Genomic DNA, 56783 nt, shown 5'->3' on the forward strand with positions numbered 1-56783 from the left:
GGTCGGCGAAGGCGCAGGCAACGCGCTTGGCAACCGGGCCAAGCAGTTCGCCACCGACTACGCCACCGAAGTCGCCTCCGATATCGGCTCCCAGGCCGCGATGGCCGCGATCACCGGCGAAGAATTCGAACTCTCGGCCGACACGTTCACCAGCGCCGCCGCCGGCGCCGCGCAGAACCAATTCGACCGCGGCGGCAACGACAACGGCGGGGCGAGAACGGGCCTGCGGGCGGCTCCGAAAACGACGGCGGGCCCAATGGTTCCGGCAATGACAGCGGAAACAACAGCGACGAGGGCGGAAACCAGAGCACCGGCAACGACGGTGACCGCGGCGGAGACAACCCCAGCGGCAACAATGATCGCGGCGGGGAGAATTCACCGAACAACACCGGAAACCAGCCCGGCCAAACCACCCCCGCCAACGCCAACAGCAACGCCAACGACTCCGGCAACGGCAACAGCAACAGCAACAGCAACGGCAACGAGCCTCCCGCCCGCACCCAACCCGCCTCCAGCGGCGCCCCCGATAACAACACGGGCCCCACTAACAGCGAGAACCCCAACTCCGGCGCGAACAACCCGGACGGCTCCAACCAGCCTCCGAATCAGCAGCCGACGCAAACCGCCCCTGCCGGAACCGAAACCGGCACCCAGCACGACGGCAACCAGTCCGGCAACACCCCGCCCGCCGAACAACCGCAGCCCAACAGCCCCGGCAACAACCCGAGCGACGGCGCCAACCCTCCCGATAACACCAACAGCCCAGGCGGCAACACCCCGTCGAACGACCCGGCGACCCAACCCTCCTCCACCCAGGCCGAAGGCGACGATCGCGGCGGAAACGAGCGCCCGAACCACTCCGGCAACGAAGGCCCCTCGGGCAACAACGCCCCCACCAACCAGAACCCGACACCGAGCTCCCTGGACCTGCCGGCTCAGGACGACCCCTCGACTCAGCCGACCCAGACCCCGAGCTCCCTCGACCTCCCGCCTCAGGACAACTCCGGCACCGGAACCCAGCCGCCGAACTCACCGAACACCCCGCAGGACAACTCCGGCACGGGCACACAGCCTTCGAACTCACCGAACAGCCCACAGGACGACTCGGGCACCGGCGCGCAGTCGCCGAATTCGCCGAACCTACCGCCGGATAACTCCGCCAACCCCAATGGCACCCAGTCCCAGGGCAACTCAGGCAACCCCACCCAACCGCCGAGTTCCCTGGACCTCCCGAACCAGCCCACCTCGTCCACCCCCGGCACGACTCCACTCGACCTCCCGGACCAGGGCAACCAGAACACGCCGTCACCCAACCAGGACCCCGGCCTCGACCTACCTCCCCAAACGGACGCCCCGACCAACGCACCCACGCGCCCTCTCGACCTTCCCGCCCAGGACCCGAACACCGGCACCGAGAACACCAACTCCCCGACCCAGGGCGCCACAACCACCGGCCAGCCCTCCACCGGCATGCCGTCCGCGGGCCAGCCGGCCATGGGCAACCCGTCCACCAGCCAGTCCAGCACCGGCATGCCTTCCTCCGGCGTCCCGTCCTCGCCGAGCCCGTCGGGCACACCATCCACACCGACGTCTCCGCCCACGTCGAACTCACCGGACACCAACTCGCCCAGTCCCACTCCGCAGCGCGGCAACACCACCGACAACCCGACGTCGACAACCGACACCTCGACCACGGCAGCGTCCTCCGCTACGGCCACCGCCCCGCCACCCACCACCTTCACGCCTCCGGCCCAACCCTCCGACTCCCCGCGCTCCACCCACTCCGCAGACCCCGCAGCCGCGCCGGCGCAAGCAGCCCAGCCGACCTCGCAGCCCCGAACGCAGCGTCCGACAACGCAACCCGGCCCGTCATCGACCCCTCCGAACAACTCGCCTGCCGACCGCCCCGGCCCCGCCAATACTTCGCCGTCGCCCGGCCCCGCCCGATCTAACACACCAGCCGGAAGCCCCACCAACGGCCCCAGCGCGCCCAACAACCCGTCAGCCCGCCCGGCCCGACAGAACACTCCGGCGGACACCACCGATGGTCCCACCCCGGCCAATGCTCACCCGAATCCGTCATCCGGCCCTGCCCGACCCGACACCATACCCCCGGGCAGCGCCACCAACCCCAGCGCGGCCGACGCAAACACCGATCCGGCATCGAGCCCCACCCGCCCGAACGGCTCGAATCAGTCCGGCCGTCCCGGCCCAGCCGATGGCTTCCGCGACTCGAATCCCAACGGCTCCACGGACCCCAGTCGGCTCGGCCCGAATCCGACGACCCAGCCCACCGGCCCCCACGCGACGAATCCCCCGGCGCGCACCCCGGATTCACCGCAACCCCACCGTCCCGGCCACAATCCGGCCATCCACAAGTACGTGGCCCACTTCAACGACGGCCGCCCGATCCCCCGCGACCCCTTCTACGCGGGCCAGTACAACCCGCACATCGGCCGCTACCAGCCGACCGAAGCCGAATTCCAAGCCGAACGCGCCCAACTCGCGAACTCCGCACCCAGCCGCCCGACCGCGCCCGGCCAACCGAACACCACCCCGCAGGCTCACCCAGGCACCCCGCACTACCCCAATCAGCCGAACCCGAATACCGCACCGAACCCGTACAACCAGACGCCGACCAACTACAACCCCGGCAACCCCGCCAACTTCCCCGACTCCCGCGCCCCCATGTCGGAACCCCCGACAACCCCCAACCGCGGCACCCCCACCCAGCACCCCGGGTACGCCAACTACCCCAGCCCACAGGGCAACCCGACCCATCACACCCCGAACAACTCACCCCACTCCGGCCAGCGCCCACCAGCCCAGCAACCGCCCCGCCCGACCCCGGGCAACCCCACCCGCCCGAACACCCCCAACCAGCACGGCGGCCCCAACCACACCCCGCCCTCCAACTACACCCCTGCCTTCGAAACCCAGAAACGCAGCGCCCAAGAATGGCTCGACCGCCTCAACCGCATGGGCGGCACCCACCCCAACTCCTCCCCCTGGGCCTCCCCGAACCACTCCACACCCCCGGCCGACTCCACCTCACCGCGATCACCGGATCCATCCACAACACGCCCGACCGACCCGATCCCGAACCGCCCGACCAACACTCCGGCCAACCCCACGCCATCCCGGACGGCCGACCCAAGCTTCCCCACTCCGAACCGTCCGTCCGACCCCGCACGCACCGACTCCGCTCCGAACCGGCCGACGGATGCCGCACCGACCTCGACTCCACACCGGCCGGCCGACTCGAACCCACCCCGCCCAGCCGAGCCCACCCAAACCCGGCCGGCCGACTCCACCGCGCCCAACGGCAATCAGCCCACCAACCAGGGCCCCATCCCCGCCGACACCCGCACCCCGAAGCCCGACGCCCCGTCGTCCCCCGACAAATCCGATGTCACACCGCCCACCAAGCCGGACACCACCCGCGACACCGGTCTCCCCGACAACGTCAACCACACCCCCCACAGCACCAGCATCGGCGACGACCCCACCACGCATCGCGTCCGCGAAAACCTCCGCAACGAGGGCCATTTCGACCTCATCATGCACGCCGACCGCAACGGCGACCCCGGCCTCACCGCCGACCAAATGGTCCGAGCCATCCAAGACAACCCCAACTACACCCCCGGCACCCCCGTCCGAATCGCCGGCTGCCACCTGGCCAACAACCCCACCCTCGCCCAAGACATAGCCAACCGCCTCAACGCCCCCGTCACCGTAGCCACCGACGCAGTAGGCGTCCCCAACAAACCCGATTCCCCCGCCCACATCCGCAACGGCGGCCAATGGGTAACCCACCACCCCGCCTCCCCCACCGGCGAAACCCCCACCCCCACCCGCCACGAACCGTCCACGCCATCCCCCTCCGATCCGAGCGAGCCTGTGGATTACATGGCCACAGAGAACGACGGCGACGGTGGCGCTCCCCCGGGAGTCCGCTTGCCAGACGGGACATTCCTTCCCGATGGCGAGTACCAACGTGTTGTCAAGGGAGCCGTGACCTACTACCTCGACTCCGAGGGACGACCGCTCGCTGCTGTCGCCGAACTCAACCCTCCCGCCAGGTATAAAAAGCGTGGTGTAGGCCACCTCGATCACACTGAGGGGTGGATCGACGGTCTGGATAACCGAGGGCATATGGTCCCCGAAGCTGGCGTTGAGAACCATAAGGACGTGAATGTGAGAGAGAACATTTTCTCTCAGCAAGGAAACGCGAACACTTCGGCAAAGAAGAAATGGGAGAACGCGGCAATCAAGTATGCGAAATCCCATCCGGGAACAACCATGGTTGCTACAATTAATGGTCGAGTCGATACAGGACGACCAGTAAGTTCAACTTATTCGCTCTACGATAGCGACGGCAATGAAATACCCGGTTTTCGCGTTACAATCGACAACCCGAACACCACGCAGCGAGCAAACACAGCACCACCGAATCCAACCTATCCAAGCCCTTGAGTCGCCCGACACACTCAACAAGAATTGAGGTTCGGAATGCCACGCGTTCCACTGGATGAGCAACACGCACTCGACGGAACGATTTCTACACTTGTACTCGAGGAGATGTACGAAGAAGATACTTCTGCTCAATTGGTTATCGAGTTGACCAACGAGGGAATCCAAGTGAGGCTCGAGGCAAGTACTCAATCCATGATAGTCCCATCCGATGACCTGTACCAGACAGTGGGTCAACTCGTAAATCTCCACGAACGCTCAGGTTCCGGGCTCGCGCGGGCGGTATACCGATACACCAAAGAGCCGAGCGGTAGTTGGCGGATGTCGGCAGATTTCTCATACCGAGAAGCGTGAGGAACCTATCGATCCAATCTGATAGGTTTCTTCCTCATGACTGCAATGGAAACATTTGAAGCCTACACTTCCTGGCTCCGCGACAATGTGCCGTTGGCATATGAGAACCTCGCTCCCCCCGCGACTCCGGCTCAGCTGGACGAGTTGGAAGCACTGATCGGAAAAGAACTCCCAGCCGATGTCAGGGGTGTGCTCTCGATCCACAATGGCCAACGGAAGACGATGACTGCGTCGCGCTCCGCGTATGCGAATCCGTGCCTTCCTACATTGTCGTTTCTCTCGACGGAATCGATCGCCGAATGCTGGCAGGAATGGGCGGAGGTTCGCAGCGCTTCGGATATCGAAGATCTACAGGAAATGGGCGGTGTGCTGCCCGGCGCCGAAGGTCGGGTCAAGCCGCTCTACACTTCTCCGGGCTGGATTCCGCTGTGGTCCGACCCACGAGAACCGGACTATATCGGCCTCGACCTCGACCCTGACGAGTACGGGATCGCCGGTCAAATAATCAATTTCGGCAGGAACGAGGATCAACATTTCCTGGCCGCGTCGAGTTTCGGCGAGTTGCTGTTGATCCTGCACGATGAGGTTCGAACCGGAGCCTGGCGAGCTACACAAATCAGCGATGGTGCGCAGATGCTGCCATGGTTCGGGGATCCCGAAGAGCACTTCTTCAATGCACTCTACGAACGATTCGAGCAGCGGTCGATTACAGACTAGAACGCAATTCCGGGCGCATCGGGCTACCCGGTCGGATGCACGCGGCGGGTGACGGACTCCGGCTGCTGGGCGTGAGCAAGCGGGACCGGAGGGGCCGGGCCATGATTCCGAAGGGTTTTTTATCCAGAAAGATTGAGGAAAGAGTTGACAGAGATCGAACGCCACTACTCGCCCGGAACAGACCCCGTCGAGTACGCGAGATTTTTTGACAAGCCCTGACCGAGGATATCGAAAAACTCGTCACCAAGCCGGCTCCTTCGCACGATTTGACATTGTCGACCGCGAAGACCTGTCTATACGCCAGGCTGCAGATCGACCCCCGCGCCGCGAAGATCGAAACGTGGGAAACCGTAGTGAACACCATGCAGATCGCATTCGCATTGATGCAGGCCGCGAACACCCCGAAGGGCCACACCTTCCAGTGGGTCAGGGAACGGTAGGCGACTTGTCGCCTCTACCGAGAAAAGCGCCCTCGCGGCCTCTCACCTTTGATGCAACGAGGGCACGTCCCGAGAGATCGACCTTTACCGGAGCTTCCATTCGGTGACGAGCAGGTCTATGAGCGCTTGATGCCGCGCCTCGACCAGGTCAGGAGTCCATTCTCGGTAGCCGAATGCCTGCGTCGTCAAGGCGAAACCGGCGCCTGCAGTGGCATACTCGGATTTCATCCCAGCGAAGTCGACTCTGTCGACTCCGTGGCGTGGCCGGCGGTCGAGCAGGAGCAGGTTTCCCAACCGGTACACCCAGGAGTGCCGCTGCTCCGGGGTGAAATCGCGAACCCAGCCGTTGTCAGGCAGAGGATTCGGGGGCAGCACAAACTCGATGCTGATGGCGTCTGGACGGCGCGGTTCTGGGTCCCCGCCAAGGAGTTCCTCGAGCCGCAACAGGACGTAGCGGGCTATGTCTGGCATTCGGTACAGCTCACCGTCCAGCCGTCCGCGCCCGAGCCGCTTCTCCTCGTCATTGAGCCCGAATGAAGGCGCGTCGAGTCCTGCGCCTTCGCGCAGTTCCTTGCGGAGTCGGCCGAAGCGGGTTGCACGCAATCCAGGATTATTGCCGAGGAGCAGCAGCCACGCGCACAGTCGCTCGAGTCTCCGGAAGAGCTCATCGATGAACACCGGAGCGTCGCTATGGTTTTCGATGGCCCACACCGCCACCGAGCGCCAGTCCCGGTAAGGCAGCCTGGCAAGCCGCTGCAACCACTTTCTGATCGGCTGCCAATCTGCGCTGAAGCTGACCGCGGGTGCGAACTCCAACCCGCGCACATCCATGGCAGCGAAGATCCGGTATGCACTGACGCGATCGGCGGCAACCCGCACCGCCAGATAGGCCGGTTGGTTCAGGAGGGTAAAGAGCTCTTTGCGCCGAGCGCAGCTCCAATCCTCGATCTGGTCGTACAGCACCGCCGCGTTGTCGCGGATGGCTCGCTGCGATTCGGTCTCGACTGCGTGATCCGGCAGCGTGATCAGGTCGAGAATGTTGCCCGGTTCCTGCACATACTCGGCGAAGAATTGGCGATTAGGCCGATGTATCGCGATCCTCGGCCAGGACTCGTGTCCGGAGAGTTCGTGGCGCGATCTGACGATCAGATCATTCCAGTCGTCGGCCTCTTTGCCCGAGGACAGGTCTCTGAGCACCGCCCATAGGATGGTCAACGTGGTCAACCGCTGCTGACCGTCCATAATTTCTAATTCACTCGACGACTTTTGCACCAGCATCATCCAGCCGAGAAAACACAAATCCTCTGCGGCGATGGCGTATTCCAGCGAATCGATCAGATGTAGCGACTGATCCGTGCTCCACAGGTATGGGCGTTGATAATCCGGGATGATCAGTTGGTGGTCGCCCGAGAAGACTCGCCCCAGCGGGAGGCTGTGGATAGTCAAGGTTTTCGAGGTCGCACGTCGGTGGCCGCGTCGAGACGCTGCGGCGAACGGCGAAACTGCCACCGTTACTCCCTACCCATAGCGTGGGTTGTGCCCCCGCACGGCCAGACCAACACACGACAGACGCGCGGTGGAAATCGATGTCCCTCCGACCCGAGCAATGCGGTCAGGTCAGGTTGTAGCGGGCGCGGACGCGTGTCCACGGGCCTACGAACCGCCATCGGATCCCCTCCTACCTGGACCATTCTATCGACCACGATTGTCGGCACCGAGCCGCGTTACGCGTCTGGACTGATACTGGCCAACTACTCTGAACACTGTGACCCCGATGGCCAGGGAGTTTTCCGCGTACGGCCTCTCGCACCTGGTCGTGCTCGCGGTGTTCGTCGTGGGGGCGGTCGCGGTGGTGGCGATCGGGCGGCGGGAACGGGGGGAAGCCGGTCCGAGTGGGTTCGGTCGGGGGTTCGGGGTGGTGACGCTGGGGATTTACGCGGTGGTCCTGGGGGCGACGATGTTTCCGCCGACGGTGGGGCAGTCGGTGCCGTTGCGGTTGACGGATTTGGCGACGGTGGTGGCGGGGGTTGCGTTGGTGACGGGGTGGGGGTGGGCTTATGCGTTGACCTACTACTGGTGCCTGACGTTGAGTACGCAGGCGTTGGTGTCGCCGGCGTTGGAGAGCGAGGACTTTCCGCACTATGAGTTCTTGGGGTTCTGGGCAATTCACCTGCTGGTGGTGTGGGCGGCGATCTACCTGACGTGGGGTGTGGGGATGCGCCCGGATTGGGGTAGTTATCGGATCGCGGTGGGGGCGACGGTGGCGTGGGTCGGGGTGACGTTCGTGTTCAATTCGCTGGCCGGCACGAATTATGGGTTCGTGAACCGGAAGCCGTCGACGCCTTCACTGCTCGATGTGCTCGGCCCGTGGCCGTGGTACCTGGGCACCGTCGCGATCATCTTGCTTGTCGTGTGGGCGTTGATGACCTGGCCGTGGGTGCGGAACCGGGACGGTCAGAAGTAGCTCATCATCGCCGCGTCGAACTCGTCGGAGTCGGGGACGGCGGCGGGTGGGCGGTAGTCGAGTCCGCGGACGTGGGTGAGGAATTCGTCGGGGATGTCGATGGCGTAGCGGCTCAGGTAGTGGATGGAGTCGACCCGCCAGATCCAGGTGCCGTCGGAGATCAGGGATGCGGCGCTGGTGATCTGCTGGGTGTTGTCGATGAGGTCGCGTTCCACGTCGAGCACGTCGAGGACGGGTGGGGCGGCGCGCAGGTAATCGACGATCCGGGCGCGGTCGTCGATGGGGCGCTGGGTGAACGAGCCGAACAGCGACGGCAGATCGTCGTGGCCCCCGCTGTACATCTCCCGGAATATGCCGACCGGCCGCAGCACCGTCATGAAAACTCCCTCCTCCGTGCTGCGGTTCATGCTAGTCGGCCACGGGCAGGGCTGCGTCATCCTGACTGCGGCCGGATACGCCGCAGCCGCCTCGATTTCCTTCGATCCGCATGCGATCCGGCGGGCCCTCGCACACCGCGACGACGCTCGGCGGCGGTCACCATGCGGGGCACCGCCGCCGAGCCCGCACGGCAGCTCAGCTGAAGGACTCGGGACCGAAGCGGCCCCACGCCACGAAGGCGGCGAGGGCGAGGTAGACGAAGGTCAGCGCCACGAATTTGTACTGCTGGTAGCGGGCGTGGGTGAGCATCGCGCCGATCATCAGCAGAATCCAGCAGACCGCCGTCACCGCAACCATGACGGGCGCGATGTCGAGGACGGCGGGCAGAATCAGGCCGGCCGCGGCCAGGATTTCGACCACACCGAGGGTTTTGACGAAGCCGGCACTCGCGTGCTCGGTCCATCCACCGCCGGACTTCGCGCCCAGTTCGTCGAGTTTGTCCTTGGGCATGAACGCTTTGGAGGCGCCACCGAACAGGGCGATGGCGGCCAGCAGTCCGGCGGAGATCCAGAGGGCGAGGTTCATGAGCTTTCTCCTGACATGCGCGTGACCGGGCAGGGCCGGTCGTCGACGGAAGTTCCCGTCGGTGGAACCGATCGCGCATTAGATGACGCGCACCTGGAGGTTGTGACAGCTCCCTGACGTGATCTGGGTCATGCTTTCGCCGTGACGGCAGCTATGCGTATACGTATACTGCAAAGGTGTTGGATCCCTTGAGCCTCGCTGTCGGCGGTGGCCTGGTACTCGTCGGCTGGGCTGTCGGTCGCTTCGCGCAGCGCCGGCCTCGACAGGCGAAGCAGATCAGCCCGCGCTGCGGTTGCGGGCACGACCTGGCATTGCACGATCGGTCCACCGGTAAATGCCACGCCGAGATCTCGCGTCGGGGCATGCACGGCATGCGGGAATGGGTGAGCTGCAACTGTCAGCGCTACACCGGACCCACCCCGCTCGAGGACGTTTTCGCGCCGCCGATTCTTCCGCCGGAATCCTGACCGGACGCAGGTCCCGGGCGCGCACCCGGCTGTGCGAGGATGGAGTTACGTGACGGGAAGGATCCAGCCGTGACTATGGGCATGGTGTTAGGCGACCACGCTGCCGCGCTTCGAGCGGGACAGCGACCGTCAGTGCCCTCCTGGTGACACCCAGATAGCCTCGTCGCACTCCGGCTCGAAGCGTTGCTGAGCAAGCACCTTCGAACAGTTCTGGAGTACCTCATGGCAATGGTCCAGTGGATCGAGGACGGCAGCGCCCGGTCCGCGCGCTGGCATTCGGAAAGCGATGCGCCCGCACCGGCTCGCGTTGTCGTCGTCGATGATCGCACCACCGCGAAGTCGGCGTACCGCATGGCGCGCAATGGCATGGGGCTGTTGTGGCGCGGCGACTTTCACAACGCTCGCCAACTGTTGCGCGCGGTGGATCGACTACAGAGCTCGCGTTCCGGGCCTATCGGCGACGGTGCGGCGGAGCTGTTTCATCGTCATCGCGCCAAGCGCACTGAACGGGCACGGGTGCTGGGCCGCCTGATGGTGCTGCTCGAGCCCGACCATTCACTGCTGCTGCGCCGGGCCCCCGATGTACGGGCGGCCTGCGATCACGCCTACGGCGCCGCCGATGAGAGCACGTGTGTGTCGTTGACCGAACTGCTCGGGGTGATCGGTGCCTACCAGTGGCATCAGCGGGGCGTCGAGATCGAGGCACTGGGTGCGCGTATTCATCCTGCGTACGGCGTGTTCTCACCGGTGCGCGGTGAGTACATCGACCTCGTCGCCGAGATGCCGTTCAGCCCGGGTGGCACACCCGCGAAGGTATTCGATCTCGGTACCGGGACCGGGGTGCTCGCCGCCGTCCTCGCACGTCGCGGGGCACGACACGTGGTGGGCACCGATATCAATCCGCGCGCGGTGGACTGCGCCTCGGCGAATATGCGGCGACTCGGGTTCGCCGACCGGGTACACATCATCGAGGCCGACCTGTGGCCGAGTGGACGCGCCGACCTGGTGGTGTGCAACCCGCCCTGGCTGCCCGCGCAGCCGAGCTCGGATCTGGAGCTCGGCATCTACGACCCGGATTCCGATGTGCTGCACCGTTTCCTGGACGGTCTCGCCGCACATCTCACCCCTGCCGGTGAGGGCTGGCTGGTGCTGTCCGATCTCGCCGAACACCTCGGACTGCGCACCCGCGACGCATTGCCCGCCCGGATCGCAGCGGCCGGACTGCGCGTCGTGAGCAGGCACGACACGCAGCCACGGCATGCTCGCGCGACCGATGCCGCCGACCCGCTGCACGAGGCGCGCAGGCGTGAAGTCACCTCGCTGTGGAGGTTGGTGCGCGACGAGGCGGCATCCGCGGCACGCGGGTGGCGGTGAACTCAGCCGCAGTGCTCTGGCGTGTTGTTCCCCCAGGCGGCGGTGAAGCCGTTGTGCTGCGCGTCACCGCCCCACCTGATGCACTTGCCGGCGGCATCGACCTTGACCGGACCGGCGTAGTACGCGTACTGGCCGAAATCGACCACCGGGTTCCCACCCCACAGTCCCACGTCGGCCCCTGTCCAGGTCTTCTTGCCGATGTCGATCCGCTTCCAGGTGACGACGCAGTTCGTCCGGCCGTTGTAGAGCAGGTAGACCGTGGCGAAATTCTTCAGGTCATGGGTGTCGATCACGTGGTAGCTGCCACCACCGCACGCGGCGACCGGGGACGATGCCGCATTGGCCGGGGCGGCCGCGGTCAGCGATCCCGCGAGAATCGCTGCCAGAGCGAGGCCGAGCCGGGCCCCATAGTTGATCACGCGCATCGTTCGAACTTCCCTTCACACGAACCGATTCACCGCGGCGACCCGACGTGGGCGGCCGGTTACCGTATGGCAATCGGTGAACAAGGCACATCCTGCCCCGGGTCGACGGAATGAAGTTCCCAGCGGTGGATGGTGGTCGGCGGGTACGTCGCCTCATCCAGCCGCGCGCGAATCCGGTTGTACCGACGTGTAGGTGTCGATCGTTCGCCGTCCGTGCCGGCCGGGGCTCAGTGGTAGAAGCACACCAGGTCGCTGCCGCCTTCGACGCAGGTGTTGGCCCATGCGCGTAGTTCGGTGATGGAATCGACCAGGTACGTCTCCTCGATGGTGGACAGGTCGGCGGCATTCAGGGATTCGGCCAGGGGTTTCAGTTCGGCCAGAGTGAGGTGGCCGATGCAGGGGAAGTCGTCGATCGGGGGAAGATCGACCGGGGAGCCGGAGTAGATGAGGTCGGTGGGGTCGAAGGCGACATCGACGGAACGCAGCGCCGCGCCAACGGCATCGAACCCGGACGTGCGGATCGGGTACCAGTGACCATTGGGTAGCCAGCCGCCGAATCGCTCGCACAGCACCTTCAGTGCGTAACCGTAAGCCCAGCCTTCGGAACCGGTGGGCTCCTGGGCGAAGAACAGCTCGCGTAGGGCCGTGCGGACTGCCGGCTCGTCGAGGGAATGCGCGTGTACCTGCGTCATCCAGTCGAAGAACTCCTCCGGCTCGGAGGTGAATGTGGACGGTGCGAGGAGATGCTTCACCTCGACCGAATACGCCATGATCCCGTATCCCACCCCATGACTCCCGTCTTATCGATCAACGATGCGGCGCGGTAGTGCGCCGTTCGTGATGCCGACTCTATCGGGTGGGTCCGACAAGTTGTGGCTGCTCGGCCGTCACCCGAATAGTTTTTTGTGACAACCAGTTACAGCGAAGGCGACGGAATATTCAACGGTTGAATATTTCATCCTTGAACTCCAATCCTTTTGCGTAAGAGCGGGTTTCGACTGATGCCAGGGTGCTATAGTGGGTTCGGGGTTGTTGGGGCGGTATCTGGTGTTGATCAGCGAACCATCTGCGGTGGGTGTGTTGTGCCGGGCGGAGGACCGTAGGGTCCGGGTCGTGTAAACGCCCAGCATGGCTTCCACCGCAGTGTCATTGCTCTACCCGTTTGCGGGTCGAATGGCCCGCCCTCGATGGGGAGGATCCATGCAGGACACCACTTTGCCGCGCCGCCGACTCGGCAGCTACCTGATGGACTGGCGCAGCCGCGCCGGGCTCAGCCAGCCGCAGGCAGCAGCGCTACTCGGTATCGGCTCCACCACGTTGTGGCGGCTGGAACACGGACACAACGACAGAGTCAACATCGGCCACATCGAAGCGGCCTGCGAGCTGTACGGGGTGCCCGAACACCTCGTCGCCGCCTACGTCGGCCTGGCGCGGCAGGCGAGCGAGAAGAGCTGGTGGCATGAGTTCGGGGATCTGATTCCCGAGACGTTCGACGTGTATATGGGGATGGAAGGGGCGGCGCAGAAGTTCATCTCGCATCACGTGGAGTTGGTGCCGGGGATTGTGCAGACGGCGGACTACACGCGGGCGTTGGTTCGGGAGGCGCTGCCCGACGAGACTCCCGCCGAACACGAACGGCGGGTGCAGATGCGTCAGTACCGACAGATGATTGTCACCCGGAAGCGGCACCCGGTGGAAGTCCAAGTCGTGCTGCACGAATCGGTCCTGCGCCGCACGATCGGCGACGGGAAGACCATGGCGGTCCAGCTCAAGCGACTCGCAGACCTGAGCACGCGGCCGAACGTCAGCATCCGAATCATGCCCATCGGAGCCGGAATACCCGGGGGCCGGGCAGTCGGACAGTTCACGATCCTCGAGTTCGGCGCCAATCGTGCCGGAGTTCCGGCGGAGCCGCCGGTGGTCTACGTGCCCGGGCTGGTCGGTGACATGTATTTCGAGAAGCCCAAGGATGTGCACCGGTACCATCAGGTGTACAAGGCATTCGAGGATTCCGCTTTGGATGCCGTGGACAGCAGGGGCCTGCTCCGCCAGGTAGCAAAGGAGTTTCTACAGTGAACAAAGACCTATCTGACGCCCGTTGGTTCAAGAGCAGCCGCAGCGACGCCGTCAAGGACTGCGTGGAGGTCGCGTTCCTCGATTCCGGGTTGGTCGGTGTGCGCGACTCCAAGAACCCGAGTGGCGGGGCACTCGTCTTCGGGCCGGGTGAGTGGGAAGCCTTCACCGCTGGAGTGGCGGGCGGCAAGTTCAGCCGTCGGTAGCACTCGGAAAGGTCTCGACCGTGAACAAAGACCTATCCGGCGCCCGCTGGTTCAAGAGCAAGCACAGCGACGCGTCAACCGAGTGCGTAGAAGTCGCCTTCGCCGACGGAGGCCTGGTGGGTGTCCGCGACTCCAAGAACCCGAGTGGAGGAGCGCTCGTCTTCGGGCCCGGTGAGTGGGAAGCCTTTACCGCCGGAGTGGCGGGCGGCAAGTTCAGCCACCGGTAGTCGGCGGCGAGTTCGATTCTCACTGATACGCGTCGAGTCCTGAGCAGCAGACTGCCCAGGACTCGACGCTCCACTCCACTCCCGTCACCCAAACAACCCAGCGCCTCTCTCGGCGCTCATACTTCGCACACCTTGTGGTCACTCAGCGGGGACCGGAACGTGTGCGAAGTCGCCACAACCTATGCGATGGGTGGGGCGGCTGGGCGTGCGGCAAGCGTTTGGCCGCTGGGGTGCCGAACGGCTGACGCGGGACGAATTCCTGCCGTCCGGCCAGCGAGGCTCAACGCGGTCTAGCCCTGCGGAATATCCTGTCCGGCCTGCGTAACCCGCTGCCCTGTGCCCTGGTCGGTCTCGGTCAGGTTCGCAATCGACTTCGCGACGACCTGCTGTATCAGCTTGACGGTCTCGATGTGCTCCAGGATGACCGATCTGATCGACTGGTTCGGTCCGCTGCCCTTCTCAGTGAACTTGTCCCGAAGAGCTTCTCCTGAAGGGAATGACCCGAACCCATCGACGCGCTCAATGCTGTTGGTCGCGATGAAGATGTCATCGAGCTTCGCCAGATAATCCAGGCAGACCTTGTCAAGCCCGGCTCCCACGTCAGGGTCTAGGGTCAGCTCACCCGCGTTTGCTTGATCGAGGAGTTGACGCCATTGTTGGGGGTCTGCGCCGCCCAGGTCGAGAATGCTCACGCCGGTCTCACTTCTCAGGGAGCGACGAAGCCAACTCGGATGTGTGGCGTTTGACTACCCCGCAGGGGTCTTCCTTGGCGCCGATAGACGGTCTGGCCACGACACTGAACATCACCACCCCCTGCTCGAGTCCGACCGCAATATCGCATGACAGTTCGCTTCCCGCGCCGGTCGTCCGATACTGGACCGCCTGATGGGATCCCACGGTGGTCGATGTGAAGTCAGTGAAGTCATCACGGGCCTTGACCTCGTCCAAGGTCGGCTCCCCAGAGAAGATTGTCAACGAGTACCAGCCGGCAGATGCCTTCCATGAGCAGACCTCCCAGCCCGCATCGCCGAAATCCACCTTCGCGATGCCGGGCTCCTTGGACGCGGGGTCCAGCCCGGTCCCGCTGACGGCCGATTCCGGCAGCGCACACGGATCCCACAGCGCCCCCTCGTCCGGCTTCGCGCTCGTGCTGACCGCGGCACTCCCGGTCTCCGAGGTCTGCCCGCTGTCCGGGCTAGTCGCCGTGCTCTCCACCGCCGTCGGCGACCCCTCGGTCGACCCCGAGCACCCGGCAACCCCCAGCACCACTGCCGCGAGCAGCACGGCCCCGCGTACACGCCCGGCGCGACGGAACCCTCTGTTATCCACGGACACGCAGCCCCCTTCTGTACCCACACGGACCGCCGGACCGCCCACCGGCCGACCCGAGCGCCACACTCCCCCGCACGCTACCGCCCACCCCGACCCCCAACAACCCCGCCCGCCACCCGCGGTCGTACTTCGCACACCTTCTGGCGTTTTTGGCGGGTCAGAAGGTATGCGAACTCGCCACAACCTATGCGACCGGACGGTGCGGGGGTGCGGGGGCGGATGGTGGGCTGGGGTTTCGGGTGAATGGACGTTGGTTTCGTCCTGTCGCGGTTGGTAGCGTGTATCGAACGGCGCACGAGCAGGGCGGGGTGGGATGAGCGACGACTACGAGGAGTACCGGCGCAAGGTCATCGATGCGCAGCGGCAATGGAATTACGACCGGTCGGCGATCTACCTCGGGACGGCGATCGTTGCCTCCAACTTCGACGGTGACTTCGAAGATCCGCGGATTCAGGGGCCGGATGACTACGATTCGATGACCCTCGCCCAGATGGTGCAGAAGGTCAACGATATGAAGCCAGACATCGTTGATGCCGCGGGGGAGGTCTGGTGGCAGATCAGCAATGACATCGAAGCCGCTGCCACAGCGTTCAATACCGAGTTCGAGAAGACTGTCACCGCCGGTGCGAATGGGAAGACCGCCTGGTCCGGCGCTTCCGGCGCCGCAGCCGTGAAGGCCGTGAATGACTACACGACGCGCACGGAATCGCTGCACATTGCCGCGCACCTGGTCGGTAACAAGCTGAAAGAAATGGTGACCGGCCTGCATCAGACGAAAGCGCTGATGCCGACCGCCGAACCGCCGAAAGACCTGGACGGCAAGGTGCTTCCGCCCGACGGGATCATGAAGGAAGGCGACTACACCACCGAAGAAGCCGAGGACGAGGGGCGGCGGATTCTGCGCACCGTCTACGGGCAGGTCGCGCATCAGACCGACCACGGTGTTCCGGTGCTGCCCGCCGCGCCGAAGGTCGTCGACGACGGGCCGAACCAGCCCTACGTTCCGCCCGGCGAAGGCGGGGGCGACAACGGCGGCGGTGGTGGCGAAAACGGCGGCGGCGCGGGTGAAACCGGTGGCGGCACCGGCGAAACCGGCGGCGGCGAGGAGACCGGCGGCGGGACGAGCACCGAGCCGGAGGACACCGGCACCACCGCGGCGAGCACCGAAACCCAGAGCACGCCACAAACAACCACCAGCACGCCGACCGATACCTCGCGAGCGGCCACGACCGGAACCACCGGCACGCCCACCGGCACCGGGTACGTACCCGGCGGATCGGGACGTTCGGGTTCGGGTGCCGGATTCCCCGGGCGCGGCGGCGGATCGGGTGGCGGCGGATCGGCCGGCGGAAGCGGCCAACCGGGAGCCGGGCGCAGCTTGCCCGGCGGTGGGCAGCCTCAGTCGGGGGCCGCGCCCGCGGCGGCCGCGGCTGGACGTGGTGGAGCCGCCGGAGCCGGGCGCGCCGGTATGGGCGGCATGCCGATGGGCGGTATGGGTGGGGCCGGGCGCGGTGGCGGTCAGGACGAGGAGAAGTCGGGGCAGTCGGGGATCAAGGAATACCTGGTCACCCAGGAACACGGTGAGGAACTCACCGGGCTGGGGTCGATGCCCAAAACCGTTCCACCGGTGATCGGCGGGGAATGAACCGGATGAGCGAGCGAACCATCGACGTACCTGTGCCCCTTTCCAACGCCGAGTCGGCCCATCGGGGCTGTCATGAGTGAATGGCGTTTCACGGGCCTGCAATTCCAGATCCTCTGGTCTGCTTACGGTTCCGACCGGCTGCCCTACCCGCTGCGGTATCGGCCGGTCGCGGACAGCTTCGAGGATCTGCGGATGCAGCGCGAGGCGGCGGTGGCGCAACTGCTCGACGGGTTCTACTCGATCGATTTGATGCGGGTGCTCGAGGTGTTGCGCGAACCCGAGGCCCGGGTGGAGGTCAAGGGGTTCGGGGAGAAGGGGTCGGGCACGACCTACCGGTTCCACGGTGCGGTGAACGCTTATGCGGGAGCGGCGCTGGTGCAGTTGGCGGGCACGGCCGAGGACATCGGCGGCGACGTGATCGTCACCGGTTGCGCGGCCGATCAGGTTCCCGCACAAGCCCTCGCCGCCCTGCCGCAGGCGCAGGCGGGCACCGCGGCGCCGCTCGAGGTGCGGCGCGAAGAACTCGCCGCCGACCGCTCCCGCTACGTGCGCGGCCACGGCGAATCCAGCCTCACCCAGCAGCTGGACCGGGTCTTCAAACGCCCCCGGCGCTCCTTCGGCGAGATCATGGTCTTCCCCGGCCCCGCCGTCGACGCCCGCCCCTCCTTCGGCCGCAGCTTCTGGTGGATGGACTACGACGACGGGCGCTACTACGTCAAGACCGGCGACCCGATCATCGCGAAACCGGCGAGCCCAGCGGCGCTGAGCAAGGAGATCGGGCGGCTCATCTCGATCACCCAGCGCTTCTATCGGGAAGACCGCGACCACGACGAATACCTGCGCTCACGCAGGTAGACCCCCCTCAGATCTCGAGCCTCGCATAGGTTCTGACCACTTCGCACAAGCTATAGGGGCCGAATTTCGCCACAACCTATGCGAAGCTCGTCCCGGTTGAGGCGAACGCCGCAACGGCCATCTTGCTACCGTGATCGGGCAGGAGTTGATCACGAGGGAAGTACACGATGGCGCTGGTCGAGGCGGGCCGGGGTGGGCTCGATGAGGTGCTTGCCGGATTGCAGTGGCGGTTCGTGCGCCGCGATGTGTTCGAGCGGGCGGCCGGTGAGTGGGAGTTCCTGTCCGGTCGACCGAACGCGATCCTGGTGATCGACGGACTGATCCGGATCGAGGGGCTCGGCGAGTCCGAGGACCTGACACCCGGCGACTTCCTGTTCGTGCCGCATGAGGATCGCTTCGCGCTGCACGCGCTCTCCGAAACGACCGTGCTGCGTCTCCAGCTCGCCCCCGCGCGGAGCAGCGCCGCCATGTCCGCGCTGCCGCAGCGGGTGCTGCTCACCGAGTTCGCGCGGCACACGCCGCTGGCGGCGACGATGATGCGGCACTTGATCGAGGACTGCCCGGATCCGGAAGGGGTGCAGGGAGATCGGGTGGCCACGCTGATCGCTTCGATGGCGATCGAGTCCTGGCACAAGCGCGGGTGCGCGCCGAAACGGTGGCTGTTGCGGGTGAACGAGCCGGGTGTGGCGCGGGCGGTGGCCGCCATGCACGCCGACCCGGGCAAAGAGTGGACGGTCGAAGCGCTGGCGCGGGTGGCGCTGGCCTCGCGGTCGGGGTTCGCCGCGCGGTTCCAGGCGGCGACCGGGCTCACGCCGGGACGTTATCTGACCCAGCTGCGGGTCGAACGGGCCCAACGGTTCCTGGCCGAACAGGACGCCTCGGTGGGCGCGGTGGCCCGGCGTCTCGGGTATCGGTCCGAGACCGCGTTCGGGCGGGCGTTCCGCAGGCACACCGGCCGCACGCCGTCGGAATGGCGGCGTGCGGCCCGCACCTCGACGTAGCGGTCAGGCGGCGGCGCGGCTCAGCGACAGCCGCAGCGTGATCGCACCGAGCACGGCAGCGGCGGCGGCCACGCCGTAGGTCGCGGCCAGGCCGATGCCGTCCACACCGCGTCCACCGACCGCCGAACCGAGAATGATCGCGAGCTGGAAACCGCCCACCAGCAGCCCACTTCCGGCCTCCACCCGATCCGGCAGCACCCGCGAGACCCACACCTGCACGACATTGAGGATGCCGCCGAACGCACCGCCCCAGATCACCACCGCGACGTAGGCCAGCGGCGCGAGGGCCGCGGAGCCGATGATCGCGAGCAGCGAGAGTCCGATGGCCACCGGCACCGCCACCAGCAGCACGCTCAGCCTGCGGTCGGCGAGTGAACCCAGTACGAAGTTGCCGATCAGGCCGCCGATGCCGAACAGCGCCAGCAACACCGGGATCGCCGTCGGCCCCGCGCCGAGCAGCTCGTCCAGCGCCGGGCGGATGTAGGTGTAGCCGGCGAAATGCCCGCCGATGACGGCGACGACGCTGATCAGGCCGAGCGCCGCACCCGGTGCGCGCAAGGCCCCGCCCATGGCCGGCCAGCCGACCCCCTGCGTCGGCGCGATCGGCGGCAAGACGAGCTGAACCGCGATCGCCGCCACCAGCGTCAGCACCGCCGTGACCACGAAAACAACCCGCCATCCGGCGAACGTGCTCAACAGCACCCCGAGCGGAACACCGGCGACCGTGGCCACCGTGGTGCCCGCGTTCACGATCATCATCGCCTTGCCGAGCCGATCGGCCGGCACCAGTTGGGTGGCGATCACCAGCGCCATCGACCAGTAGCCGCCCACGGCCACACCGAGCAGCAGCCGCGCGATCAACAGCAGGGCGATATTCGGGGCAAGGGCCACAACCAGATTCGATACCGCGGCGCCGACGGTGAGCACCATGAGCAGCGTGCGGCGATCGGCGCGCGAGAACAGCGAACTCAGCCCGAGCGCCGCCAGCAGCGCCGTCAGCGCGGTCGCGCTCACCGACAGCCCGACCACGCCTTCCTTGACGTGCAGATCCTCCGCCAGCGCGGTCAACACACCCGGCGGCAGGAACTCCGAGGTCACCAGGGTGAAGCTGCCGAGAAACATGGTGAACAGAGCCGGCCACGCTCGCCGCGCCGAAGCCGGCGCCGAGAGTGCCGCGGTAAGTGTCGATGTCATGCCAGAAGCAACACCCGGCGCGCTCCACCCACGCGACCGAAACGCCACGCCGACCGACTCAAACGCCAAGCGTCCCCATCCACGCGCCTCGCGCCTCGCGCCTCGGCGAGGGGGACATGAGACTGGCGACACGCCGAGTTCGCCGGTCTCATGTCCCCCTCGTCGAGCGTGCGTCGGTAGTGGGTGAGGCGCGCCCGATATCGCGCGATCCGCCCGAGTCGCGCGCCTGGTGCAACACTGCTCAACGCAGCGAGCCCGGACCCCACCGGGTCCGGGCTCGCCGATTGCGTCGGTCAGCGGGCGTTGGCGGTGCAGACGACCTCGACAACCTTGGCGCCACTCGGGTCGGCCGAGCCGACGTTGGCCAGCAGCGCGGTCGGGTGGTGCTCGGCGAGCTTGCGGAACGCCGCGCGCTCGGCCTCGTCCCGGTTCGCGCCGGACGCCGCGGCCACACCTTCGTTGTTCTCCACCAGCGCACCGCAGCCGTTGGCCCAGGAGATCAACACCTGGCAGTCGTCCTGGCCACAGTTGGCCAGCGCCGCGTTTTGCGCCGCCTCATCGCTCGGCTCATCGACGCTCACGCCGTAGAGCACGGTCTGGCCGCTGAACGCGATCGCCGCGAACTGCCCCGCCGCACTCGCCGAACCCGCCCCGAACACAGACCCGACCGCCAGGCCGGACGCCACCAAAGCAAAGCCGACCTTGTTCATCACACTCATCGAAAGATCTTTCCGCTGGAGAAAACTCCGGAAATGGAGTCGCCGTATCTTTACAGGCTGCCCAAGACTGGGCAATTTCCGCCCAATTCGCCGCCGCTCCAGTCGGTAGCCCTCGCCCACCAAGCCCACACTCGAGCAACGAGGGAGGCATGAGACTGGCGACACGCCGAATTCGCCGGTCTCAACCTCGCCGAGCGTGCGAGGGCTCGCGAGCGGACGGCGGCGTGCTCGGGTCAGGCGGCAGAGTGCGGGCGGCGGTCGGAGCCGTTGTTGGAGCGGCGGGCGAGGCTGTGGATGACGAGGGCGAACAGGACGATCACCAGGATCGGGGCGGCTGCGGGGGCCCAGGCGAGGTGGAGTGGGAGGAGGGCGGTGGCGGCTGCGAGGACGGTGAAGGCTACGGCGCCGGTGACCGAGGGGATGGTGGTGGGGACCACGCCGACGGGGGCGGTGACGGTGGCGGTGTTGAGCAGGTAGGCGGTGGCGACCAAACCTGTTGCGGCGGCAGCCAATACGCCGGTATCGGACCACGCGAGGACGCCGACGGCGAGCAGGACGGCGGCTACCGCGGCGGGGCGGAACCACCAGCCCGCGGCGACCAGGGCGATGGCGGGCAGACCGGCCCACGGGATCATCAGGGTGATCGAACCGATGAGCAGCACACCGGACAGGACGGCGAGGAAACGGATCATCGGCGCACCCGGACGGTTCGGCGGTGTTGGGGCAGCAGGCGCATGATCTGATCCAAACGGGTGTCTTCGGGCCAGGACACGATGTCGACGCCGACGGTGCCCATATCGCGGTACATGGTGGCGCGTTCGAGCTGCCACATGCGGGCCAGCGTCGGGTCGAGGTTCTCGGCGAACGGGGTGCCGCGCAGGACGTCGACCACGACCACGACATGCCCGCGTTTGCGCAGGTCGATCAGGGCGAGCGCGAACTGGGTGTCGAGCAGGGTGGAGAACGCGATGACGATCGCGCCCAGCGGGACGGCGGCGTGCGGGGCCAGGGTGCCGGTGGTCGGGATGTGCTCGTCGCCGACATCGAGGACGGTGTCGACGATGCGATAGAACTGGCGGCGGCCGATATCGGGGCGCAGCCAGCGCGGGTCCTGGCCGAGGCAGACCACGGCGGTACGGTCGCCTGCCTGCAACGTCGACTGCACCACCTGCGCCGCACCGCGCACCGACAGCTCCAGCGAATCGGTGGCCGGGCCGGGCGCCTGCAACGAGGTGTCGATCAGCACGACGACGTCGGCGGAACGATTGGTGAGCCGCTCGGTGACGTAGAGCCGCCCGCGACGCGCGCTGACCGGCCAGTTCACGATGCGCAGCTGATCGCCCGGCGCGTACGCGCGAATATCGGCGTACTCCACGCCTGGCCCGTGTTTGCGGGTCAGGTGCACGCCGAGTCGTTCGGGAAGTTCGGTGCGCGGCAACCGCATTCGCTGCGGATCGGTGATCGGGTAGACGAACAGCTGCCCCGCGGGCCGACGGACCGTGGCCACCGCGAGACCGGCCGGGCTCAACGCCGACACCCGCACATTCACCGGGTAGCGGCCCCAGCGTTTCGCCGACAACGCCAGCCGCAGCCCGGCCGGCGCCGCGCCGGAATCGCTGGCCTCCTCGATCACCGTCTCCAGCCCCGGGGTCGGCTCGGGGGTGCAGCGCAGCAGCGCATGCCCCTCCTCGACGAACGCCGCGACGGTCAGCACCACTTCCTCGGTCTCGAAGCAGCGCTGGGTGGGGCCACCGTCGATCTGGATGCGGGTGCGCGACTGCTGCCACGGCGCCGTCGCCAGCACCCCGAGCAGCGGCGCCGCGAACACCACGAGCTGCCAGCTGTTCACCGCGATCGCCAGCACCAGCGCGACGGCCGCGCACCCGGCCAGCATGTAGACCAATGGCGCCGGGCGCCACTGCAATTCGGCCTCGAGCGCGGTGCTCGAGTCGCGATGCCTCATGGCGTGGCGGCGCGCGGGACGGGCAGTCGACGCAGCAGTTCGGAGATCACGTCCTCGCCCCGGATCCGGCGCACCCACATCTCCGGGCGCAGCGTGATCCGGTGCGCCATGGCCGGAATCGCCAGCGCCTTCACGTCCTCGGGGATGACGTAATCGCGGCCGAGCAGCAGCGCCCGTGCCCGCGACATCTGCACCAGATCCAGCTCCGCGCGCGGGCTCGCACCCACTTCGACCTGCGGATGCCCACGGGTGGCGGCCGCGAGCGCGACGACGTAGCCGACGACGTCCGGGTGCACGGTGACGAACTCGACCGAATGCCGCATCTCCATCAGGCCGTTCGCGTCGACCACCTGACCGACCTGCGGGGCGGTGGCGCCGCGTTCGAGCCTGCGCCGGATCATCTGGGTTTCGTCGCGCTCGGACAGATAGCCGAGCCGCAACTGGATGGCGAACCGGTCCAGCTGCGCCTCCGGCAGCGGGTAGGTGCCCTCGTACTCGATCGGGTTGTCGGTGGCCAGCACGATGAAAGGCTGTGGCAGCGGGAAGGTTTCACCGTCGATGCTGACCTGGCCCTCGGCCATCGCCTCCAGCAGCGCGGCCTGGGTCTTGGGCGGGGTCCGGTTGATCTCGTCGGCCAGCAGCATATTGGTGAACACCGGGCCGCGACGGAAGGTGAACCGGCCGGTGGACATGTCGTAGATGGTCGACCCGAGCAGATCCGCGGGCAGCAGATCCGGGGTGAACTGCACCCTGGCGAAATCCAGGCCCAGCGCGGCGGCGAACGATCTGGCGATGAGCGTCTTGCCGAGGCCGGGCAGATCCTCGATCAGCACATGCCCACCGGAGAGCACCGCGATCAAGATGAGCTGCAACTCGTCTCGCTTGCCGACCACGACACGGGACAGCTCCCGTAGCACGGCCTCACTGCGTTGGACGGTCACGTCCAAAGGCATCGTCATTTGTCTACTCGCACTTGCTCAACCCGTTTCACATTTTCTGCAGTCGGCGCAGGATCTCGTCCAACGCCTCCCGACCCGGTGCGCGACCGACCTGGTCACGCAGTTCCGAGTTCGCCGGATCCACCCAACGCCACAGTTCGGGACCGAACTGGTGGATTCCGGCGGCCTCGATCGCCTTGCGGTTCTTGGCGACCCGCACTCCGGCCGACAATTCGAACTCCTTGGCCAACAGGGGGCGTAGGTAGCGGTCCCAATCCGCGCGGGTGCCGTCGGCGCGTTCGGCGAGCATCTGCGCCCTGGCATGCCAGCGGTGCAGCATTTCGGCGGGACCGTTCTCGATCTCGTCGGGCAGCTCGGGCTCACGCGGGCCGGATCGGCCGAGTAGCGACCACACCAGCCAGGCCAGGGCGACCGTGACCGGGACACCGGCGGCGGCGAGCATCGCCTCGCGGGCGCGACCGAGGGTGACCAGCTCGATCACCACGATCACCAGCACCGCGGTCACCACCATGCTCAGGCGCGTCATGTGGGCACCACCTCCCCTTGCAGGTCGGCGAGCACGATGCGCAGCAACTGTTCGGCGCGCATACGCTGCCATTCCATCATGGAATGGGGGCTGAACCTGGCCTCCTCGAACAACGCCACCAGCTCGCGGGCCGACGCGTCGTGCAGGGCGCCGCGCTCGAACGCGCGGGCCAGCACCTCCATCGGGGTGTCGGAGACCAGCGGGGCCGCCGAACGGGCCGCCGACAGGCCGCGCTCCATGGCGACGTAGCAGGCGATGATCGCGGTGCGCGGGTCCTGGCCGGGCGCGGCCATGGCGGCCAAGCCCATTTCGGCGGCGCGGGCCAGCGAATCGGCAGCGGTCTCCGCGGCGGGGGCGACCGGTTCGGGTTCCGGGGCGGGCTTGCGGCGGGTGGTGATGGCGACGACCACCAGGCCGGCGATGGCCACGGCCACCAGGGTGACGGCGGCGACGATGGCCAGCACCAGCGCGGTGCCCGCCAGTTCGGCGGGTTCGGTGGCGGTGGACGGGTCGTTGGGGGTGGTCTCGCCGGTGGTGGGGCTGGGGGTGGCGGTGCCCGTCGGAGGCGCGACGGAGGTGTCGGCATCGGGTTGTACGCCGACGAAGTACACGGCCGAGACGAGGGCGAACAGCAGCGCCACCGCCGTGAGGATGCCGAGCACGATCAACCCGGCGCGGCCCAGCTTCCACGGTTCGCGATCGGTATCCGGATCGGGTTCGGGCATGGCCAGCGGCAGGCGGTGCTGGCTGGCGATGACGCCGGCCAGCAGGATGACCACCGAAACCGTCAGCAGCACGGGCATGAGCGCCACCGCGATGGCGGACATGGCCGAGGGGCCGTCGTCCTCTGATTCGGAGACGCCGGGCAGATAGCCGCGCAACGCGATGACGGCGCAGACGAGCAGCGTGATCACCACGATCACGCGCGATATCGGCGCTCGCGACCGGACCACTGCGTTACCCCATACTTGTGTACTGCCCAAAACAGCCACATAGTTACATGCCGAACGGTCCGCTCGGGAGGGAATCGATTACTTCGGAGAACGTCCGTTTTAACTGCCTCGTCCCAGGTCGCGGCGGGCGCGGCCGACCTTGGTTCAGCTAACTGACAGCGACCGCCTCCGATTGTGACAACTCACCAAGACGGCTCGCCGCCCTTGCGATATCGGGGACGGCGCGCACACCGGCGACGAGCTCGCGGACCGGGGCCTGGGCGTAGACGGTGAGGGTCCGGTCGGCGTCGTAGAGGACGTCGACCAGGTTCACCAGACGCATGGCCCAATCCGGTGGTACCTCGCGCAGCAGCGGTACGCCGCAGAGTGTCCACGTCTGGAACCGCTCGGCGAGGTCGACGTAGTCGGCGGCGGAGGTGGGCGTGGCGCACAGGTCGGCGAAATCGAGGGTGATGGTCGTGGCGTCGACGGCCAGTGCCCGCACGGTCCGGCTGCCCACCGCGACCTCGACCCGCGAGCCTGTGCTGCCCGGCGAATCGTGGACTGCCGCCGCGTCGGCACGGCTCTCGTCGGCGGATACGTGGCCGGGTGCCGCTGCGCCGGGTTCGATCCGCGAGCTCGCGCGGGAGGGCACGGCCGGACCCCGCGTGCGACCGACCTGCGTGGGTCGGCCATCGACGGACACGGCGGGATCGACCGACCGGCCGGGCGTCTCAGCTGCCCGACCGAAGGCTGGCGACGGCCCGACGATGAAGCGGCCGGCTGGGAAACCGGTCGCGTGGCCGTGGGCGATGGTGCGGTAGTCGAGCGGGCCGTCCAGGGATACGACATCGAGTTCGGCGACGATGCGTTCGATGGTCGGCACGAACAGGTCGTGGAACAGCGGGTTCGGAAGCAGTTCGGCCGGTGCGTAATTCGAGGTGACGACCAGGGTGAGCCTGCGCGCGAACAGGGCGTCGAGCATGCGGGTGATGAGCATGGCGTCGCCGATGTCGTGCACATGGAATTCGTCGAAACACACCAGCCGGGCCTTACCGAGCAGGATGTCGATGGCCTTATCGATGGAGCCGTGAGCGTGGGTCTCGGCATGCAGGGCGGTGAAGAAGGTGTGGAAGTGGAAGCGGCGCTTGTGTTTCGGATCGACGGTGGCGAAGAAACGGTCCATCACCATGGTCTTGCCGCGGCCCGGGCGGCCGTGCAGGTAGATGCCGCGATGGTGTTTCAGGGGGCGGTGGTGGCGATCGAGCAGGTGGGCGAGCGCATCGGCGGCGCGGTTTTGATCGGCGTCCAATCGAATCGTTTCCATGACACCTCCATCTCCACACCATGTGTAGCCGATGGACGCCGCCAATAGTCCACACCAGCAGTGTGATTTGGATCGGAGGTCTCGGCGCAAGCGGGTACCGTTGGCGGCCGTGCCTGGGCACCTCATGTGCACAGGCCCTGGGGGCGTCGAGATCTGGCTGAGTGACAGGCGGTAGGAGTGCAGGCTTTCGTTGACGAGACAAAGCAGAACGGGTTCTTGATTGCAGCCACCTTCGCTGAGGGGGCGCGGATCGATCCCGTACGGAAAGCGATGCGGCAGCTGCTGGTCGGCGGCCAATCCAGGATCCATTTCAAGAAAGAATCCGATCCCCGACGACGGGCGATCTGCTCGGCAATCTGCGATCTTGACATCCAGATCGCAATTTACGACGCCACTCAGATCAGGAACGCCGCATCGGCCCGCACCGCGTGCCTGCATGCTGTGGTCGAAGATCTGGCCGCGTGTGGAGGCACCCGGCTGGTTCTGGAGACCGACGACTCATTGATCGACAGCGACAAGCGCGTTCTGTATCAAGCTGTCCGGAAACTCGATGTGGCCGACAGTCTCACGTATCACCACATGCGCCCAAGCGCCGAGCCGATCCTCTGGATCTCCGACGCAGCGGCGTGGTGCGTTGCGAAGGGCGGGCCCTGGCGCCGCCGCGTAGACCCAGTCATCGATTCGGTGCGCAAGTTGGTCTAGACGCGCGAAACCCGGCTCACCAACCGTCCGGATGGCTGCCGGGTCCACTTCGAGGACGCTAGTGCATCCCGCATCGACGAATATACCCGGCAACCGTGCGTTATGCACCCCCATTCCGGCGTTGCAGGGCCTACCTAGGCGAAGCACTCCCCTGCTGATCGCCGTCCGATGATCCGCCACGCACACGCTGCCACGGGTCGTCGTCATCGAGGCGATCCTCGTTGCCGAAGAACTCATCCGCCTCGCGTCGCATCGCCAGATAGTCCACGCAAGCTTCGGGGCGATGCGACGCAGCCTTGTTATACAAGGCTGCGTCGTCGGATAACTCACGGTCATCGGCGGCGTTCATCTCTCCGTTGTACGCCCTCGACCCAAGAGGGATAGCACCGAGAGCTACCTGGCCTAGGCAAACGCCGAGAGGACCTCTCGACCGTGTAGCTCTCGGCGGCTCAGGCGGCGCTGAGGACCAGCCCGGACGTCGGGACGCCGGTGCCTGCGGTGACGAGGATGTTGGTGAGGTCCTCGACCTGGTTGACCGACGTGCCGCGGATTTGGCGGACGGCTTCGGCTATGCCGTTCATGCCGTGGATGTAGGCCTCGCCGAGTTGGCCGCCGTGGGTGTTGAGCGGGAGGCGGCCGCCGAGTTCGATGGCGCCGTCGGCGATGAAGTTCTTGGCTTCGCCCCGGGGGCAGAAACCGAGTTCTTCCAGCTGCATCAGGACGAACGGGGTGAAGTGGTCGTAGAGGATGGCCGCTTGCATATCGTCGGGGCGCAGGCCGCTCTGGGCCCACAGCTGATCGCCGACCAGGCCCATTTCGGGTAGGCCGGTCATGGCGTCGCGGTAGTAGCTGGTCATCACGTATTGGTCGGCGCCGCTGCCCTGCGCGGCGGCGGTGATGACGGCGGGACGGTTGGGCAGATCCTTGGCCCGCTCGACGCTGGTGACCACGATGGCCACGCCGCCGTCGGATTCCTGGCAGCAGTCCAGCAAATGCAGCGGCTCGGCGATCCAGCGCGAATTCTGGTGATCTTCCAGGGTGATCGGCTTGCCGTAGAAGAAGGCGTTCGGATTCACCGCGGCATGTTTGCGATCGGCGACGGCGACACGGCCGAAATCGGCGCTGGTGGCGCCGTATACGTGCATATAGCGGCGCGCGACCATCGCCACCTGCGCGGCCGGGGTGCCCAGACCCTGCGGATACGACCAGCCCGCGTCCACACCCGAGGAGGTGGGCGCGGTGGCCAAGGCGGTGGAGAACTGCCCGAACCGCGATTCCGAGCGCTCGTTGAACGCGCGGTAGGCCACCACCACATCGGCCACACCGGTGGCCACCGCCATGGCCGCCTGCTGCACCGTCGCGCAGGCCGCGCCACCGCCGTAGCGGATGTCGCTGAAGAACTTCAGCTGCGGAATGCCCACCGCGCGCGCGACCGCGGCCTGGGTGTTGGTGTCCATGGTGAAGGTGGTCAGGCCGTCGACGTCGGCGGGGGTGAGTCCCGCGTCGGCGAGTGCCGCGGTGACGGCCTCGGCGGCCAGCCGCAGTTCACTGCGCCCGGAATCCTTGGAGAAGTCGGTGGCGCCGATCCCCGCGATCGCCGCCCGGCCGGACAGGGCCGACTGTGCACTCATCTAGGCACCTGCTTCCGAAGAACGAATGGCGATCACGACGGTGGCGACGATGTGGTCGCCGAGACTGTCGCTCCCGGTGACGGAGATATGGATGTCGTCGCCCTCGATGGCGGTCACCTTCCCGGTGAGGGTGAGGGTGTCGCCGGCGTACAGCGGAACACCGAGGCGCAGCGCGATCTTCTTGACGATGGTGCGCGGCCCCGACCAGTCGGTGACGAAGCGCTGCACCAGACCGGTATCGGTGAGGATATTGACGAAGATGTCCTTGGAGCCGCGTTCGACCGCCTTGTCGCGATCGTGGTGCACATCCTGGAAATCCCTGGTGGCCAGCGCGGAACTGATGACGAAAGTGGGATCGGCGTGGATCACCAGCTCCGGCAATTCGGTACCGACCGCGATGGTCGCGGGTTCGATGGTGGTGGGCTCGTGCCCATTCGCATGAGCGGGGCGCCCTCCGTGGTTGAGCAACCTACCTCCTGACCCGCTCATGCGCCGATCACCTTCCAGAACGGCAGCGCCGTCTCGTCGTCGAGCTTCTCGAAGTCCACCTGCACCGGCAGCCCGACCTCGACCTCGCCGGGTTCGATGCCCCGCAGTTCGCCGAGCATGCGCACCCCTTCCTCCAGTTCCACCAGCGCCACCACGAACGGCAGCTGCCGTCCCGGAACCTTCGGGGCGTGATGCACGACGTAGCTGAACACCGTGCCGCGCCCGGACGCGACCTGATAGTCGACCGGCTCGGATTTGTCCTGCCAGATCGCGGGAACCGGCGGATGGCGCAGCGTGCCGTCGGGCATGCGCTGGATGCGCAGTTCACCGGCACGCGTTCCGGCCCAGAAGAATTCGGTATCGCGCGATACCAGCGGACGCACCCGGGCCGACAGATCCGGTTCGGGTTCGGCGGCGGGTTTCGCGGTGCCGGGCGCGAATTTCAGCATCCGGAAAAGCATTTCGGTGACCAGCTCGTCGCCGACGTACCAGCGGGTGGCGAAGGTGATGAACCACCCCTCCCCCAGCCCGGTGCGCTTGGGTCCGGTGATGTCGGTGAGCGCGCTGGTGACGGTGACCTGCTCGCCCGGGACCAGGTACCGGTGGTAGGTCTGCTCGCAGTTGGTGCCGACGACGGAGGTGTAGCCGGCTTCGTCGAGCAGCGCCATGGTGGCGTTCATCGGATCGTCCGGGGACCGCTGGCCGTGCAGGCCCGGCATGGTCCACACCTGCGCCATGGCCGGCGGGGCGACGATGCCGGCGAAGCCGGCGGCGCGGGCGGCGTCCTCGTCGACGTAGACCGGGTTCTTGTCGCCGATCGCCTCCAGCCAGTTGTTGATCATCGGCTGGTTGACCGGGTCGCGGCCCGCGCGGTGCGAGGATTCGCCCGCGGCGATGATCTTCTCACCGGCCGCGATGATCGCTTCCGGAGTGAGTGTTTCCGGCACGCGCTGCTCCTTCGTTGGTTGATGCTTCGCTATCTGGGCACGCGCGGCAAGCGCAGACCGGCGGTGGCGACGAGTTCACGCATGACCTCGTTGACGCCGCCGCCGAAGGTGACGACCAGGTTCTGTTTGGTGCGCCGATCCAGCCAGGTCAGCAGTTCGGCGGTGGCCGGTTCGGCCGGATCGCCGTAGCGGCCGACGATCTCCTCCACCAGCCGGCCCGCCTCTTGCAGCGATTCGGTGGAGTAGACCTTGGTGGCCGAGGCATCCGCGATCACCTGGGATTCGTCACCGCTGCCGTGGGTGGCGGCGACCTGCCAGTTCAGCAGTTCGTTCAACCGGACCATGGCGTGGATGCGGCCCAGCGAGCGGCGCACATCGGGTTCGTCGAGCAGGCCGAGCGGGCGCGCCCAGGTGACGACCTTGTCGTAGAGCTGTTCGATCTTGCCGGACGGCCCGAGGCTGACCCGCTCGTGGTTGAGCTGGGTGGTGATCAGCTTCCAGCCCCGGTTCTCCTCGCCGACCAGCATGTTCGCCGGGACGCGCACATTGTCGAAGTAGGTGGCGTTGGTGTGGTGGGCGCCGTCGCAGGTGATGATCGGCGTCCAGGAGTAGCCGGGGTCCTTGGTGTCGGCGATCAGGATGGTGATGCCGCGATGACGCGATTCCACCGTCCCGGTGCGGCAGGCCAGCCAGACGTAATCGGCCTCGTGCGCGCCGGTGGTGAAGATCTTCTGCCCGTTGACGATCCAGTCGCCGGATTCGTCGCGCACCGCGCTGGTGCGCAGCGCGGCCAGGTCGGTGCCTGCCTCCGGTTCGGAGTAGCCGATGGCGAAATGGATATCGCCGGACAGGATGCCGGGCAGGAACTTCTGCTTCTGCTCCTCGGTACCGAACTGTTGCAGCGTCGGTCCCACGGTCAGCAGGGTGACCAGCGGCAACGGCACGTCGGCGCGGACGGCCTCGTTGAAGAAGATCTGCTGTTCGACCGGGCCGAAACCCTGTCCGCCGTATTCCTTGGGCCAGCCGACACCGAGCCAGCCGTCGCGCCCCATCCGGCGCACCACCTCGCGGTAGGCGTCGCCGTGCCGATTGACCGCCATGGCGGCTTCTTCTTCGGGCGTGACGAGATCGGCGAAGTAGGAACGTAATTCGTCACGCAGCTTGCGCTGCTCGATGGTCAGATCGATGAACATCTGGCCCCCAATCGGTCGAGGCGCAGCGACTCGCCGCCCAGCCAGCGGGCGAGGTCTTTGGCCTGGGAGTAGTAGCGGTGCATCGAATGCGTCACGTCGACGCCGATGCCACCGTGCAGGTGATGGCACTTCTGCATGGCGCGCGGTAGTTCCGCGGCCACGGTGTAGGCGAGCACGTCCAGATCGTCGTCGATCCTGGACTGGTGATCGGGGCTCGAATCATCCTGGGCCAGTGCCCAGTTCGCGGACAGGGCGGCGGCGTGCAGGGTGCGCGAGACCACGTACAGGTCCGCGATCTGCTGGGCCACCGCCTGGAATTCGGCCAGCGGCCTGCCGAATTGATGGCGGGTGCGCACATGCTCGGCGGTGAGCTTCAGCGCGCCCTCGAGCAGGCCGGCGGCGACGGCGCCGATCGAGGCCAGTGCGTATCGGTGCAGCTCGGCGAGGGCGTCCGGCAGCAGCCAGTCGGACCCGATCTCGACCGAATCGAAATGCAGCGTGTACTCCGGCATCGCACCGGATACCGGCGAGGCGGTGCGGGTGATGCCTGTGGCGGACGCATCGACCACGGCGACACCGGCTTCGGTGGGCACCAGGATCCAGCGCGCCTGCTCGGCGTAGGGCACCGCCACCTTGTGGCCGGTGATGCGCACCTTGTCGCCCTCGGCGACGGCCTTGGTGGCCGGTTTGGTGGTGAACGGCGCACCGGGTTCGTGCAGAGCGGCGGCGAGCACCGCACCCTCGGCGACGGCGGGGAACACCTTCTCGGCCACCGCTTCCGGTGCCCCGAGCAGCGGCAGCACGCCGAAGCCGAAGGTCGGTAGCGCGGGGATCGCGACCGCGTCGATGGCCAGTTCGGTCAGCAGCACCGAGACCGCGGCCACGCCCATCTCGTCACCGCCGAAACGTTCCGGCAGCGCCACCGCGGGCAGGCCGGTATCGACGAACGGCTGCCACAGTTCGGCGTCGCGGGCCGATTCCCGCTCCAGCAAGCTCACGACGACCTCGGCCACGGCGTCCTGGGCCTCGTCTCTGGTGAAGTCCACGCTTATCTCCAGTCGTTCGTACTCGAAGCCCAAGGCCACGTGTGCTGTTCGCGCATCCGCCCTACCCCGCGTCCCGTGGCAGCCCGAGGATCCGTTCACCGGCCAGGGTGAGCAGGATCTGCTCGGTGCCACCCGCGATCGAGAGGCAGCGGGTGAGCAGGAACTCCTTCGTCGCCTCGTTCTCCAGCGCACCCGCCGGGCCCGTCACCTCGACCGCGAATTCGGCGACCTCCTGCCGATGCCGCACACCGACGAGCTTGCGCACGCTGCTCTGCGGGCCCGCGTCGGCGCCGGCCAGGATCCGGGCAGCGCCGCGCTGTTCGAGCAGTAGACCTGCGGTCGCGTCGGCGATGAACCGGCCGAGGCGGTCGCTGATCAGCTCGGCGCCAGGTCCGGTCGCGGGCAGTTTGTCGACCAGTTCCTCCAGCACCTGACCGATGCCCTTGCCGCCCATGGCGATCCGCTCGGCGGACAGGGTGGAGCGGGAGATCTTCCAGCCGTTGCCGAGCTCGCCGACCACGCAGTCGTCGGGCACGAAGACGTCATCGAGGAAGACCTCGCTGAAGCGCGCCTCACCGGTGATCTGCACCAGCGGACGGATCTCGATACCCGCACTGCGCATATCGACCAGGAAGTAGCTGATGCCCTTGTGCTTCGGCGCCTCCGGATCGGTGCGGGCCAGGCAGATACCCCAGTTCGCGGCGTCGGCGAGCGAGGTCCACACCTTCTGCCCGCGCAGCATCCAGCCGCCGTCGACCTTGGTGGCGGTGGTGCGCAGCGCGGCCAGATCGGAACCGGCGCCCGGCTCGCTGAACAGCTGGCACCAGATGACCTCTTCGTGCAGCGTCGGCCAGACGAACCGTTCGATCTGCTCCGGGGTGCCGTGTTGCAGCAGGGTCGGCACCGCCCAGCCGCCGATGGCCAGGTCCGGCACCTCGAGCCCGGCGCGGGCGAGTTCCTCGGAGATCAGCAGCCCCGTCATCGGGTCGGCGCCGCGGCCGTACGGCTTGGGCCAATGCGGCATGACCAGACCCGCCTCGACCATGGCCTTGCGCTGTCGATCGACGGGCAGTGCGGCGATCTTGGCGACCTCGGCGGCCAATCCGGTTGCGGCCTCGCCGATCTCGAGCGACACCGCGGCGGCATTGCCGACCGCGGCCGCCACACCCACCGCGGCGCCGACACCTTCACCGGACGATCCGGTGTCGGTGGCGGCATCGGCGAGGATCCGGTCGGCGCCGGTGGTGCGGCGCGCACCCGCCCTGGTCAGTTCGGTCACGCGGGCGCGCCAGTAGCCGCCACCGCCGAGCAGCTGCCGCAGCGCGACCGCGCGGCGCAGGTAGAAGTGCGCGTCGTGCTCCCAGGTGAAGCCGATGCCACCGAGGACCTGGATGCAGTCCTTGGCGGTGTCGACCGCGGCGTCGAGGGCGATGGCGGCGGCGATGGCGGTCGCGATCGGGAGTTCGGCGCCGGCCCCGGCGCGGGCGTCGTCGGCCGCCGCGGCCGCGTCGGCGGCGACCGCGCGGATCAGTTCGGTGCGGCACAGCATCCACGCGCAGATGTGCTTGACGGCCTGGAAACTGCCGATCGGCTTGCCGAACTGCTCACGCACCTTGGCGTATTCGACCGCGGTCTCCAGGCACCAGCCGGCCACACCGGCCAGCTCGGCGGTGGCGAGGACCACCAGCAGATCTTCGACGGCGAAGGATGGAGCGAAGACGTCCTCGGCGGGCACCGGCACGTCGGCGCAGCGCACCCGGGCGAGCGGAGTGCTGGGGTCGAGAGGTTCCAGCGGTTCGATGGTCAGGCCGGGGGCGTCAGCGGGAATCAGACACCAGCGCGAACCGTCGGCAACCCGCACCGCCAGCAGCACCGACGTGCCCGGCGCGGCGCCGAGCACCGTCTCCCAGACGCCGTTGAGCACCAGCTCACCGGCTTCGCCCTGCCGCGGGTGATCCACAGCCGATAAGCTGCTCGCCGACACGACAACGGTGTCGAGCGCGACTGCGCACGGCTGCTGTTCGTCCAGTCGTCCGCCGGTCACCACACCGGCCAAGGCGGTGGTGAGCACCGGCCCGCCCACCAGATCGTGCGCGGCCTGCTCCACCAGCACGGCGAGATCGGTGATCGATCCACCCGCGCCGCCCGCCTGCTCGTCGACCGCGACCTGGAAGATCCCGAGGTCGGTCAGCTGATCCCAGTACGTGCACCAGAAGCCGGTCGTATCGTCCCGCATTGTTGCAATCGGACGTACCGCTGCAGCCCATCCGCTCATCGACTCCTGAACGGCTTTATGCTCGTCAGTGGTGGCGATGGTCACAGTACATACCGCCTTTCCGGCGTGACTCCCACACCTAGAACATGTTCTAATATCCTGGCCGGGCGGAAGTCAAGCGATGCTTTCGTCCACAGGATCGAACGCGTACGACCCACCGACCGAGCGGGTCCGGCGCGAGTGACGCCCCGCGAATCCACGCGGGCCTCGCACTCCGCCGCGGCCCGACACGAAAGGACCAGCACCGATGGCCAGCCCCTCCCGTTCGCAGCCGGCCGACTCGAACGGGGCGCCCGCAGCGGGCACCCGAGCCGCCGTGACCACGCTCAGCGAGGACGAGCTGAGTTCCACCGCGCAGCGCGAACGCCGCAAGCGCATCCTCGACGCGACGCTGGCCTTGGCCTCCAAAGGCGGATACGACGCGGTACAGATGCGCGCGGTCGCCGAACGCGCCGACGTCGCCGTCGGCACTCTGTACCGCTACTTCCCGTCCAAAGTGCACCTGCTGGTGTCGGCGCTCTCCCGCGAATTCGAGCAGATCGAGGGCAAACGCAAGCCGCTGGCCGGGCAGACCCCGCGCGAACGCATGCACCTGCTGCTCACCCAGATCACCCGGATGATGCAGCGCGACCCGCTGCTCACCGAGGCCATGACCCGCGCCTTCATGTTCGCCGACGCCTCCGCCGCCGCCGAAGTCGACCGCGTGGGCAAGGTGATGGACCGGGTCTTCGCCCGCGCCATGAACGACGGCGAACCCACCGAACGCCAGCTCGCCATCGCCCGCGTCATCAGCGACGTGTGGCTGTCGAACCTGGTGGCCTGGCTCACCCGCAGGGCCTCGGCGACCGACGTCACCGAACGGCTGGAATTGACCGTCGACCTGCTGCTGGGCAACAACTCTTAGGCGGACGGTCGGCGGCGGTCCGACGTACGCCGATACATCGGCGGGTGCGGCTGACATTTCGAGCGGAGCGAGACCGAGCCCCCGAGTTCGCGGCCCGGCTCGCGTCTCCGCTATCGCTGCGCACGCCGGAGGCAAGCAGCGGTAGCGGAGACGCGAGCCACCCAGGGGCCGCGAACCGCGGCGCCGCAGGCGACGCAAATTAAACACAGTATTGTCATGGCCGCCCCTGAAAAAACTCCTCCGATCCATAAGGTTGGATGCGTGAGCGCACAGGATCTCCCACTGGAACTTCGTCGTGCCCTGTCGACGGTCGCGCGGGTCCCACGCCTGTTGGTCGCATCGGATTACGACGGGACGATCGCACCCATCGTGTCCGATCCGGCCAAGGCGTACCCGCACGGCGAGTCGGTCCGCGCCTTACGCGCGCTGGCCGGCCTGTCCGGCACCACGGCCGCCGTCATCTCCGGCCGGGCGCTGCGTGATCTCGCGGCGCTGTCGCGGCTGCCCGTCGAGGTGCAGCTGATCGGCAGCCACGGCTCGGAGTTCGATGTCGGCTTCGTGCACGCCATCGACAACGACGCCAAGCAGCTGCTGCAAGAACTGACCACCGCGCTGAACCAGATCGCCGCGGAGAATCCGGGCGTGACGGTCGAGACCAAGCCGGCCAGCATCGCGCTGCATGTGCGCAATGCCGGGCCGGAGATCGGGCGGCGCGCGCTGAATCAGGTCCGTCAGGGCCCGGCCTGCTGGGTCGGGGTGCAGGTCACCGAGGGCAAGGCCGTCATCGAACTGGCCGTCATCCCGACCGACAAGGGCACCGCGCTCGACACCATCCGACATCAGGAAGGCGCGTCGGCGGCGGTGTTCTTCGGCGACGACGTCACCGATGAGAAGGCCTTCCGGATGCTGTCCGGCCCGGACGTCGGCATCAAGGTCGGCGAGGGCGAGAGCCTGGCCAAGTACCGGGTGCCCAATACCGAGGCCGTGTCGTGCGCGCTGGCCTTCCTGCTCGAGGAGCGCCGCACCTGGCTCGCCGGTGCCAGCGCGCCGCGCATCGAGCGGCTCAGCATGCTGGCCAGCCCGCGTTCGGTGGCGCTGCTGACCCCCGACGCCACCGTCACCTGGTTCTGCCATCCCGAACCCGATTCGGCGGCGGTGTTCGCCCATCTGCTCGGCGGTCCGCAGGCCGGGCATTTCAGCATCGCACCGGAACGTCCGGGACTGCCGCTGTCGCAGCGCTACATCGACGGCACCATGACCGTCGAAACCCGTTGGGCCAAGCTGCAAGTGGTCGACTATCTGCCGCACGACGTGGCGCCCGACCGGACCGATCTGACCCGGGTGATCACCGGCGATACCCGCGCCGTGGTGACCTTCGCGCCGCGTCCGGAGTTCGGTCAGGTGCCGGTCACCATCGAGGCCGAACCGAACGGGCTGCGGGTGCGTGGCACCAACGACCCGACGGTGCTGCGCTCCCCCGGCGTCGAATGGACCATCCAGACCGACGGAGTGCACAGCTCGGCGACGGCCGTCATCGATCCGTCGCAGGGTCCGGTGGTGCTGGAACTGCGCTGCGGCACACCGGATCTCGCGCCCGCCATGACGCCGGAACCCGAGCGTCGGCGGATCGCGGAGACCTACTGGTCCTCGTGGGCCGCCGGGCTCGATCTGCCGCCGCTCAAGCCGGACCTGATGAAGCGCTCCGCGCTGACCCTGCGCGGGCTGGTGCACGCGCCGTCCGGCTCGATCCTGGCCGCGGCCACCACCTCGCTGCCCGAGGACATCGGCGGCGTGCGCAACTGGGACTACCGCTACTGCTGGCTGCGCGATGCGGCACTGACCGCGTCGGCGCTGGTGTCGCTGGGTTCGCTGAGCGAGGCCGAGGACTTCCTCGGCTGGGTGCACCGGGTGCTGGAGACGCTGCCCGGCCCCGAGCGGCTGCACCCGCTGTACACGCTCTATGGCGAGACCCTGCCGCCCGAGGCCGTCATCGATCAGCTGCCCGGCTATGCCGGATCGCGGCCGGTGCGCGTCGGCAACGCCGCGAACATGCAGGTCCAGCTGGACGTCTTCGGTCCGATCGTGGACCTGATCGCCACCCTGGCGCACGCCAGGGAATCCAAGGGCATCGGCGATCCGCGGATGGCGCTGCCGGATCAGGACTGGGAACTGGTGCACGCCATGGTCTCGGCGGTGCAGCGGCGCTGGCACGAACCCGACCACGGCATCTGGGAGATCCGCGGCAACCCGCGCCACCACGTGTACTCCAAGGTGATGGGCTGGCTGACCATCGACCGCGCACTCACCCTCGCGCAGAAGTTCGACCGCCCGATCCACCCGGAGTGGGCCACGCTGCGCGATCAGATCGCCGACGAGGTCAAGACCAAGGGCTGGAACGAGGAAGTGCAGTCGTTCACCGCCGCCTACGACGGCACCGATCTGGACGCCGCGACCCTGCACATCGGGTTGAGCGGGTTGATCGATCCGTCCGATCCGCGCTTCGCGGCCACCGTCGTCGCCACCGAGGCGGAACTGCGCAGCGGATCCACCGTGTACCGCTACCACCACGACGACGGCCTGCCCGGCGGCGAGGGCGGGTTCCACCTGTGCGCGGCGTGGCTGGTGGAGGCGTACCTGCTGATCGGCAAGCGCTCCGATGCCGAGGCACTGTTCGCCCAGCTGGTGGACGTGGCCGGGCCGACCGGTCTGCTCAGCGAGGAGTACGACCCGGTGGCCGAGCGTTCACTCGGCAACCATCCGCAGGCCTACAGCCACCTCGGCCTGCTGCGGTGCGCGCAGCTGCTGAGCCAGCCGGTGAACGCGCTGGTGAGCTGATCGCGATCCGCGGCCCACGTCGCGGCCGGCCGCCCGCCGGTCGCCGACGTGGGCCGTCGCGCGTCCGGGGAACACAGATCACACGGATTCGGTTCGTATCCGCAGATACGCCCTGATAAAGTAAAACGGAAACGATTTCCATTAAGCTTTCCGGGAGCCCGCGTGAAAACCAGATCCGCCACCACCTTCGCAACCGTCGCGGTGGGTCTGGCGACCGCGCTGAGCCTCACCGGCTGCGGCACCGGCTCCGGCGACGACTCGGGTAAGCCGTCCGTCGTGGCCTCGACCAACGTCTGGGGCAATATCGCGGCTACCGTCGCCGGGCCCGACGCCAATGTGGAGTCGATCATCACCGACCCGGCCGCCGACCCCCATTCGCATGAGACCTCGGCCATCGAATCGGCCACGATCACCGACGCCGACCTGGTCGTCTACAACGGCGGCGGCTACGACGAATTCATCGAGAAGGCCATCGAGGGCACCGGCAAGCGCGCCGTCGACGCCTTCGCCTCGCGCGCCGACGACATCCGCGACGACGAGAACGAGCACGTCTGGTACGACATCGACACCGTCGCGGTGGTCGCCGACCGGATCGCTGCGGCCCTCGGCGAGATAGACCCCGACCACGCCGCCGGATACACCGACCGCGCCACCGCGTTCAAGGACAGCCTCAACGGCGTGCGCTCCTACACCACTCCCGCGCGCACCTCGGACCCCGGCGCCCCGATCATGCAGACCGAACCGCTCGCGCACTACCTGCTGCTCGACGCGGGCGCCAAGGATATGACCCCGCACGAGTACCAGGAAGCGATCGAACAGGAAACCGATCCCGCGCCCGCCGCCGTCGCCGCCACCCGCGACCTGATCACCGGCAAGCAGGTGCGCGCCATGGTCTACAACGTGCAGACCGAGGACAACACCAGCAAGGAACTGCGCGCCCAGGCCGAAGCGGCCGGGATCCCCGTGGTGGAGGTGACCGAAACGCTGCCCGCCGGGGTCGACTACGTCACCTGGCAGACCGACAACGCCCGCGCCCTCGCCGCGGCACTGGACTGATATGCGCGCCGAACGCCGGGTCGATGAGGCCGAGCGGGTGGAGCTGGGCGAGCCGGAGCTGACCGGGTCGTCGGAGGGGGCTGCGGTGGGCGGTCGGTCCGCGTCCGGCGGAAGCACGAAGCCGGCGGCGCAGGCTGCGCGCACGCCGGCGATCAAACTCTCTTCGGCGGGCTTGGCGTTCGGGGAGCGGACGCTGTGGCAGGGGCTCGATCTCGAGGTGGCGCCCGGTGAGTTCATCGCGATCCTCGGGCCGAATGGGTCAGGGAAGACCTCGCTGCTGAAGGTTCTGCTCGGGCAGCTCGGGTTGAGTTCCGGTCGCGCCGAGATCGCCGGTGTGCCCGCACGGGCGGGGCATCCTGATATCGGTTACATCCCGCAGCAGAAGACCATCGATGCCGGTGTGCAGTTGCGTGGCACCGATCTGGTCGGGCTCGGAGTCGACGGGCACCGGTGGGGGCTCGGGTGGCGCACGCGACGCGAACGGAAGCGCAAGGTCGCCGCGGCCGTGGCCGATGTGGGCGCGCAGGCGTTCGCGGACGCGCCGTTGGAGAGCATGTCCGGCGGTGAGCAGCAGCGGCTGCGGGTGGCCCAAGCCCTGGTCGGCGATCCGCGGGTGCTGCTGTGCGACGAACCGCTGCTGAGCCTGGACCTCGCGAACCAGCGCCTGGTGTCGGAACTGATCGACCGGCGCCGCCGCACCCACGACACCGCCGTACTGTTCGTGACCCACGAGATCAACCCGATCCTGCCGCTGGTGGATCGGGTGCTGTACCTGGTGGACGGCAAGTTCCGGATCGGCACCCCGGACGAGGTGATGACCTCCGAGGTGCTCTCGGAGCTGTACCAGACCGAGGTGGATGTGCTGCGGGTGCGCGGGCGGCTGGTCGTCGTCGGGACCGGCGACACCATGGACGCTCTCGGCGCGGCCGGCGCACACTGCCACGGTGATCCGGGCACTCCGCACCCCGCGCCGCGCGACAGTGAGGCGCGCGCGTGAACGACAAGCTCGCCGACGTGCTGTCGAAGATGTTCGACTTCTCCACCACCGCGAACCTGCTGTCCTACGACTTCGTGCAGCAGGCGGTGATCGCCGCCGCGCTGCTCGGACTGCTGGCCGGGGTGATCGGGCCGCTGATCATCAGCAGGCAGATGTCGTTCGCGGTGCACGGCACCAGTGAGCTGTCGCTGACCGGTGCGGCGGCGGCACTGCTGGCCGGCATCGGCGTCGGGCTCGGCGCCATCGCCGGGTCGGTGGTGGCGGCGGTACTGTTCGGTGTACTGGGAACCAAAGCGCGCGAACGCGATTCGGTGATCGCGGTGGTGCTCTCGTTCGGCCTCGGGCTCTCGGTACTGTTCCTGTGGCTCGGACCCGACCGCGCCGGATCGAAGTTCTCACTGCTCACCGGGCAAGTGGTCAGTGTCGGCAACAGCGGGCTCGGGCTGCTCGCGTTCTGCACCGTCGGTGTGCTCGCGGTGCTGGCCTTCGTCTACCGGCCGCTGCTGTTCGCCAGCTCCGACCCCGAAGTCGCGGTGGCGCGCGGGGTGCCGGTGCGCGCGCTGTCGATCGTGTTCGCGGTGCTGCTCGGCATCACCGCGGCCTTCGGCGTCCAGATCGTCGGGGCGCTGCTGGTATTGGCCCTGCTGATCACGCCCGCGGCCGCGGCCGCCCAACTCACGGCGAGCCCGGCCCGCGCCACCGTACTGACGGTGGTGTTCGCCGAAATCGCGGCCGTCGGCGGCATCCTGCTCTCCCTCGCCCCTGGTGTACCGGTCTCGACCTTCGTCACCGGACTGTCGTTCCTGATCTACATCGTCTGCCGCGTGATCGGCACCCGCCGCAGGCAAGCGGAGCGGGTGCGTTCGGCGGTCTGAGCGGCGCTCGACCGCCGGGCGCTACGTCCACCAGTCGCGTGGACTGACGCTGAGGGCGGCCGGGCCGCGCGGCGCAGACCCGGTGAAATCGTCGCTCCAGGGCCGCACATCACCGGCCGGGCCCGGAAAGAGTCGGGCAGCCCACACTGCGATGTCGGAATCGAGCTGGGTACCTGTCACGGACCCGCAAGCCGCGCGGAACGTGGGCTACACCTGATGGCGTCCGGTCGCGAGGCGCCGCCGGTCGGGTGAATTCGTGGCGCCATGGCGGTACATCGCCCGCCTGGCACGGAAGAAACCCGGGCCGGCCACGCGGCGAGTTCGGAATCGTGCCGGGTGGCCGTCATGCCCACACTGCGCGGAACCGAGCTACTACCCGATGGCGCGCGAAATGCGGTCGGCCCGGGGTCGGTCCGGATCGTCACCCCAATCGCGCGATGGCTTCAGTGCGCGGCATCTCGGCGCCGCGCTGGTAGGCCTGCTTGTAGACGTTCGCGCCGAGTTGGGCGATCAGGTCGGCGGTGAGGGCGGCCAGGATGGGTTCGCCCGCGTCGAATACTCCGCGGATGGCGTCGCTCATCCCCAGTGCTGTGGCGGCGGATTCGGGGGTGTTCTCGGCGGCGCGTAATTGCGCCAGTAGTTCGGCGGCGTTGGCTGCGGCGTCCGTGGTACCCCAGGCCAGGCAGGCGGCGAGGGCTTGCGGCCACAGGGCGCGGGCACCGGCCGGGTCGCCTGCCGCGAGCCGGTTGGCCATGCGGGCCCGGGCAAGGAGGCCTGCCGCGACGTCGGCGGGGAGCTGGAGGCGGTCGGTGAGGGGTTCGAGGCGGTCGATGGCGGCGTCGGCGGCGGCCGGGTCACCGCCGCGGCGGTGCCATTCGGCGACGCTGAACAGGACGTCGGCTGCTGTGCTGCGGTCACCCAGCTCCTGCGCCTGCCTGCGCGCGGCCTCGAGATCACGCCACGCGCCGGGGAGATCGCCGGAACGCATGCGTTCGGAGATGAGGGCGGCCCGGCAGTGGAAGAGATCGGCGGCATTCAGTTCCGCGCTCAATGCCACGCCGCGTTCGAAGGCCGCGATGGCCTCGGCGCTGCGGCCGTGCAGGGAATGCTCCTGGCCGATCGCGAGCAGCGTCATGCCGAGGCCCCAGCGGTCACCGACGGATTCGAATTCCGCCAACGCCGCCGCGCGCGACTCGGCCGGCGTGAGCCGATCGCCCAGTTCGGCGCGGGCCGAGTGGGCGTTGGCGCGCACCCACGGGTCCGGCGAGGACGAGGCCTGGGCAAGCAGCCGGTCGCCGAGCGCGGGGTCGCCCGCCGCGTAGGCCAGGCGTGGTGCGAGCAGGAGCACCGCGGGGTGGAACTCGAGGGCTCCGGCCGCTTCCGCTGTCGCGATCAGGTCCAGGACGGGTACGTCGTGGTGTACCGGGGTGCCCGCGAACAGCCGGATCAGCGCGAATGCCGCAGTGGTGCGTTCGGGCAGTTCCGGCTCCCGTTGCCGCAGCCTGTCCAGATAGGTGTCGAAGTGGGTGCTCATCCCGCGAATTCCCCAGTACCAGAACATCGTCGCGACGAATTCCGCCGCCCGTTCGGCGTCGGCGCCGTCGAGGGCGATCCGCAGCGCTGCGAGCAGGTTGTCGTGCTCTGCGTCGAAGCGGGCCATGGCATCGATTTGGTCGCGAGTGCGCAGCAATGGCTCGTGGGTTGTGGCCAGTTCGAGGTGGTAGGCGAGGAACGCGTCGGCGACGGTGTCGCCGGATCGGGCGAGTTGGCCGGCCGCGTAGTCCCGGATGGTTTCCAGCATGCGGTAGCGCGGCTCGCTCTCGCCGGACAGCTGCACCATCGATTTCTCCACCAGGGCGCGCACGACCGCGAGGACGTCTTCGGCGGGCAATGCGGAATCGGCACACACCGATTCCAGCGCCTCCAAGGTGGCACCGGCGGGGAACATGGCAAGCCTGCGGGCGAGGGTGCGTTCGGGTTCGGTGAGCAGCTCCCAACTCCAGTCCACCAGCGCGAGCAGGGTGCGCTGGTGCGGCAACGCGGTGCGGCTGCCGGATTCGAGCAGGCGGAACCGGTCGCCGAGGCGTTGTCCGACCTGCTGGACGCTCATCGACCGTAGGGTGGCGGCCGCCAATTCCAGGGCAAGCGGAAGCCCATCCAGCCTGCGGCAGATCTCGGCTACCGCGGCGGCGGTGCTCATATCCAGGACGAATTCGGGGCGCACGGCGGCGGCGCGGTCGAGGAACAACCGCACCGAGGAGACTTCCGCCAGCGCCGCGGGGTCCGGGTCGAGCACGTCCACCGAATCTCCCGGAACACTCAGCGGCCCGAGATAGAGCAGCGACTCACCGGTGATGGCGAGCGCTTCTCTGCTGGTGGCGACGATGCGCAGTTCCGGCAGCCCGGCCAGCAGCTGCTCGATGAGCTCGGCCACCGCATCGATGACGTGCTCGCAGTTGTCCAGCACGACGATCGCCTCACCGAGGTCGAGCGATTCGATCACCCTGGCCATCGGTGTGGCCCCGGCGCCCTCGGGCCCCCGCGCGTCCCTGGCCCCGACCGCACCGAGCAGAGCCGCGATCACCTCATCGGCGTCACTCGCCCCGGCCAACGGCACGAACCACACCTGCCCGCGCTCGGCGGCCCGATGCCGCGCCACCGCCTCGACGGCCAGCCGGGTCTTGCCCGCACCACCCGGCCCGGTCAGCGTGATCAGCCGTGAATCGGTCAGGCGCAGCGCGAGCCGCTCCAGCTCCCGCTCCCGGCCGACAAAGCTGGTGAGCCGCAAGGGAATCCGACTGGCCATCGGGGCCGATCGGGCGACAGGTCGGTGCAGTTCGCCCCGCAGCAACGCAAGATGCGCCTGTTGCAATTCGGCCGAAGGATCGACACCGAGTTCCTCTCCGAGCGATTCCCGCACCCGCTCGTACACGGCGAGCGCATCGGATTGCCGCCCACTCGCGGCCAGAGCGCGAATACGCAGGACCGCCAGGCGCTCACTCAACGGCCTTCGCGCACCGGCAGATTCGAGATCGGCGAGGATTTCGGAATGTCGCCCTGCCTGCAACAGTGCGTCGAAACGTTCTTCCTCGGCGGCGGTGCGCAGCTCGTTCAACCTACTCGCGGCGAGTTCGGCGAACGGCGCGGCGAGCAGATCGGCCAGCGCGGGACCGCGCCACAGCGCGAGCGCGGCGTCCAGAGTGTCGGCGGCAGCCTCCGGTTTTCCCGCCGCGAGTTCGCGCCTGCCACGCCCGAGCAGTTCCTCGAACCTGAAGACGTCGACGTCCTCGGCCCGCACTCCGAGCCGGTATCCGCCCGCCACCAGTTCCACCGCGCCCGGCTCGGGCAGCGCCTTCCGCAGCCGGGATACCGACGCCTGCAACGCACCTGCCGCGTCAGCGGGCGGCTCGGCGCCCCACAGCCCATCGATCAGACCGTCGACGGACACCGCGCGCCCGCCCTCCAACGCCAACCGAGCCAACAGCATCCGCAGCCGGATCCCACCGAATTCGATCGGCTCCCCGTCTGCGGTGTGGACAGCCAGGGGACCGAGTACTGCGATACGCACGGGTTCAGAATTGCAGATTCCCGGGTGGAAGCTGCGGGCGCAGCTGCGCCACCGACACCGACGACCCGGCCCGCACACAGCGGACCGGGCTTTCGGCACCCTCCCCCTCACGAAACGCGGCTGAACAACCGTCCCGCCAGGTCGACACCGATCACCGCGCCGTCCTCATCCCTGCTGAAATATCCGCGCTGTCCTTCGAACGCACCTGCCGTCACGATGTACTCGTCGCCCGGCAGCAGGCCGAAGGGGAACGGTTCGTGATCGGCGGGCATCTCTTCGTCCGACGCCGTCCGAAGCTCCGGCTTGATCAGCACTTCGAGGGTCAGGCCGGTGCCGTCGCTGGTGATGTCAAAGGTCATCGCCTCGCTCTCGTAATGGCCGACGACCTCGGCGGCCCGCTCGGCGTCGAACGGCAGCGGCTGCGGGTCGCGGTCGATGATGCCCAGGTAATGCTCGAGCGCCCAGCGGACGATGGCGCGATTGCACGGAATTCCGTCGGGGTTCGCGTTGCTCATCACGACCATCGCGAAATTGCGTTCCGGCACCAGCAGCAGTTCGGAGAACTGGCCGAATCCGGAGCCGCCGTGCCCGGCGGTCTGCACGCGGTCGACCTCGCGCAGGAACCAGCAGATTCCCATGGCGTCGCCGAGTGAGGTGCCGCGCAGGGTCACGGTCGGGTGGCGCATCGAACGCAGTACCTGCTCCGGCACCACCACGGTGCCGTCGGCGGCGCGGCCGTCACCGAGATGGAAGCGCGCCCAGCTCAGCAGGTCGACCGCGGAGGCGGCCAGCCCGCCACCCGGGTTGTTGGCCCGGCCCGGCTTCCACCGCGACACCACGGCCAGCTCACCGTCGGCGTCGTATTCGTGGCCGACGGCGAAGCGGCGCAGCATCGCTTCGCCGCTGCTGAGCACGGTGTCGGTCAGGCCGAGTGGAGTCAGCACCAGTTCGGTGACGGCCTGCTCGAAGCTCAGCCCGGTGACGTGCTCGATCACCCGGCCGAGCATGTTGTACCCACCCTGGCTGTAGGAGGAGCGCCCGCCCGGCTCCCCGATCAACGGCAGTTCGGCCATGGCGGCGGTGAACACCGTCAGCGCGTCGTCGCCCTCCCCCGGCTCGATCAGGTGATTCCAGTCCAGGCCCGCGGTGTGGTTGAGCACCTGCGCCACCGTGATCCCGGCGGCCGGCGAATCGTCGGCGACGGAGAATTCCGGCAGGTAGCGGCGCAGCGGAGCGTCGAGTTCGACCCTGCCGTCGGCAACCAGGCGCATCAGCGTGGTCGCGGTCAGCGTCTTGGTGACCGAGCCCAGCTGGAACAGGGTGTGCTCGTCGACCGGCAGCGGGTTGGCCAGGCTGGTCACGCCGTGGGAGGCGAAGACCTCGGTGCCGTTGACCCACACCCCGGCACTTACTCCCGGGATGGCGAACTGCTCCGCGATGGCGGTGACGGCGGCGGAGAACGCGCGATCAGACATATCGTCGATACCTTTCGATGGATTCCGGCGCTGCGGTCCGAGGCCCGATGCCTCGCCCGCTGTGCCGATGACGTTGCCCGCCGCCGCTGACAGCGCGCCGACAGAACGCCGACAGCCGCTGACAGCTCCTCGTCACGCCCGGTGGTTCGCGACCGATCCATAGGACTCGTGGAACACATTGCGTTCCCGGGCCCGGCGGCCGGGGTGGCGCCGCTCCTCCGCGGGATAGCCGATGGACACCAGCAGGGCGATGGCGAGGTCGTCGCGGTCTTCGATGCCGATCACCTTCTTCACCGCGGCCTCGTCCCAGCCGTTCATCGGTGACGAGGCGAGCCCCAGCTCGGTGGCGGCGAGCATCACGTAACTGGCCGCGATCATCGCGTCCTTGATCGCGTACTCCCGCAGCAGGCCACGCTCCTCCAGGTCGGCTTGGAAGGCTTGCGATGCCGCGGAGAACATCGTGACGAACTCGTCGTTCCACGCTCCATTGCGGCGGGCCTGCTCGTAGACGTCACTGCGGTCCTCCCGCCAGGACAGCGGCTCGGCGACGAAGACGAGCATGAGCGGCGCTTCCTGCGGCTGCGGCTGCCCGCCAGTAGCCCAGGTAAGTCCGGCGCGACCTTCATCGCTTGTGACGGCGACGATGGACCGGTCCTGGAGATTCCAGCTGGTTGGTGCCTCGATGGCGAGGTCGAGAAGTGCGTTGATCGCGGTGGTGGGGATCGCGTCGGGACGGTAGTGGCGGACGGTGCGGCGAGTGCGGATGGCTTCGGCAACAGACATGGTGTGCGGTGACATGCCACCAACTATTGGAGAGTGACACACGATTGGGAAGAGGGCACTAATTAGTGCGTTACTCTCCTTCCATGAAGACGATCGTCGAGTCCTCCGGACTGCCGGCCGACGCCTACTCGGCGAAGTGCCCGACCCGCCAGGTGCTCGATCACATCGCGGGCAAGTGGACGGTCCTCGTGGTGGATGCCCTGCTCGGGGGCACCATGCGCTACACCGACCTGAGCCGGCGCATCGAGGGCGTCTCACAGAAGATGCTGACGCAAACCCTGCGCAGCCTCGAGAACGACGGGTTCATCACCCGCACCGTGTACCCCACCATCCCGCCACGGGTCGAATACGACCTCACCGAACTCGGGCGCAGTCTGGCCGAGCCCATCACGGCACTGCGGCAGTGGACGGAGATCCACATCAACGAGATCGAACAGGCCCGGCGCCGGGCCGGCGACTGACCCGGCGCGGAGTTGCGCCCGCGCAGGCTCCCGGCCGGGCGAACCTTCACTCGGTCACCAGCCGTGCGCCGTCCTCACCTGCGCAAATCCGGCCGAACAGTCGATCCGCAAAGTTTGATGGCATGTGCCTTCAGTATGGGCGCGCCGGTTTCGTATGCTCATCGAACGCACCCCCTACCAAAGGTGACCACTGATGATCGACTTCAGCATTCCCGCCGACCTCGCCGCCGAACGCGATCGGGTCCGCCGGTTCGTCATCGACAAGATCGTGCCGTTCGAGCGGGATCCACGGCTCACCGCGCACGGCCCGACCGACGAGCTGCGCCAGGAGCTGGTGGAACTCGCGCGCGCGGAGAAGCTGCTGACCATCCAGGCCCCCGAGGCGCTCGGCGGGCGCGGGCTCACCCACGTCGAGCAGGCGGTGCTCTACGAGGCGGCGGGCTGGTCGACGCTCGGCCCCATCGCGATGAACTGCGCAGCGCCCGACGAGGGCAATATGTTCCTGCTGTCCAAGATCGCGAACCCGGAGCAGACCGAGCGCTACCTGATGCCGGTGATCAACGGCCATCAGCGTTCGGTGTTCGCCATGACCGAACCCGGCGGCGCGGGCTCGGATCCCAACCAGCTGGCCACCACCGCCACCTTCGACGGCGAGAACTTCACCATCAACGGCCGCAAATGGCTGATCACCGGCGCGAACGGCGCCAAGACCTGGATCATCATGGCGCGCCTGGCCGAGAACCCGCACCTGCCCGCCGGGCCGACGCTGTTCCTCACCGACGGCGATCAGCCGGGCATCGTCATCGAACGCACCATGAACACCATGGACCGCAACTACGTCGCCGGACACGGCGTGGTGCGTTTCGACCAGCTCACGCTGCCCAAGGACGCGCTGCTCGGCGAGTCCGGCCAGGCGCTGCGCTACGCCCAGCTGCGGCTGGCCCCGGCCCGGCTCACCCACTGCATGCGCTGGCTCGGCGCCGCCGAACGGGCGCACAGCATCGCGGTCGAGCACGCCAAGACCAGGACCGCGTTCGGCAAGACCATCGGCGAACACCAGGGCGTGTCGTTCATGCTGGCCGACAACGAGATCGCGCTGCACCAGTGCCGGTTGACGATCTGGCACGCCTGCTGGCTGATGGACCAGGGCGAGAAGGCGCGGCACGAGAGCTCGGTGGCCAAGGCCTTCGTCTCCGAGGAACTGTTCAAGGTCACCGATCGCTGCGTGCAGGTGCTCGGCGGCATCGGCATCAGCGATGAGACCGTGGTGGAGATGATCTTCCGCGATATGCGCGCGTTCCGGCTCTACGACGGCCCGACCGAGGTGCACAAGTACGCCATCGGCCGCAAGATCCTGCGCCCGTGAGCACCTCGCCGAGCGCCCACCGGCCGCGGCGGGGTCGTCTACGATCCAAGGCATGAGTTCGGAACTGCTCGTCGATGTCTCCGCGGGCATCGCCGTCCTCACCCTGAATCGTCCCGCCCAGCAGAACGCCTTCACCCCGGCGATGATCGCCGAGCTCAGCGCGGCTTTGCAGCGCTGCGATATCGAGGACGCCATTCGCGTCGTCGTCATCACCGGCACCCCGCCCGCGTTCTGCGCGGGCGCGGATCTGTCCGACCGGGTCGGCGAGGTCACCGGCACCATCGACCCGCCGCCGTTCCGGGTGCGCAAACCGGTGATCGCCGCGGTGAACGGGCATGCCGTCGGGATCGGGCTGGCGCTGGCACTGCAATGCGATCTGCGTTATCTCGCCGACGACGCGGTGTACGGCCTGAGCCAGGTGCGCCGCGGCGTCCTCGCCGACGGTTACGCGCACTGGACGCTGCCGCGGCTGGCCGGGCTGGCCAATGCCGCCGACATCCTGCTCACCGGCCGCACCTTCGACGGCGAGGAGGCCAAGGCGATGGGCCTGGCCAATGCCTGCCTACCGGGCGGCGAGGTGCTACCGACGGCGCTGGCGGTCGCGCACGATATCGCCAACGGTGCGGCCCCGCTGACGGCCGCGCTGTCCAAGCGGCTGCTGTGGGAGAGCATGGATATGGCGCCGTCGGTGGTGGGACGGCTGGAGAGCGAACTGAACCAGCACGTCGCCAAGAGCATCGATGGCGGCGAGGCGATGACGGCGTTCCGGGAGCGGCGTCAGCCGGAGTGGTCGGGGTCGATCTCGGAGGAATGGCCGGCGTGGGATCAGCCGGACGAACCGGAACGACCGAGCCTGCGCTGAGCAGCCGGCCCTGAAACCTGCATCGAACGGCCGAACCGGCATTCAACGGCACGGGCTGCCGCATCGAACACCCCGATCCCGCACCGGATGACGGTGCCGCTAGGCGTTGCCGCCCAGCAGGATCAGCAGGAACAGCAACGCCCAGATGATCATCATGACGGTGCCGATGACGCCCAGGATGTAGCCGACCATCACCTGCGCGCGGCCGCTCAACGCGCCGCCGGAATCGTTGATCTGGTCGAGCGCCTGTTTGCCCAGCGCCCACGCCACCGGCCCGAGGACCCCGCAGCACATCAAACTCGCGGCGCCGAGCACCAGCACCATGGTCGCCCGCGGGTGCTCGATCGTCTGACCGATGGGCTGATTGGGTATCACCACGAGCCGAATTGTACGGGGGTAAGGCGCCTTTGCGCGTTCTTTACCGAGTGTCGCGGCCGCGCGGCGTTTCGTTCACGGGCCCGGACGAACGTGTCCGCCCGGGCGTCGTCCGATCTCAGACCCGGCGCTGACGGGCCACTTCGGCGAGCACGACACCCGCCGCGACCGACGCGTTGAGCGATTCCACCGGACCCGCCATCGGAATGCTCAGAATGGCGTCGCAGCTCTCGCGGACCAGTCGCGACAGGCCCTTGCCCTCGGAGCCGACCACGATCACCGTCGGTGCGGTGCCGTCGAATTCGTCGAGGGTGGTGTCGCCGCCGGCGTCCAGGCCGACGATCTGATGGCCCCTGGACGCGAAATCCTTCAGCGTGCGCGTCAGATTCGTGGCCCGCGCGACGGGCAGCCGGGCCGCGGCTCCGGCGCTGGTGCGCCAGGCCACCGCGGTGACGCTGGCGCTGCGCCGCTGCGGGATCACCACACCTTGACCGCCGAACGCGGCGACGGAGCGGATCACCGCGCCGAGATTGCGTGGATCGGAGATGTTGTCCAGCGCGACGATCAGCGCGGGCTGTCCGGAATCGCGGACGCGTTCGGCCAGGTCGTCGGGGTGTGCGTAGCGGTAGGGCGGCACCTGGAGGGCGAGGCCCTGATGCAATCCGTTGGCGCTGAGCCGATCCAGATCGGTGCGCGGAACTTCCAGAATGGAAATCCCGGTGTCGGCGGCGATCCGGACGCTCTCGGTCAGCCGCTCATCGTTCTCGGTGCCGACCGCCACGTACAGCGCGGTCGCGGGCACACCGGCGCGCAGACATTCGACGACCGGGTTGCGCCCGAGCACCATCTCCGGCCCGTCATCGCTCTTGCGCCCGGCGGTCCGTGTCTGGCGTCCACCCGAACCGGCTTGTGCCGCTTTGGCTTTCGCGGCGGCACGCTTGGCGGCCGGATGGTACTTGCGCGCCTCGGCGGGCGGGGTCGCGCCCCGGCCCTCGAGTCCGCGCCTGCGCTTGCCGCCGGATCCGACAACCTGGCCCTTCTTGGTTCCGCCCTTGCGGACAGCGCCTCGGCGCTGCGAATTGCCTGCCATCAGTCGGCCTTTCCTGGCTGTGAGGTGACCAGCGACCATTCCGGGCCGTTGGGGGTATCGGTGACTTCGACACCCGCGGCGTGCAACCGGTCGCGCACCGCATCGGCGGTCGCCCAGTCCTTGTCGGCACGCGCCTGCTGACGCCGTTCGAGTTCGGCGGTGACCAGCACATCGAGCGCGGCGGTCGCGGCGGAGGAATCACCGGGGGTGTACCACTGCGGATCCAGCGGATCGACCCCGAGAATGGCGAGCATGCCGCGCACCTGGCTCGCATGCTCGCGTGCGGTCTCGAGCACACCGGCGTCGAGCGCCTTGTTGCCCTCGTGCACCACATGGTGGATTTCGGCCAGCGCCTTCGGCACCGCGAGATCCTCGTCGAGCGCCGCGGCGAAGGCGTCGGTCCACTTGCCGACCGGCACGTCACCGCCGCGTTCGACCACGCGCTGCACGAAAGCCTCGATGCGCTGGTAGGTCTGTGCGGCGTCGTGCAGAGCCTTCTCGGAGTACTCCAGCATCGACCGGTAGTGCGCGCCACCGAGGTAGAACCGCAGCTCGACGGCGCGGACCTGCTTCAACACGTTCGGCACCGAGAGTGTATTGCCCAGCGACTTGGCCATCTTCTCGCCGCCGAGGGTGACCCAGCCGTTGTGCAGCCAGTACTGGGCGAAACCGTCACCGGCCGCCTTGGACTGGGCGATCTCGTTCTCGTGATGCGGGAAGACCAGATCCATTCCGCCGCAATGGATGTCGAACGACGAACCGAGATAGAACTCCGCCATCGCCGAGCATTCCAGATGCCAGCCGGGGCGCCCGGGACCCCACGGTGATGGCCAGGTGGGCTCGCCCGGTTTGGCGGCCTTCCACAGGGTGAAGTCGCGCGGATCGCGCTTGCCCTCACCGGCGCTCTCGCCTTGGTGCACGTCATCGAGACGGTGCCCGGACAGGGCGCCGTACTCGGGGAAACTCACCACATCGAAGTAGACATTGCCCGCCGACGCGTACGCGTGCCCGCGGTCGATCAGCCGCTGCATGAGCTCGACCATCTGGGTGATGTGACCGGTGGCGCGCGGCTCGGCCGAGGGCGGCAGCACGCCGAGCTGCCGGTAGGCCTCGTCGAAGGCGCGTTCGTGGGTCGCGGCCCACTCCCACCACGGCCTGCCCGCGGCAGCGGCCTTGTTCAGGATCTTGTCGTCGATATCGGTGACATTGCGGATGAACGCGACGTCGTGGCCGTTGGCGGTGAGCCAGCGGCGCAGCACGTCGAAGGCGACGCCGCTGCGCACATGCCCGATGTGGGGTTCGCCCTGCACGGTGGCGCCACACAGGTACACCGAGGCATGGCCGGGGACCAGTGGCGTGAAATCACGCATGGTCCGCGTCTCGGTGTCGAATAGGCGCAGAGTCACGGCAGTCGATCCTAGCTGGTATATGGGGTTGCGCTGCGGGCGGAGTCTCGAAGTTCCGACAGGTCCCAGCCGGTACGGCGGGCAGTCGGAGGGGCTGGATCAACGACAGTGCAGCAGGGCGGTCGCCATGGCGGCGACGCCTTCACCACGTCCGGTGAGCCCGAGACCGTCGGTGGTGGTACCCGAGACCGAGACCGGGGCGCCCAGCAGATCGCCGAGGACCTGCTGCGCTTCGGCCCGGCGCGGGCCGATCTTGGGGCGGTTGCCGATCACCTGGACCGCCGCGTTGACCACGTCGTATCCGGCCTCGTCGAGCAGTCGGCGCACTTCCTTCAGCATGGCGGCGCCGGAAACGCCCGCCCATTCCGGGCGGCCGGTGCCGAAGACGGCGCCGACATCGCCGAGGCCTGCGGCCGAGAGCAGGGCGTCGCAGAGTGCGTGCGCGGCGACGTCACCGTCGGAGTGACCCGCGCAGCCGTCGTCGCCGTCGAAGAGCAGTCCGGCCATCCAGCACGGCCTGCCGGGTTCGATGGGATGGACATCGCTGCCGATGCCGACGCGCATGGTCATCGCACACCCGCCACGGGAAGTTCGGCGCCGGCCAGGACGGCCTCGGCCAGGCGCAGATCGAGCTGGGTGGTGATCTTGAAAGCGAGTGGATCGCCTGGCACCGTGCGCACCGGATGGCCGAGGCGCTCGACCAGCCCGGCATCGTCGGTGGCGGCGACGTCGGTGGCGTAGGCGGCGCGCAGCAAATCGGCCGCGAATCCCTGCGGGGTCTGGATGGCGCGCAGGGCCGATCGGTCCGGTGTTCCGGTGACGACGCCGTGCTCGTCCACCGACTTGACGGTGTCGACGACCGGTAGCGCCGGCACCACGGCCGCCGCATGGCCCGCGCGCAGCTCAGCGGCCACCCGGGCGATCAGTTCGGGTGGGGTGAGCGCGCGGGCGGCGTCGTGGACGAGGTAGTAGGCGGCCTGCGGGGCGGCCGCGATTCCAGCGCGGACCGAATCGGTGCGTTCGGCCCCGCCGACGACGACGCGAACCGGCGCGGACGACGGCAGGAGGGCGACTGCGGTCTGCACCAGGTCGGCCGGAACCATGACAATTATCTCGTCTACGGCATTCGAGGCGAGCAGCCCATCGACGGCGGATCTGAGCATAGGTGTACCGCCGACCGCGACGAACGCCTTGGGTGTCGATTCACCCAGGCGCACGCCACGGCCGGCGGCAGGCACCAACGCGACCATGCGGCCGCGGCCGTCCGAGCTGTTCACGGTCAGGAAGCCGCTGCGAGAACCTCGTCGAGCAGCGTCTCGGCCTTGCCGTCATCGGTTCCCTCGGCGAGCGCGAGCTCACCGACGAGGATCTGCCGGGCCTTCGCCAGCATCCGCTTCTCGCCCGCGGACAATCCGCGGTCCTGCTCCCGACGCCACAGATCGCGGACGACCTCGGCCACCTTGTTCACATCGCCGGAGGCGAGTTTCTCCAGGTTGGCCTTGTAGCGGCGGGACCAGTTGGTCGGCTCTTCCGTATGTGGCGCACGTAGCACCTGGAAAACCCGATCGAGACCTTCCTGCCCGACGACGTCGCGGACGCCGACGTATTCCGCATTCTCCGCGGGAACCCGAACAGTCAGGTCACCCTGGGCGACCTTCAGGACCAGATACTCTTTCTGCTCACCCTTGATGGTGCGAGTCTCGATAGCTTCGATCAGCGCCGCTCCGTGGTGGGGGTAAACGACGGTGTCTCCGACCTTAAAAATCATGTGTCCCGTGCCCCTTTCGATGTTCACAGTTTAACATGCGGCTCGATAACGGCGCGATCAACTGTGCAGGTCAGGGCCACAACGGGCCGACCTCGGGGCTTGACAGAATCTGCGAGATGTGCATTGCGTTGTGCCAGAACGAGTTACCTCCTGGCCTTTCGAGCGCCGGGAAACCCAGCGGGACAGTAGCACTGCGCACAGCCGCGCGCACAACCGCGAATCGTGATCACCCCGAGACAACGCTTCCGCGCGTCGCCCCTCGCGCACGCGCGGCCGGGCGCACGCGCGCACGCACCTACGCGCGACCGGGCGCACGCGCGTCCGCGCCCGGCCGGGCACAGACATAGGCACCCGCGCGCGTGCGGGCAATCCGAACCCAACACCTACTCCCCGCGCGCCCGGTTCTCCCGGCCAACTACTACAGTCCCTAGTTGGAGTGAGCCCGCTCGACATGGAGGACAACCCGTGACTGCCCTGACAGCTGTGACCGCCCCGGCGGCAGGTACGACCCCGCGGCGTCGCATGACGATGGTTGCCGCCCTGGCGGCCGGCGCGGCGCTCGCCCTGACCGGCTGCAGCGCCGGCCAGATCTCGCAGACCGCCGACCAGGTGGCCGCGATCAACGGCAACCACGCCGACGTCGGCAAGATCTCGCTGCGCAACGTGCACATCGTCTACCCGCCCAGCGGCGAGCACACCAATGCCACCGGCGGCAAGGCCGTGCTGGCGCTGTCGTTCGTCAACACCAGCGAGACCACCGCCGACGAGCTCACCAAGATCAGCACCGATCTGGGCGAAGTGAAGATCACCGCCCCCGATGGCGGTTCGACGCTGAAGCTGAAGCCGCAGCAGACCGTCGTGGCCGCGGGCGCCGACGCCACCGCCGCCGCGGGCGAGCACGGTTCCTCCGACGAGCACGGCAGCTCCGGCGAGCAGCACGGCGCCGGGACCACCACCGCCGCGCCGACCACCACCGCGGCCCCGGCCGCCGCCGAGGGCGAAGACCCCGAGGCCGATCCGGCGCGCATCGAGATCACCGGCCTGACCAAGGACATCACCCCGGGCCTCACCTACACGGTGACCTTCGACTTCAAGGAGAACGGCACCGTGCAGATGCAGGTGCCGGTCGACGCGGGCACCGTGGCCGAGCGCCACGAATCCGACCTGTCGCGCGCGAGCGAAGGTGGCGCCAAGGGCGGGCACTGAGCCTCCCGAACCACAGCGCAACGGCCGTCGCATCCTCGGATGCGGCGGCCGTTCACCGTTGCGGGAGCGGCGATGTCGGTGCGGATGCGTAGGGTGCGGCTGTGGCAAAGAGCAAGCCGGTCTTTCAGTGCTCCGCGTGCGGGCACGAGGTCGCCAAATGGGTGGGCAAGTGTCCCGACTGCGGTGCCTGGGGCACCGTGGAGGAGATCGCGCCCTCGGTAGCCGCGCCCGCCGGACGTCGGGCCATGCTGCCGAGTACGGCCGCCTCGCCGATCTCGCAGGTCGATTCCCAGCTCACCGCCGCCAGGTCCACCGGCGTGGCGGAGTTGGACCGGGTGCTCGGCGGTGGGGTGGTCGCCGGGTCGGTGGTGTTGCTGTCGGGCGAGCCGGGGGTGGGCAAGTCGACGTTGTTGCTCGAGGTCGCCCATCGCTGGGCGGCCGCTCGTGACGAGCGCGCGCTGTATGTGACCGCCGAGGAGTCGGCGGGGCAGGTGCGGTTGCGGGCCGACCGCACCGGGGCGGTGCACGAGCGGGTGTATCTGGCGGCGGAATCGGACCTGTCGATCGTGCTCGGGCATGTCGAGCAGGTGCGGCCGACGCTGCTGGTGGTCGATTCGGTGCAGACCATGCTCGCGCCGGATACCGATGGCGTGATCGGCGGCGTCACCCAGGTACGCGCGGTGACGGCGGCGCTCACCTCGCTGGCGAAATCCAGTGGGATCGCGGTGCTGCTGGTCGGGCACGTCACCAAGGACGGCGCCGTCGCGGGTCCGCGCACCCTCGAACATCTGGTGGACGTGGTGTTGCAGTTCGAAGGCGACAAGAACTCCACGCTGC

Annotated in this window: 56 protein-coding genes (1 of these 56 running past the window's edge); 23 read left to right on the forward strand and 33 right to left on the reverse strand. The window is 67.9% G+C overall.

Annotated features, from left to right (window positions below):
- Positions 1-181 (reverse strand): hypothetical protein (locus tag FEK34_RS30395; RefSeq protein WP_212748735.1); only part of this gene is annotated, 181 nt, incomplete at its 3' end.
- Between the two features lie 811 nt (positions 182-992).
- Positions 993-1742 (reverse strand): hypothetical protein, encoded by a 750-nt coding sequence (locus tag FEK34_RS09915; protein WP_138447594.1) that lies wholly within the window; start codon positions 1740-1742, stop codon positions 993-995.
- Between the two features lie 640 nt (positions 1743-2382).
- Here FEK34_RS09915 and FEK34_RS09920 point away from each other — a divergent pair.
- From FEK34_RS09920 to FEK34_RS29935, 3 genes are all read left to right on the forward strand, one after another.
- A complete protein-coding gene (locus tag FEK34_RS09920) occupies positions 2383-4476 on the forward strand; it encodes a hypothetical protein (protein WP_138447595.1) in 2094 nt (697 codons plus the stop codon).
- A gap of 387 nt (positions 4477-4863) precedes the next feature.
- Complete coding sequence (locus FEK34_RS09925) at positions 4864-5544, forward strand: SMI1/KNR4 family protein (protein ID WP_138447596.1); 681 nt, start codon at positions 4864-4866, stop codon at positions 5542-5544.
- A 272-nt stretch (positions 5545-5816) separates the two neighbouring features.
- Entirely contained in the window at positions 5817-5984 is a 168-nt protein-coding gene (locus FEK34_RS29935) for a hypothetical protein (RefSeq protein WP_171048126.1), read from the forward strand.
- Positions 5985-6068: 84 nt separating this feature from the next.
- Here FEK34_RS29935 and FEK34_RS09930 read toward each other — a convergent pair whose 3' ends face one another.
- Positions 6069-7493, reverse strand: a complete 1425-nt coding sequence (locus tag FEK34_RS09930) for a DUF262 domain-containing protein (protein WP_138447597.1) — start codon at positions 7491-7493, stop codon at positions 6069-6071.
- 265 nt (positions 7494-7758) lie between these two features.
- Here FEK34_RS09930 and FEK34_RS09935 point away from each other — a divergent pair, with 265 nt between their 5' ends.
- A complete protein-coding gene (locus FEK34_RS09935; protein ID WP_138448075.1) occupies positions 7759-8448 on the forward strand; it encodes a YwaF family protein in 690 nt (229 codons plus the stop codon).
- Here the strand turns inward: FEK34_RS09935 and FEK34_RS09940 are convergent.
- Both FEK34_RS09940 and FEK34_RS09945 read right to left on the reverse strand, forming a co-directional pair.
- Positions 8439-8825: a hypothetical protein gene (locus FEK34_RS09940; protein WP_138447598.1), complete on the reverse strand. Its 387-nt coding sequence runs from the start codon at positions 8823-8825 to the stop codon at positions 8439-8441. The genes FEK34_RS09935 and FEK34_RS09940 overlap by 10 nt on opposite strands.
- Positions 8826-9021: 196 nt before the next feature.
- Positions 9022-9411 carry a DoxX family protein gene (locus FEK34_RS09945; protein WP_138447599.1) on the reverse strand — a complete coding sequence of 130 codons (390 nt, stop codon included), beginning with the start codon at positions 9409-9411 and terminating at the stop codon, positions 9022-9024.
- A gap of 176 nt (positions 9412-9587) precedes the next feature.
- Between FEK34_RS09945 and FEK34_RS09950 the strand changes: the two genes are divergently transcribed.
- Together FEK34_RS09950 and FEK34_RS09955 are read left to right on the forward strand one after the other, a co-directional pair.
- The gene (locus tag FEK34_RS09950; RefSeq protein ID WP_249357754.1) at positions 9588-9878 is read left to right on the forward strand and encodes a hypothetical protein; all 291 of its coding nucleotides are present in this window, start codon (positions 9588-9590) and stop codon (positions 9876-9878) included.
- 222 nt (positions 9879-10100) lie between these two features.
- Positions 10101-11252, forward strand: a complete 1152-nt coding sequence (locus tag FEK34_RS09955; protein ID WP_138447600.1) for a methyltransferase — start codon at positions 10101-10103, stop codon at positions 11250-11252.
- Positions 11253-11254: 2 nt separating this feature from the next.
- On the opposite strand, the gene FEK34_RS09960 is transcribed toward FEK34_RS09955, so the two are convergent.
- On the reverse strand, positions 11255-11677 hold the full coding sequence (locus FEK34_RS09960) for a hypothetical protein (protein ID WP_138447601.1): 423 nt from the start codon (positions 11675-11677) through the stop codon (positions 11255-11257).
- Between the two features lie 227 nt (positions 11678-11904).
- On the reverse strand, positions 11905-12447 hold the full coding sequence (locus FEK34_RS09965; protein WP_138447602.1) for a DUF7691 family protein: 543 nt from the start codon (positions 12445-12447) through the stop codon (positions 11905-11907).
- Positions 12448-12805: 358 nt separating this feature from the next.
- On the opposite strand from FEK34_RS09965, the gene FEK34_RS09970 reads away from it, so the two are divergent.
- The 3 genes from FEK34_RS09970 to FEK34_RS09980 are packed head-to-tail and all read left to right on the forward strand — an operon-like array spanning position 12806 to position 14183.
- Positions 12806-13753, forward strand: coding sequence for a helix-turn-helix domain-containing protein (locus FEK34_RS09970; RefSeq protein WP_349292422.1), 948 nt, complete (start codon positions 12806-12808; stop codon positions 13751-13753).
- Positions 13750-13956 carry a DUF397 domain-containing protein gene (locus FEK34_RS09975; RefSeq protein ID WP_138447603.1) on the forward strand — a complete coding sequence of 69 codons (207 nt, stop codon included), beginning with the start codon at positions 13750-13752 and terminating at the stop codon, positions 13954-13956. Before FEK34_RS09970 ends, FEK34_RS09975 begins: the two co-directional genes overlap by 4 nt.
- Before the next feature lie 20 nt (positions 13957-13976).
- Entirely contained in the window at positions 13977-14183 is a 207-nt protein-coding gene (locus FEK34_RS09980) for a DUF397 domain-containing protein (RefSeq protein ID WP_138447604.1), read from the forward strand.
- Between the two features lie 290 nt (positions 14184-14473).
- On the opposite strand, the gene FEK34_RS09985 is transcribed toward FEK34_RS09980, so the two are convergent.
- Both FEK34_RS09985 and FEK34_RS09990 read right to left on the reverse strand, forming a co-directional pair.
- The gene (locus FEK34_RS09985; protein ID WP_104361675.1) at positions 14474-14875 is read right to left on the reverse strand and encodes a hypothetical protein; all 402 of its coding nucleotides are present in this window, start codon (positions 14873-14875) and stop codon (positions 14474-14476) included.
- Positions 14876-14882: 7 nt separating this feature from the next.
- Positions 14883-15518 carry a DUF3558 domain-containing protein gene (locus FEK34_RS09990; RefSeq protein ID WP_171048128.1) on the reverse strand — a complete coding sequence of 212 codons (636 nt, stop codon included), beginning with the start codon at positions 15516-15518 and terminating at the stop codon, positions 14883-14885.
- Between the two features lie 310 nt (positions 15519-15828).
- Here FEK34_RS09990 and FEK34_RS30400 point away from each other — a divergent pair, with 310 nt between their 5' ends.
- The 3 genes from FEK34_RS30400 (at position 15829) to FEK34_RS10005 (ending at position 19016) form a co-directional block, all read left to right on the forward strand.
- Positions 15829-17160: a hypothetical protein gene (locus tag FEK34_RS30400; RefSeq protein ID WP_212748736.1), complete on the forward strand. Its 1332-nt coding sequence runs from the start codon at positions 15829-15831 to the stop codon at positions 17158-17160.
- Between the two features lie 72 nt (positions 17161-17232).
- Positions 17233-18015 (forward strand): ESX secretion-associated protein EspG, encoded by a 783-nt coding sequence (locus tag FEK34_RS10000; RefSeq protein ID WP_138447606.1) that lies wholly within the window; start codon positions 17233-17235, stop codon positions 18013-18015.
- A gap of 167 nt (positions 18016-18182) precedes the next feature.
- On the forward strand, positions 18183-19016 hold the full coding sequence (locus FEK34_RS10005; RefSeq protein WP_138447607.1) for a helix-turn-helix domain-containing protein: 834 nt from the start codon (positions 18183-18185) through the stop codon (positions 19014-19016).
- A gap of 3 nt (positions 19017-19019) precedes the next feature.
- Here the strand turns inward: FEK34_RS10005 and FEK34_RS10010 are convergent, their stop codons facing one another.
- The 8 genes from FEK34_RS10010 to zapE all read right to left on the reverse strand — a co-directional run bounded on the left by FEK34_RS10010 (position 19020) and on the right by zapE (position 26636).
- Positions 19020-20210, reverse strand: a complete 1191-nt coding sequence (locus FEK34_RS10010) for an MFS transporter (protein ID WP_138447608.1) — start codon at positions 20208-20210, stop codon at positions 19020-19022.
- Between the two features lie 293 nt (positions 20211-20503).
- Positions 20504-20929 (reverse strand): DUF4189 domain-containing protein, encoded by a 426-nt coding sequence (locus FEK34_RS10015; RefSeq protein WP_138447609.1) that lies wholly within the window; start codon positions 20927-20929, stop codon positions 20504-20506.
- Positions 20930-21162: 233 nt separating this feature from the next.
- Positions 21163-21621, reverse strand: coding sequence for a hypothetical protein (locus FEK34_RS10020; protein ID WP_138447610.1), 459 nt, complete (start codon positions 21619-21621; stop codon positions 21163-21165).
- Positions 21618-22892 carry a DUF58 domain-containing protein gene (locus FEK34_RS10025; protein WP_138447611.1) on the reverse strand — a complete coding sequence of 425 codons (1275 nt, stop codon included), beginning with the start codon at positions 22890-22892 and terminating at the stop codon, positions 21618-21620. The genes FEK34_RS10020 and FEK34_RS10025 overlap by 4 nt, the downstream gene beginning before the upstream one ends.
- Positions 22889-23851, reverse strand: a complete 963-nt coding sequence (locus tag FEK34_RS10030; protein ID WP_138447612.1) for an AAA family ATPase — start codon at positions 23849-23851, stop codon at positions 22889-22891. The genes FEK34_RS10025 and FEK34_RS10030 overlap by 4 nt, the downstream gene beginning before the upstream one ends.
- Before the next feature lie 28 nt (positions 23852-23879).
- Positions 23880-24377 carry a hypothetical protein gene (locus tag FEK34_RS10035; protein ID WP_138447613.1) on the reverse strand — a complete coding sequence of 166 codons (498 nt, stop codon included), beginning with the start codon at positions 24375-24377 and terminating at the stop codon, positions 23880-23882.
- Positions 24374-25300 (reverse strand): DUF4129 domain-containing protein, encoded by a 927-nt coding sequence (locus FEK34_RS10040; RefSeq protein WP_138447614.1) that lies wholly within the window; start codon positions 25298-25300, stop codon positions 24374-24376. The genes FEK34_RS10035 and FEK34_RS10040 overlap by 4 nt, the downstream gene beginning before the upstream one ends.
- Positions 25301-25478: 178 nt before the next feature.
- Positions 25479-26636, reverse strand: a complete 1158-nt coding sequence (gene zapE / locus FEK34_RS10045) for a cell division protein ZapE (protein WP_138447615.1) — start codon at positions 26634-26636, stop codon at positions 25479-25481.
- A gap of 177 nt (positions 26637-26813) precedes the next feature.
- Here zapE and FEK34_RS10050 point away from each other — a divergent pair, with 177 nt between their 5' ends.
- A complete protein-coding gene (locus FEK34_RS10050) occupies positions 26814-27338 on the forward strand; it encodes a hypothetical protein (RefSeq protein ID WP_249358947.1) in 525 nt (174 codons plus the stop codon).
- 130 nt (positions 27339-27468) lie between these two features.
- Here the strand turns inward: FEK34_RS10050 and FEK34_RS10055 are convergent, their stop codons facing one another.
- The 7 genes from FEK34_RS10055 to FEK34_RS10085 form a co-directional block, all read right to left on the reverse strand.
- Complete coding sequence (locus FEK34_RS10055) at positions 27469-27687, reverse strand: hypothetical protein (protein WP_138447616.1); 219 nt, start codon at positions 27685-27687, stop codon at positions 27469-27471.
- A 100-nt stretch (positions 27688-27787) separates the two neighbouring features.
- Positions 27788-28969, reverse strand: a complete 1182-nt coding sequence (locus FEK34_RS10060; protein WP_104360929.1) for a lipid-transfer protein — start codon at positions 28967-28969, stop codon at positions 27788-27790.
- Complete coding sequence (locus tag FEK34_RS10065) at positions 28970-29458, reverse strand: MaoC family dehydratase (protein ID WP_249358949.1); 489 nt, start codon at positions 29456-29458, stop codon at positions 28970-28972.
- Positions 29455-30405, reverse strand: coding sequence for a bifunctional MaoC family dehydratase N-terminal/OB-fold nucleic acid binding domain-containing protein (locus FEK34_RS10070; RefSeq protein ID WP_138447617.1), 951 nt, complete (start codon positions 30403-30405; stop codon positions 29455-29457). Before FEK34_RS10070 ends, FEK34_RS10065 begins: the two co-directional genes overlap by 4 nt.
- 29 nt (positions 30406-30434) lie before the next feature.
- Positions 30435-31598 (reverse strand): acyl-CoA dehydrogenase family protein, encoded by a 1164-nt coding sequence (locus FEK34_RS10075; protein WP_138447618.1) that lies wholly within the window; start codon positions 31596-31598, stop codon positions 30435-30437.
- Positions 31583-32644, reverse strand: coding sequence for an acyl-CoA dehydrogenase family protein (locus FEK34_RS10080; protein ID WP_138447619.1), 1062 nt, complete (start codon positions 32642-32644; stop codon positions 31583-31585). Before FEK34_RS10080 ends, FEK34_RS10075 begins: the two co-directional genes overlap by 16 nt.
- Positions 32645-32705: 61 nt before the next feature.
- Positions 32706-34964, reverse strand: a complete 2259-nt coding sequence (locus FEK34_RS10085; protein WP_138447620.1) for an acyl-CoA dehydrogenase — start codon at positions 34962-34964, stop codon at positions 32706-32708.
- Positions 34965-35166: 202 nt separating this feature from the next.
- Between FEK34_RS10085 and kstR the strand changes: the two genes are divergently transcribed.
- From kstR to FEK34_RS10110, 5 genes are all read left to right on the forward strand, one after another.
- The gene (kstR, locus tag FEK34_RS10090; protein WP_036532521.1) at positions 35167-35823 is read left to right on the forward strand and encodes a cholesterol catabolism transcriptional regulator KstR; all 657 of its coding nucleotides are present in this window, start codon (positions 35167-35169) and stop codon (positions 35821-35823) included.
- 261 nt (positions 35824-36084) lie between these two features.
- Entirely contained in the window at positions 36085-38658 is a 2574-nt protein-coding gene (gene otsB, locus FEK34_RS10095) for a trehalose-phosphatase (RefSeq protein WP_138447621.1), read from the forward strand.
- A gap of 162 nt (positions 38659-38820) precedes the next feature.
- Positions 38821-39714, forward strand: coding sequence for a metal ABC transporter solute-binding protein, Zn/Mn family (locus FEK34_RS10100; RefSeq protein ID WP_249358953.1), 894 nt, complete (start codon positions 38821-38823; stop codon positions 39712-39714).
- Position 39715: 1 nt separating this feature from the next.
- Complete coding sequence (locus FEK34_RS10105; RefSeq protein ID WP_249358955.1) at positions 39716-40711, forward strand: metal ABC transporter ATP-binding protein; 996 nt, start codon at positions 39716-39718, stop codon at positions 40709-40711.
- Entirely contained in the window at positions 40708-41586 is an 879-nt protein-coding gene (locus FEK34_RS10110; protein WP_138447622.1) for a metal ABC transporter permease, read from the forward strand. The genes FEK34_RS10105 and FEK34_RS10110 overlap by 4 nt, the downstream gene beginning before the upstream one ends.
- A 421-nt stretch (positions 41587-42007) precedes the next feature.
- On the opposite strand, the gene FEK34_RS10115 is transcribed toward FEK34_RS10110, so the two are convergent.
- From FEK34_RS10115 to FEK34_RS10125, 3 genes are all read right to left on the reverse strand, one after another.
- A complete protein-coding gene (locus FEK34_RS10115; protein ID WP_138447623.1) occupies positions 42008-45154 on the reverse strand; it encodes a BTAD domain-containing putative transcriptional regulator in 3147 nt (1048 codons plus the stop codon).
- 107 nt (positions 45155-45261) lie between these two features.
- A complete protein-coding gene (locus FEK34_RS10120) occupies positions 45262-46629 on the reverse strand; it encodes a serine hydrolase domain-containing protein (RefSeq protein WP_138447624.1) in 1368 nt (455 codons plus the stop codon).
- Between the two features lie 132 nt (positions 46630-46761).
- A complete protein-coding gene (locus FEK34_RS10125; protein WP_171048129.1) occupies positions 46762-47427 on the reverse strand; it encodes a nitroreductase family protein in 666 nt (221 codons plus the stop codon).
- 68 nt (positions 47428-47495) lie between these two features.
- Here FEK34_RS10125 and FEK34_RS10130 point away from each other — a divergent pair, with 68 nt between their 5' ends.
- The 3 genes from FEK34_RS10130 to FEK34_RS10140 all read left to right on the forward strand — a co-directional run bounded on the left by FEK34_RS10130 (position 47496) and on the right by FEK34_RS10140 (position 50101).
- Positions 47496-47873 (forward strand): winged helix-turn-helix transcriptional regulator, encoded by a 378-nt coding sequence (locus tag FEK34_RS10130; protein ID WP_138447625.1) that lies wholly within the window; start codon positions 47496-47498, stop codon positions 47871-47873.
- A 193-nt stretch (positions 47874-48066) separates the two neighbouring features.
- A complete protein-coding gene (locus FEK34_RS10135) occupies positions 48067-49239 on the forward strand; it encodes an acyl-CoA dehydrogenase family protein (protein ID WP_138447626.1) in 1173 nt (390 codons plus the stop codon).
- A gap of 52 nt (positions 49240-49291) precedes the next feature.
- A complete protein-coding gene (locus tag FEK34_RS10140; RefSeq protein WP_138447627.1) occupies positions 49292-50101 on the forward strand; it encodes an enoyl-CoA hydratase/isomerase family protein in 810 nt (269 codons plus the stop codon).
- A gap of 99 nt (positions 50102-50200) precedes the next feature.
- On the opposite strand, the gene FEK34_RS10145 is transcribed toward FEK34_RS10140, so the two are convergent.
- The 6 genes from FEK34_RS10145 to carD form a co-directional block, all read right to left on the reverse strand.
- A complete protein-coding gene (locus FEK34_RS10145) occupies positions 50201-50479 on the reverse strand; it encodes a DUF4190 domain-containing protein (protein ID WP_138447628.1) in 279 nt (92 codons plus the stop codon).
- 115 nt (positions 50480-50594) lie between these two features.
- On the reverse strand, positions 50595-51566 hold the full coding sequence (rlmB, locus tag FEK34_RS10150; RefSeq protein WP_138447629.1) for a 23S rRNA (guanosine(2251)-2'-O)-methyltransferase RlmB: 972 nt from the start codon (positions 51564-51566) through the stop codon (positions 50595-50597).
- The gene (gene cysS, locus FEK34_RS10155) at positions 51566-52972 is read right to left on the reverse strand and encodes a cysteine--tRNA ligase (protein WP_138447630.1); all 1407 of its coding nucleotides are present in this window, start codon (positions 52970-52972) and stop codon (positions 51566-51568) included. Before cysS ends, rlmB begins: the two co-directional genes overlap by 1 nt.
- Before the next feature lie 99 nt (positions 52973-53071).
- Complete coding sequence (gene ispF / locus FEK34_RS10160) at positions 53072-53536, reverse strand: 2-C-methyl-D-erythritol 2,4-cyclodiphosphate synthase (RefSeq protein ID WP_036532498.1); 465 nt, start codon at positions 53534-53536, stop codon at positions 53072-53074.
- Between the two features lie 2 nt (positions 53537-53538).
- The gene (ispD, locus tag FEK34_RS10165; RefSeq protein ID WP_138448083.1) at positions 53539-54222 is read right to left on the reverse strand and encodes a 2-C-methyl-D-erythritol 4-phosphate cytidylyltransferase; all 684 of its coding nucleotides are present in this window, start codon (positions 54220-54222) and stop codon (positions 53539-53541) included.
- 29 nt (positions 54223-54251) lie between these two features.
- Positions 54252-54740 carry an RNA polymerase-binding transcription factor CarD gene (carD, locus tag FEK34_RS10170; RefSeq protein ID WP_011206964.1) on the reverse strand — a complete coding sequence of 163 codons (489 nt, stop codon included), beginning with the start codon at positions 54738-54740 and terminating at the stop codon, positions 54252-54254.
- 522 nt (positions 54741-55262) lie between these two features.
- Between carD and FEK34_RS10175 the strand changes: the two genes are divergently transcribed.
- Both FEK34_RS10175 and radA read left to right on the forward strand, forming a co-directional pair.
- Positions 55263-55946, forward strand: a complete 684-nt coding sequence (locus FEK34_RS10175) for a hypothetical protein (protein ID WP_138447631.1) — start codon at positions 55263-55265, stop codon at positions 55944-55946.
- 101 nt (positions 55947-56047) lie between these two features.
- Positions 56048-56783, forward strand: the 5' portion of a protein-coding gene (gene radA / locus FEK34_RS10180) for a DNA repair protein RadA (RefSeq protein WP_138447632.1). It continues 635 nt past the right edge of the window; 736 of the gene's 1371 nt are visible here — the first part of the coding sequence; the start codon lies at positions 56048-56050; its stop codon lies beyond the right edge, outside the window.

The sequence above is a fragment of the Nocardia cyriacigeorgica genome, from assembly GCF_005863245.1.
Classification (GTDB): domain Bacteria; phylum Actinomycetota; class Actinomycetes; order Mycobacteriales; family Mycobacteriaceae; genus Nocardia; species Nocardia cyriacigeorgica_C.

What these genes read in the sequence shown, in the direction of transcription:
- FEK34_RS09925 (WP_138447596.1), top strand. Translation starts at nt 4,864, where the DNA reads ATGACTGCAATGGAAACATTTGAAGCCTACACTTCCTGGCTCCGCGAC.
- FEK34_RS09935 (WP_138448075.1), top strand. Translation starts at nt 7,759, where the DNA reads ATGGCCAGGGAGTTTTCCGCGTACGGCCTCTCGCACCTGGTCGTGCTC.
- FEK34_RS09940 (WP_138447598.1), bottom strand. Translation starts at nt 8,825, where the DNA reads ATGACGGTGCTGCGGCCGGTCGGCATATTCCGGGAGATGTACAGCGGG.
- FEK34_RS09945 (WP_138447599.1), bottom strand. Translation starts at nt 9,411, where the DNA reads ATGAACCTCGCCCTCTGGATCTCCGCCGGACTGCTGGCCGCCATCGCC.
- FEK34_RS09955 (WP_138447600.1), top strand. Translation starts at nt 10,101, where the DNA reads ATGGCAATGGTCCAGTGGATCGAGGACGGCAGCGCCCGGTCCGCGCGC.
- FEK34_RS09960 (WP_138447601.1), bottom strand. Translation starts at nt 11,677, where the DNA reads ATGCGCGTGATCAACTATGGGGCCCGGCTCGGCCTCGCTCTGGCAGCG.
- FEK34_RS09965 (WP_138447602.1), bottom strand. Translation starts at nt 12,447, where the DNA reads ATGGCGTATTCGGTCGAGGTGAAGCATCTCCTCGCACCGTCCACATTC.
- FEK34_RS09970 (WP_349292422.1), top strand. Translation starts at nt 12,806, where the DNA reads ATGGCTTCCACCGCAGTGTCATTGCTCTACCCGTTTGCGGGTCGAATG.
- FEK34_RS30400 (WP_212748736.1), top strand. Translation starts at nt 15,829, where the DNA reads ATGAGCGACGACTACGAGGAGTACCGGCGCAAGGTCATCGATGCGCAG.
- FEK34_RS10000 (WP_138447606.1), top strand. Translation starts at nt 17,233, where the DNA reads ATGAGTGAATGGCGTTTCACGGGCCTGCAATTCCAGATCCTCTGGTCT.
- FEK34_RS10005 (WP_138447607.1), top strand. Translation starts at nt 18,183, where the DNA reads ATGGCGCTGGTCGAGGCGGGCCGGGGTGGGCTCGATGAGGTGCTTGCC.
- FEK34_RS10010 (WP_138447608.1), bottom strand. Translation starts at nt 20,210, where the DNA reads ATGACATCGACACTTACCGCGGCACTCTCGGCGCCGGCTTCGGCGCGG.
- FEK34_RS10015 (WP_138447609.1), bottom strand. Translation starts at nt 20,929, where the DNA reads ATGAGTGTGATGAACAAGGTCGGCTTTGCTTTGGTGGCGTCCGGCCTG.
- FEK34_RS10020 (WP_138447610.1), bottom strand. Translation starts at nt 21,621, where the DNA reads ATGATCCGTTTCCTCGCCGTCCTGTCCGGTGTGCTGCTCATCGGTTCG.
- FEK34_RS10025 (WP_138447611.1), bottom strand. Translation starts at nt 22,892, where the DNA reads ATGAGGCATCGCGACTCGAGCACCGCGCTCGAGGCCGAATTGCAGTGG.
- FEK34_RS10030 (WP_138447612.1), bottom strand. Translation starts at nt 23,851, where the DNA reads ATGACGATGCCTTTGGACGTGACCGTCCAACGCAGTGAGGCCGTGCTA.
- FEK34_RS10035 (WP_138447613.1), bottom strand. Translation starts at nt 24,377, where the DNA reads ATGACGCGCCTGAGCATGGTGGTGACCGCGGTGCTGGTGATCGTGGTG.
- zapE (WP_138447615.1), bottom strand. Translation starts at nt 26,636, where the DNA reads ATGGAAACGATTCGATTGGACGCCGATCAAAACCGCGCCGCCGATGCG.
- FEK34_RS10055 (WP_138447616.1), bottom strand. Translation starts at nt 27,687, where the DNA reads ATGAACGCCGCCGATGACCGTGAGTTATCCGACGACGCAGCCTTGTAT.
- FEK34_RS10060 (WP_104360929.1), bottom strand. Translation starts at nt 28,969, where the DNA reads ATGAGTGCACAGTCGGCCCTGTCCGGCCGGGCGGCGATCGCGGGGATC.
- FEK34_RS10065 (WP_249358949.1), bottom strand. Translation starts at nt 29,458, where the DNA reads ATGAGCGGGTCAGGAGGTAGGTTGCTCAACCACGGAGGGCGCCCCGCT.
- FEK34_RS10075 (WP_138447618.1), bottom strand. Translation starts at nt 31,598, where the DNA reads ATGTTCATCGATCTGACCATCGAGCAGCGCAAGCTGCGTGACGAATTA.
- kstR (WP_036532521.1), top strand. Translation starts at nt 35,167, where the DNA reads ATGGCCAGCCCCTCCCGTTCGCAGCCGGCCGACTCGAACGGGGCGCCC.
- FEK34_RS10105 (WP_249358955.1), top strand. Translation starts at nt 39,716, where the DNA reads ATGCGCGCCGAACGCCGGGTCGATGAGGCCGAGCGGGTGGAGCTGGGC.
- FEK34_RS10120 (WP_138447624.1), bottom strand. Translation starts at nt 46,629, where the DNA reads ATGTCTGATCGCGCGTTCTCCGCCGCCGTCACCGCCATCGCGGAGCAG.
- FEK34_RS10125 (WP_171048129.1), bottom strand. Translation starts at nt 47,427, where the DNA reads ATGTCACCGCACACCATGTCTGTTGCCGAAGCCATCCGCACTCGCCGC.
- FEK34_RS10130 (WP_138447625.1), top strand. Translation starts at nt 47,496, where the DNA reads ATGAAGACGATCGTCGAGTCCTCCGGACTGCCGGCCGACGCCTACTCG.
- FEK34_RS10135 (WP_138447626.1), top strand. Translation starts at nt 48,067, where the DNA reads ATGATCGACTTCAGCATTCCCGCCGACCTCGCCGCCGAACGCGATCGG.
- FEK34_RS10140 (WP_138447627.1), top strand. Translation starts at nt 49,292, where the DNA reads ATGAGTTCGGAACTGCTCGTCGATGTCTCCGCGGGCATCGCCGTCCTC.
- rlmB (WP_138447629.1), bottom strand. Translation starts at nt 51,566, where the DNA reads ATGGCAGGCAATTCGCAGCGCCGAGGCGCTGTCCGCAAGGGCGGAACC.
- ispF (WP_036532498.1), bottom strand. Translation starts at nt 53,536, where the DNA reads ATGCGCGTCGGCATCGGCAGCGATGTCCATCCCATCGAACCCGGCAGG.
- ispD (WP_138448083.1), bottom strand. Translation starts at nt 54,222, where the DNA reads ATGGTCGCGTTGGTGCCTGCCGCCGGCCGTGGCGTGCGCCTGGGTGAA.
- carD (WP_011206964.1), bottom strand. Translation starts at nt 54,740, where the DNA reads ATGATTTTTAAGGTCGGAGACACCGTCGTTTACCCCCACCACGGAGCG.
- FEK34_RS10175 (WP_138447631.1), top strand. Translation starts at nt 55,263, where the DNA reads ATGACGATGGTTGCCGCCCTGGCGGCCGGCGCGGCGCTCGCCCTGACC.